The following is a 54,053-nucleotide window of genomic DNA, read 5'->3' on the forward strand; positions in this document are numbered from 1 at the left end:
CGGCCCGCCACACCGTGCCCATACCGCCGCGACCTATCCGCTCGACAAGCCGGTACCGCCCAGCCACCAGGCGTCCGAGGTCGGACATCGCGCGCTACTCCTTGATTCTTCCTGGACGATCTCGTGGGTCGGCGGGCCATCACGCAAGTGCGGTGACCCGCGCCTGCGCCCGGCCTCCGCCCGAGCGCAGGACGATGTCGTAGAGGTAGGTGTCGCCGTCGCGGGGGCCCACGGCCGTCCGCGTCCCGGGGCGCAGGAGGCCGGAGACGGTCTCGTGCCGTTCGCCCGGTGCCGAGCCGCTGATGCCGACCAGCCGCAGGTCGGTCCGCCCGGTGTTCTCCACCGTCACGGCGCGGGTCCGCGGGCACGGGCCGGTCCGGGTGCCCGGCGGGCAAAGGAAGCGCACGTCGCCGAAGCTCCCCAGGCCGCAGGAGACGTCGGTGGCGTAGCCGACGTCCGACGAGCAGACGGCACCGACCCGCAGGCCGCCCGGCACCGCGGCGTCGTCCCCGGACGCGTGCGCCTCACCGCTCCGCGGCTGCGCGAGGGCGAACGCGCCGAGGACGGCCGTGGCGAGCACGGCGGACACGAGTGCATTCCGCACGGGTCGCTCCAAAGGGCCTGCGGGCGGCGTCACCGCGGGTGCTTCGGGACGTTGCCGGGGGCATGCCTCCGGCGTCCCGCCGGCTCTGCCGCTTCCCGCGGCAGTCGCGCGAACCGCTACCGGCGCCTGTGCCGCATTTCCCCGCCCGGTCAGGACCGGCGGGATGACAGATGACGAAAATACCGGCCGCCCGAAGTCGCGGCAATATCGTTCATGAGAAAACCCGGCTCGGACCGAAGAATGGCACGCACCTTCAACAATGGCGCACACATTCTTTCCCCGGACCGCGGGCTTCAGCGTGGGGATCGGCGCACATCTACCAGGAAATGGGTCATCACCCCCTGAGCCTTGACCTTCCCCCGCCGGCACGGAAAGGGAATTCGAACGCCATTGCCCCGCGCCGTGGCACCAACGGACCGCATTTGTGTCCACGCCCGTCGGCCGCCGTACAACGACCCGTGATGGGATGCCCGCATGACGGATTGGTCGGAACTGAAGCATGCGTACGGCTCGGCACAGGACATCCCGGCCCTGTTCGAACGGCTCGGTCGCGGCTCTGCCACCAGGGGAGGCACGTGACCGCCACGCCGAGGTGGTCGACCGTCTCCGGACGCTGGCCCGCGAGCGGGTTCGCCGGCCCGCCGAGCCCGGCCTTTTCGTGTATCTGCTCCAGGCCGCCATGGCCTTCGACGGCGCACCGGTCTGGTCCGAGGCCCTGGAAGACCTGGTCGACGAGAGCTACGAGGTCTTCTGCCCCGAGTGCGGGATGGGGGTGTACATCGCCATCGGCGAGGCCGGCTTCTTCTCCGCCGTCGGTGACCACGCGCCCGGGGACCCGGGAGGGACGCCTCTGCGCCCCGCCGATCCTGCCGAGCTGTCCGGTCCCGCACGGCAGCTGTACGACGCGGCGCATGAAGCGGGGATGACCTCGGTCGCGTTCGCCCTCATCCACCTGTTCGGCACCGGAACGTGCGGCGAGTGCGGCGCCGCGTTCGTGGTCGCCGACCAAGTGGCCGCACCGTACTGACGGCGCACCACCGGCCCGCTCCCCGGCCGTCGGGCCGGGGAGCACGACAAAGCCCCCGCCGGATCTCTCCGACGGGGGCTTCGCCCTGTGTGCTGTGGACCTGAGGGGATTCGAACCCCTGACCCCCTCGATGCGAACGAGGTGCGCTACCGGACTGCGCCACAGGCCCTTGCAACGAGGAAAACTCTAGCATCCCGGCGGGGGTGCTCCGCTCACCCCCGGCGGGTCACTCGTTGGCGGCGCGGGGGCGGTCGCGGTCGGAGTGCTGGTCGAAGAGGGGGGTGCGGCTGCGGTCACGGGTGCGGCGGGGAGTGACGGGGGCCGTGGAGAAGGTGGGGCGGGGGGCCGGGACTTCCCAGGTGTCCTCGGTGGGGGTGCGCTGCTGGTCGACCCACTCCGCGTGGTCGGTCTGCTCCACGAGCGCGCGGCGGTCGGCCGTGGCCGGCTCCTCGGGCGGGGGCAGCGGCACGGGCTCGGCCACGTCGGGGGCCTCGGGGGCGTGCTCACGGACCGTGCGGGCGTCGCGGAGGCGCTTGGCGGCCTCCGCGGCACGGCGCTGGTCGAGCTTGACCTCGAAGCGGCGGCGCTCCTGCGCCCGCAGGTGGGCAATGTAGATCGTGAGCAGCACCGCGGGGATGCCCGGGGCCCACAGGAAGGCGACGCCGCCGACGGCGGCCACGATCATGCCGAAGGTGAAGCCGAGGAAGAGCAGCGTGGTGGTGCGCCGGCGCGCGGCGAGCACCTTGGCCCGGGGGTTGGGCGTCTTGGCCTTGGACTGCGCCCCCGCCTGCACCGGCGCCTGTACCTGCGGATGCGGTTTGGCCTGCAGCGGCTTGGGCTGGGCCGGCACCTCGGGCGCGGGCACGGCGAGGTCCCGGACGTCGACCGTGGGGTCTCCCTCGGTCTCCTCGTCCGGGTCCGCCGTTTTGGCGTACCTGCGCTCCAGCGCCGCCCGCCCGGACAGCAGCCGGATGGCGGTGCTGAAGCGTTCCGTCGGGCGCGCTTCGTTGAGCTCGTCCTGCCTACGGAGCCACATCGGCACCAAGTAGGCAGCCCAGGCCCCGACGATGACTGCGTAGATGAGGCCGCTGCTGCTCACGCATCACACGGTAGGGGGGTTCGCGACGGGGGATACGCAATTTGGCGCGGTGTGTCGCACGATCTGGCTGATACGCCGAAATTTTTTTCTGATTGCGTTCGTGCGAGAGTCGGATCGGCGACATATTTCGAACAGATATTTTATTTGTGAGCTGTGCCGGGTCGCGCCTGGTGCCAGCGGTGCAGCATTCCCTCCGGCACCTCCTCCGCCGTCAGCGCGAACACCAGATGGTCGCGCCACGCCCCGTCGATATGCAGATAGCGGGGGCGCAGTCCCTCGTCGCGGAAGCCGAGTTTCTCCACCACGCGCCGGCTCGGCCCGTTCTCCGGCCGGATGCACACCTCGACGCGGTGCAGGCCGACCGCGCGGAAACAGTGGTCCACCGCGAGGGCGACGGCGGTCGGCATCACGCCGCGCCCGGCGACCGCCTCGTCGACCCAGTAGCCGATGTGGGCGCTGCACATGGAGCCCCAGGTGATGCCGGCGACGGTGATCTGCCCGGCCAACCGCCCCTGGTACTCGATGACGAACGGCATCATGCGCCCGGAGGCGGCCTCGTGGCGCAGGTGCCGGACCATCTGCCGGTAGGTGGGCCGCAGGGCGAGGTGGCCGGGCGGGGCGGGCGGCACGGTGGCCTCCCACGGCCGCAGCCAGTCGCGGTTGCGGCGGTTGACCTCGCGCCAGGCGCGCTGGTCGCGCATCTTTATCGGGCGGAGGAGGACGTCCCCGTCCGCCAGCTCGGCAGGCCAGGACACGTTCAGCTCGGTCTCCCAGACATAGGGTGGTCGCCGCCGCGGAGCTGGTCGACGGCATGCACGAGCAGGGGGGCCAGCACGGCCAGCCCGTCCTTGACGCCGCCGGTGGATCCGGGGAGGTTCACCACCAGGGTGCGCCCGGCCACGCCGCACACGCCACGGGAGAGCGCCGCCGTGGGCACCTTCTCCCGGCCGGCGGCGCGGATGGCCTCGGCGATGCCGGGGACCTCGTAGTCCAGCACGTCGCGGGTCACCTCGGGGGTGCGGTCGGTGGGCGAGATGCCGGTGCCGCCGGTGGTGACGACGACGTCGTAGCCCTCCGCCACCGCCTGCCGAAGGGCGTGCCCGACCGGCTCGCCGTCCGGGACGACGCGCGGGCCGTCCACGATGAAGCCGAGCTCCGCGAGCCCGGCGACGACGAGGGGGCCGCCGCGGTCCTCGTAGACCCCGGCGGCCGCGCGGTGGGACGCGGTGATCGCGAGCGCCTTCACGAGCCGCGCCTCCAGTCCCCCGACGCGCCGCCGGTCTTCTCCTCGACCCGTACGTCCGTGATGACCGCGCCCTTGTCCACGGCCTTGACCATGTCGACCACGGTGAGCGCGGCGACGCTGACCGCGGTCAGCGCCTCCATCTCGACGCCCGTGCGGTCGGTGGTCCTCACCGTGGCGGTGATGTCGACGGAGGAGTCGCCCACGGCGAGGTCGACCTTCACCCCGGAGACCGCCAGCGGGTGGCAGAGCGGGATCAGGTCGGGGGTGCGCTTGGCGCCCATGATGCCGGCGATGCGCGCGGTGGCGAGGGCGTCGCCCTTGGGGACGCCCTCCCCCCGCAGCAGTTCGATGACGCGCGGCGAGACCCGGACGCGGCCGGTGGCGCGCGCGGTGCGGGTGGTGACGTCCTTCGCGGAGACGTCGACCATGCGGGCCGCGCCCGCGTCGTCGACGTGCGTCAGACGCTGCTGTTCTGTCATCGCTACGGACACTCCCACTGCTCGCGCGTGCTCGCGTGGGCAGTACGCTACCCGCTCAGTCGAGCAGTACCACGTCGACCTCGGAGCCCGCGGCGATCTCCGTGACGTCCTCGGGGACCACGATCAGCGAGTTCGCGTGGGCGAGTGCCCCCACCAGGTGGGATCCCGCCCCGCCCACGGGGGTGACCGTGCCGGCGGCGGCCTCGTAGCGGCCGCGCAGGAACTGGCGCTTGCCCTTCGGCGAGGAGGTCACGGCCGCCGGGCAGACCGCCCGCACCGACGGGCGGTGGACCGGCTCGATGCCCATCAGCGTGCGGACGGCGGGGCGTACGAACAGCTCGAAGGAGACGTACGCGCTGACCGGGTTGCCCGGCAGCGCGACCAGCGGGGTGCGCTCGGGCTCCGCGGCCGCCTCCCCGTCCTCCGCCGGGGCCTCGGTCTCGACGCGGGCGCCCGCGTCGACGAAGCCGAATCCCTGCGGCTTGCCGGGCTGCATGGCGAGCGTGCGGAACTCGATCTCCTCGCCCAGCGCCTCCTTGACCACGTCGTACGCGCCGACGCTGACGCCGCCGCTGGTGACCACCAGGTCGGCGCGGATCAGCTGGTCCTCGACGGTCGCGCGGAAGGTCTCGGCGTCGTCGGCGACCGCGCCGACGCGGTACGCCTGGGCGCCGGCGTCCCGCGCGGCGGCGGTGAGCATGTAGCTGTTGGAGTCGTGGATGCGCCCGGGGCCCAGCGCCTCGCCGGGCGGGACGAGTTCGCTGCCGGTGGACACCACGACGACCCGCGGCCGGGGCCGCACCCGCACCGCGGCGCGGCCGACGGCGGCGAGCAGCGCGATCTGCGGCGGCCCCAGCACCGTGCCCGCGGCGAGGGCCAGTTCACCGGCGGCCACGTCGCTGCCGCGGGCGCGGACGTACGCGCCGGCCTCGACCTGCCGGTAGACCCGGACCTCGCCGGACGAGGCCTCGGGCGTGCGGCTCGCGGCGGACATGCCGGTGACGGGGCCCGCCTCCCCGCTGCCGCCGTCGGTCCACTCGACCGGGACGACGGCCTCGGCGCCGGGCGGCAGCGGGGCGCCGGTCATGATCCGCGCGGCCTCGCCCGGGCCGACGGTCGGCGGCTCGCCGCTGCCGGCCGCCACGTCGCCGATGACCGTGAGCACGGCCGGGTGCTCGTCGTCCGCGCCCTGGGTGTCCGTGGTGCGGACCGCGTAGCCGTCCATCGAGCTGTTCTCGAAGGGCGGCAGCGACACCGGCACCATGACGTCCTCGACGAGCACGCACCCCTGGGCGTCGAGCAGTTGCAGCTCGATCGGCTCCAGGGGCCTCAGCTGCCGGAGGATGTTGTCGAGGTGTTCCGAGACGGACCAGACGCGATCGGCACCGGCGGCCGTGCTACTGCTCAAGCTTGCATCTCCTCGTTGACATACGAACGCAGCCAGGTCCGGAAGTCCGGTCCCAGGTCATCACGTTCGCATGCCAGTCGGACAATGGCACGCAGATAGTCGGCACGGTCTCCGGTGTCGTAGCGACGGCCCTTGAAGATCACGCCGTGCACGGGGCCGTCCGGGCCGCCCGCCTGGGCCAGTTCGCGCAGGGCGTCGGTCAGCTGGATCTCGCCGCCGCGGCCGGGCTGCGTCTTGCCCAGCACGCCGAAGATCGCCGGGTCCAGGACGTAACGGCCGATGATGGCGTACGAGGAGGGCGCCTCGCTCTGTGCGGGCTTCTCGACGAGGTCGGTGATCCGGACCACGTTGTCGTCGTCGGTGGGGACGATCGCCGCACTGCCGTAGAGGTGGATCTGGCCGGGGTCGACCTCCATCAGCGCGACGACGCTGCCGCCGTGCCGCTCCTGGACGTCGATCATGGTGCTGAGCAGCGGGTCCCGGGGGTCGATGAGGTCGTCGCCGAGGAGGACCGCGAAGGGCTGGTCGCCGACGTGCGGTTCGGCGCAGAGCACCGCGTGGCCGAGGCCCCGGGGGTTGCCCTGGCGGACGTAGTGCATGGTCGCCAGGTCGCTGGACTCCTGGACCTTGGCGAGCCGGGACTCGTCGCCCTTGCGGCTCAGGGCCTCTTCGAGCTCGTAGTTGCGGTCGAAGTGGTCCTCGAGCGCACGCTTGTTGCGGCCCGTGATCATGAGGACATCGGAGAGGTTGGCCGCGACGGCCTCCTCGACCACGTACTGGATGGCGGGCTTGTCCACGACCGGCAGCATTTCCTTGGGTGTCGCCTTCGTGGCGGGGAGGAAACGGGTGCCGAGGCCGGCTGCGGGGATGACAGCCTTACTGATCCGAGTACGCGCGTGAGTCATGGTCTGCACAATAACCGCTGCATATGAGGTGAAGATGAAGTTCCGGTTGCATGACGGGTATAGGCGGCGATTGTGGGCCAAATGAGTGGCAGTCACGGTAGCAAGGCCGGGTTGCGGGAAACCCTCCTGCGGATGAGGAGTGGGTTTACGGAAGGTTTCCGCGCGGAGGCGGAACGGGGAATCGTCCGGCACTCGTTGGAGTTGCCCGAACTGTCCGGAGCGTCCCGGACCGTGGCCGCCTACGTCTCGATGGGATCCGAACCGGGCACCCGTGCGCTGCTGGAGGCGCTGCGCGAGCGCGGCGAGCGGGTCCTGCTGCCCGTCCTGCTGCCGGACAACGATCTGGACTGGGGCCCCTACGAGGGCCCTGACACGCTCGTGCGGACGCCGCGCGGCCTGTACGAGCCCACCGGCCCCCGGCTCGGCCCGGACGCCGTCACGGGCGCCCACGCCGTGCTGCTGCCCGGTCTGGCGGTCGACGCGGACGGCCTGCGGCTGGGCCGCGGCGGCGGCAGTTACGACCGCGTGCTGGCCCGGCTGGAGGCGGCCGGGGCGACGCCGGCCCTGGTGGTCCTGCTGTACGGGCACGAAGTGCTGGAGCACGTGCCCGCCGAGCCGCACGACCGGCCGGTGGACGCGGTGGTCACCCCGGACGGCGTGCGGCGCTTCGGGCGGCCGGAGAGCCGCTGAACGTGCGAGGGGGCGGGCCCATGGGCCCGCCCCCTCGTCGTACGTCCGCTGCCCGCGTCAGCGCGTCACGGTGTCAGCGCCAGGGTGTCGTCCGTGCTCGCGTCGACGGCCTGCTTGGTGAACGCCCACGGCAGCAGCTCGCCCTTGGCCCACTTCGTCGTCTGGTCCGAGTAGTGCGCGCTGTAGGCGTGGCCGGAGGCGCCGGTGAGGTTGATCCACCGCGACTTGTCGAGGTCGTCCAGCGAGACCACCATCCGCATCGACGGCACCCAGACCACCTCGTAGCCGCCGGCCGCGTTCCAGCCGGTGGCGTCGACGGCCGCCTCGCCGCCGCCGAGGTTCCAGGGCCCGCGGTTGAGCAGCCAGCGCACGACCGCCGGACCGCCGGTGCCCAGCGTCTGGTTGCGCAGCTCCAGCTGGTGCAGCCGGCCCCAGCTCCAGGTGTCGATGTTCTTGCCGAGCTTGGCGGTCAGCTCGTAGCGGGCGTCCTTCATGGCCTGGGCGAGCAGTTCGTCGCGGGTCGTGCGCGGCTTGCCGCTGTTCTTGTCGAAGAAGGCCGTGGGGGACGTGGTCCACCAGGGGTTGTCCTCGTCCTTGATGATCGACCGCACGACCTCGAACCAGCGGTCGCCGCCGTCCGGCTGCGCCTGGTCCGCGTCGCGCTGGCCGCACTCGCGCACGAGCTTGGCCTTGCCGTTGAGGTCGTCGACCGGACCGGACCGGTCGGTCGCCGGGACGGTCAGGCACTGGCCCTTCGGCCGCAGCTCCTTGGGCAGCTTGTTGCCGAAGGCGAGCTTGAGGGTGTTGCGCCAGACCGCGTTGAAGTAGGCCGCGGCCGCGGAGTCCGCGTCCTGGTTGTAGTCCCAGCTCTCCAGCAGCTTCTGCGCGTTGCGGACGTAGTCGTCCTTGTCGTTCTTGATGTCGATCTTCAGCAGGTACGGCACCAGCAGCTTGGCGATCTCGCTGCTGCTGTCGCTCTGCATCTTCTGCATGTCGTCCATCGAGACCAGCCCGCTGTCCTTGATCTTGGACGCGATCAGGTCGTTGATCCGCTGGCTGCGCGTGCCGTAGCCCCAGTCCTGGGTGAGCAGGTACGGGTACTTGCGCTGGTCGACGACGGCCTGGTTGGCGGTGACGATGTAGCCGCGGGTCGGGTTGAGCTCCCACGGCATGGCGTCGAAGGGGATCGGCTTGCCCCACTGGTACTTCGGGTCCCAGCCGGGGGCCGGGTAGGTGCCGTCGTAGCCCGCGGCGCGCGTCGGGACCTCGCCGGGGGCCTGGTAGCCGATGTTGCCGTGGGCACCCTTGCCGTCGGCGTAGATCAGGTTCTGCGAGGGGACGGCGAAGTCGCGGGCCGCGGCACGGAACTCCTCCCAGCCGGTCGCCGTGTCCAGCTCGAAGACCGCGTCCATCGTCTTGGACGGCTGCAGGGCGGTCCACTTCAGGGAGATCGCGTACCCGTCGCCGCGGTCGGGCGCGGAGTTGTCCACCGGCGCCCGGTCGCCGACCTTGAGCAGCTCGGAGCTGCGGTCGGAGACCACCGGGCCGTTGTTGGTGCTGCGCACGGTGATCGTGCGGTCCGATCCCCCGGCGACCTTGATCGTCTCCTGGCGGGTCTTGAGCGGCAGCGACTTCCCGTCGTAGAGGTAGCTGTCGTCGCTCAGCTTCTCCAGGTACAGGTCGGTGACGTCGGCCCCCAGGTTGGTCATGCCCCAGGCGATCGACTGGTTGTGGCCGATGACCACGCCCGGCATGCCGGAGAAGGTGTAGCCGGCGACGTCGAAGGGGCAGGCCTTGGAGACCGCCGTGCAGTGCAGACCCATCTGGTACCAGAGCGAGGGCATCTGGGGCGCCAGGTGCGGGTCATTGGCGAGCAGCGGCTTGCCGGTGGTGGTGTGGGTGCCGTCGACGACCCAGGAGTTGGAGCCGATGCCGTTGCCGTTGGGGCCGAGCAGCGCGGGGATCTGGTCGAGGGTGCCGGAGAGCGAGGCGAGCTGCGACTGCAGGTTGCCGGCGGCCTCGTCGACGGTGGAGCCGGTGTCGGCGCCCGTGCCCGTGCCGGTGCCGGTGCCGGTGCTCGTTCCCGTGCCCGAAGTGTCGCCGGACGCGCTGCTCGTGGGGGAATTCGGCGGTTCGTACGCACCCGTGACCGTATCGACCGTTCCGCTGTCCACGATCGTCCGGTGCCGCGCGTACGGGTAGGCCGGGTAGAGGCTGGCGATCTGCTTCGCGTTCAACCGGCTGGTCAGCAGCGCGCGGTCGATCTCGTCCTGCATGTTGCCGCGCAGGTCCCAGGCCATGGCCTTGAGCCAGGCGACCGAGTCGACCGGCGTCCACCGCTCCGGGGTGTAGTCGTTGGTCAGCGCCAGGGCCGCGTACTCCACGGACAGGTCGGCGCCCTTGTGGCCCGCCAAGTAGGCGTTGACACCGTCCGAGTACGCCTGCAGGTAGTCCTTGGTCGTCTGCGAGAGCTTGGTGTCGTACTCGGTCTGCGCGACCTCGCGCCAGCCCAGCGTGCGCAGGAAGGCGTCGGTCTCCACCTGGCCGCTGCCGAACATCTCCGAGAGGCGGCCGGCGGTGAGGTGCCGGCGCACGTCCATCTCGTAGAAGCGGTCCTGGGCCTGGACGTACCCCTGGGCGCGGAAGAGGTCCTGCGGGGTGTCCGCGTAGATCTGCGGGATGCCGTTGCCGTCCCGCTTGACCTGGACCGGCCCGGACAGGCCCTTGAGCTGCAGGGTGCCGGTGGTCTGCGGGAGGGACGCGCGGACGGTCGCCACGCTCCAGTACGACCCGAAGGCGATGCCCGCCACCAGCAGGAGTACGACCCCGATCACGATCAGGCGCACGCGGCGGGACTTTGTCTTGGGGGGCATCGATGTCCTTCGAGGGCAGGGTGGACCGATTGCTAGGGGCCACCTTAGGCGTAGTGTCCGGCGGCCTCCCAAGCGGTGCCGGAAGCGAGGACGGAAGCCGTACGGAAGCGGTGCAGAAGCCGCTCCCGGACGGCCCGGGGAGATCGCAACGACCTCAAGCACAGGTAAAATATTAGGCAAGGCAATGAACTGCGGTGAAAGGACGGGCTCCTGACTGTCGACCGCCTCAACGAGCTCCTGCTGGTGTGCGCCGCCGTGCTGCTCATCGCAGTGGTCGCGGTGCGCCTGTCGTCGCGCAGCGGACTGCCGACCCTGCTGATCTACCTGGGCATCGGCGTCGCCATCGGGCAGGACGGCCTCGGCGTCAAATTCGACAACGCCGAATTGACCCAAGTGCTGGGATATGCGGCACTTGTGGTGATTCTGGCCGAAGGTGGTCTGGGCACCAAGTGGCGGGAGATCAAACCGGCGGTACCGGCGGCCGCCGTGCTCGCGACCCTCGGGATCGCGGTCAGCGTCGGCGTCACCGCGGCGGGCGGGCACTACCTCGTCGGGCTCGACTGGCGGCAGTCGATCATCATCGGCGCCGTGGTGTCCTCCACCGACGCGGCGGCGGTCTTCTCCGTGCTGCGCCGGGTACCGCTGCCGACGCGGCTGACCGGTGTCCTGGAGGCCGAGTCGGGCTTCAACGACGCGCCCGTGGTCATCCTGGTCGTCGCCTTCTCCGAGCACTGGCCGGTGCACAACTGGGGCGTCCTGCTGGGCGAGATCATCCTGGAGCTGGCGATCGGCGCTGTCGTCGGCCTGGCGGTCGGCCTGCTCGGCGCCTACGCCCTGCGGCACGTCGCGCTGCCCGCCTCCGGCCTCTACCCGATCGCGGTGATGGCCATCGCCGTCCTCGCGTACGCGGGCGGGGCCATGGCGCACGGCTCCGGCTTCCTCGCCGTCTACGTCGCCTCCGTCGTGCTCGGCAACGCCAAACTGCCGCACCGGCCCGCCACCCGCGGCTTCGCCGAGGGGCTCGCCTGGATCGCGCAGATCGGGCTGTTCGTCCTGCTGGGCCTGCTCGTGACCCCCCACGAACTGGGCGACGACATCGTGCCGGCGATCGTCGTCGGGCTCGTGCTGACGATGGTGGCGCGGCCGCTGTCGGTGACGGCGAGCCTGCTGCCGTTCCGAATGCCCTTCCGCGAACACGCGTTGGTCTCCTGGGCGGGACTGCGCGGCGCGGTGCCCATCGTGCTCGCCACCATTCCGATGGTGGCCAAGGTCGAGCAGAGCGAGCGGATCTTCAACATCGTCTTCGTCCTGGTGATCGTCTACACCCTCGTGCAGGGGCCGACGCTGCCGTGGATCGCCAAGGCGCTGCGGATCGACGACCCGGGCGCGGCCGAGGACCTGGGCATCGAGTCGGCCCCGCTGGAACGGCTGCGCGGCCACCTGCTGTCGATGCGCATCCCCGACCGGTCCCGTATGCACGGCGTGGAGGTCAACGAACTGCGGCTGCCGCCGGGCGCCGCGGTCACGCTGGTCGTCCGGGAGGGCAAGAGCTTCGTGCCGCTGCCGACGACCGTGCTGCGGACCGGCGACGAACTCCTGGTCGTCGCGACCGACCCGGTGCGCGACAAGGCCGAGGCGCGGCTGCGCGCGGTCGGCCGGGGCGGCAAGCTGGCCGGATGGCTGGAATCAGGCCGCGAAACCAGCCGTTAACATGGCTGCACGACAGTCACCACCAACTCTGCCTGACGCAGAGCTGGCGCGACCGCCCGGCGGCCGGACACCCGGTATCTACCTCGGTCAAGCGCGAGAGGACAGCTCTCGGCGCACCGTACGCGACCAGGCGTCCAGGGTGCGCTACCAGGCGGCAGAAAGGCCCGGGCCGTGGCATCCACGGTCACTCGCTCCTCCCGTCGCTCGCCGCTGAAGCCCCGCCGGGACCGGCGCGAACGGCGCGACCGGCGCGACCTCCGGGACCGCGACCGCGCGTCCGGCGCGGGGCGCCCCGGCTACGGACAGCTGCTGCGCACCCCCGGTGCGTGGACGTTCCTGCTGCCGGGCTTCACCGCCCGGCAGCCCTTCGCGATGCTGACCATCGGCATCGTGCTCCTGGTGCAGCACACCACCGGCTCCTACGGCACCGCGGGTGCGGTGTCAGCCGTCACCGGCGTCGCCATGGCGCTGTTCGCCCCGCAGAGCGGCAAGCTCGCCGACCGCTTCGGGCAGGGCGCGGTGCTCGTACCCGGCGTGATCGTGCACACGGCGGCCGTGACGCTGCTGTCGCTGCTCGCCCTCGCCCACGCCCCGCTGTGGGCGCTGCTGGCGGTGGCGGTGCCGGCGGGCGCCTCGGTGCCGCAGGTCGGGCCCATGGTGCGGGCCCGCTGGGCCGCCACCCTGCCGGAGAAGTCCCCGCTGCTGCAGACGGCCGCGGCCTTCGAGTCGGTGACCGACGAGTTCACGTTCGTCATCGGGCCGGTACTGGCCACCGCGCTGAGCACCGGTGTCCACCCGGCGGCCGGGCTGCTGGCCGAGGCCGGGCTGACGCTGGCGGGCGGTCTGATCTTCGCGGTGCAGCGGCGGACCGCTCCCGCGCCGGCCGCCCGCACCGCGGACGGCGCCCGTGAGCGGCAGCCCTCGGCGCTGAGCGTGCCGAGCGTACGGGTGCTCGCGGTCGCCTTCCTCGGCATCGGCGCCGTCTTCGGCGGCATGCAGGTCTCGATGACGGCCTTCACCGAGGAGATCGGGCGGCCGGGCATCAACGGCCTGCTGTACGGCACCTTCGCGGCGGGCAACATGCTGGCGGGCATCGTCTGCGGTGCGGTGGCCTGGAAGTCCGGGCCCCGGCGCCGGATGGTCCTCGGCTACACCGCGCTGACCGCGGCCACCTCGATGCTCTGGGCGGCGCACGCCGTGCCGCTGCTGGGCGGGCTCGGACTGCTGGTCGGGTTGACCATCGCCCCGGCGCTGATCACCGGCTACACCCTGGTGGAATCACTGGTGCCCGCGCGGATCCGCACGGAGGCGTTCACCTGGCTGACGGGCGCGGTCGCGCTCGGGCAGGCGGCGGCCGCCACGGCCGCCGGCCGGCTCGCGGACCGCATCGGCGCGAGCGCCGGATTCACCGTGCCCCTGGCCGGTACCGCACTGGCGCTGATCACCTTGCTGGCACTGCGCGGCAGGCTCGCCCCGCAGTCCGCTGGACTGGTCGCGGCACGCGGCGACGGCAGTGGTATCGGTCACCGAGTGCCGGTCACGGTGGACTGAGACCGCGGAATGCTGCACTATTGACCGTCGTTAGCACTCACTGAACCAGAGTGCCAGGAGGAGCAAGTGCCGACCTACCAGTACCAGTGCACCGAGTGCGGCGAGGGCCTCGAGGCGGTGCAGAAGTTCAGCGACGACGCGCTCACCGAGTGCCCGGCGTGCCACGGCCGCCTGCGCAAGGTCTTCTCCGCGGTCGGCGTTGTCTTCAAGGGCTCCGGTTTCTACCGGACCGACAGCCGCGGCTCGTCGTCCAGCAGCGCCCCGGCGGCCAAGGCCGGCAGCGGATCCGACGCGAAGTCGTCGACGTCGTCGTCATCTTCTTCGGGCTCTTCGAGCTCCTCGGGCACCGGCGGCTCCTCGTCGAGCTCGGCGAGCACCTCCGCCGCCTGAGCGGAGTGCTCGCGCGGCCGCTCGCGCGGATCGCCTGAGCGGCGCCCCACTTTCGGGTGAAGGCCCCCGTCGACCACGACCGGGGGCCTTCGGCGTACCCCGCGCCACCGGCTTCCGGGTCCTTTCGCCGTGCGTGGGGAAGGCCCCCGGCCGCAGACTGGGAACATGCTGTGCGGTTGGGTCGTCGACCGGCCCGGGCCCATGATCACGGAGCCACTGGTGCGCGTCGGGCGGCCGAGACCGGTGCCGGGACCGACGGAGCTGCTGCTGCGCGTCGAGGCGTGCGGCGTCTGCCGGACCGATCTCCACCTGGCCGAGGGGGATCTCCCCCCGCACCGCCGGGAGACCGTGCCCGGGCACGAGGTCGTCGGGCGGGTCATCGCCACCGGTGAGCTCGCCGGCCGCTTCACCGAGGGCGACCGGGTCGGTGTGGCATGGCTGCGGGGCACCTGCGGGAACTGCGTCTACTGCCGTTCCGGCCGGGAGAACCTGTGCCCCGACTCCCTCTACACCGGCTGGGACGCCGACGGCGGCTTCGCGGACTTCACCACCGTCCCGGAGGACTACGCGTATGCGCTGCCCGAGGACGCCGACGGCCGCGACGCCGTGCACCTGGCACCCCTGCTGTGCGCCGGGATCATCGGCTACCGCGCGCTGCGCCGCAGCGATCTGCCGCCGGGCGGACGGCTGGGCATCTACGGCTTCGGGGCCTCGGCGCACATCGCCGCGCAGGTCGCACTGGCCGAGGGCGCGACCGTGCATGTGCTGACCCGGTCGGCGAAGGCGCGCGAGCTAGCACTGGAACTCGGTGCGGCCTCGGCGGCCGGTGACGACGCCCGGCCCCCGGAACCACTGGACGCGGCGATCCTCTTCGCGCCCGTCGGCGATCTGGTGCCGGTCGCCCTGGAGGCCCTGGACCGCGGTGGCACGCTGGCCGTCGCCGGCATCCACCTCACCGACATCCCCTCGCTCAACTATCAGCGCCATCTGTTCCAGGAACGGAATCTGCGCAGTGTCACCTCCAACACCAGACAGGACGGACAGGAGTTCCTGGCCCTGGCGGCCAGGATCGGGATCCGGGTGACCGTCACCCCGTACCCGCTGGACCAGGCGGACCGGGCCCTGGCGGATCTGGCCGCCGACCGCGTCAACGGCGCCGCCGTGCTCGTACCGGACTGACGGCCCACGGGGCCCGGCTCACTCGACGCGTATCAGGCATCCCGTGACGTTCGAGGGGACGATGCGTATCCACAGGTCGTCAGTGCCGTCGGCCCACGGGTCGGGATGGGCGCCCTTTGCCAGCGCACCCACCTCGTCGGAGTCGGTGACGTGCTCGACGGTCCCGAGGAGCAGCACGCTCCAGCCGGCGCTGAGGCACGTGTCGAACTGATCGACCTCGAAGGCGACCTCGATGCCGTGCCCGGCGGCCGGCGGGGCTTCCCGCGCCGTGCGGTAGACGATGGCGCCGTCGACCACGGAGTAGATCACCGGCACCACGGCGGGGTGACCCGTGGCGGTGGTCAGCGCGACCCTGCCGACGTCCTGCCCGGACAGCCGGCTCCAGCACTCCCCGGCGTCGAGGTCGCACGGAACCGGCTGCCCGGTCGCCACCTCGTCCGGGCAGTTCTCGGTGTCGCCCCCGAGCAGCCGGCTGGCCGTGGTCCGCAGGGCGCCCGCGAGGCGGAGCATGGCGTTGGTGCCGATGGTGTGGTGGCACTGCTCTTCCACGTAGCGCACATAGCCCGGGGTCATCCCGGCCCGTGCGGCCACTTCCTCGCGACTGAGGCCCAGTTGCTCCCGCCGCTGGGCGACGCGGCGGGCCACGTCTCCCGGGTGGGACCTGGAGTTTCCGGACAGGTCGTCGTGCAAGGTCTGCCTGGGCACGTCGACCACCTCCCGTTGTCGGGCTCAGGCGCTTCGTCTCGCTAACCAGCACATCACCGCAGGGGCCGTGCCGCCAGGTCTGGACCCTCCGTCCCCTCGACCGGGCGACGGAGTTATCCACAACCGGTGAGTAATCCACAGGCCGGGAACGGCCCGTCGGCGCGGTGGTGCATCGTGATCCGTGCCGCCCCGGACTGCCGGCTCCAACGGGGTCCAGCGGTGCGGGCGAGTGACGGCGGTGGTCCCGGTGAGGGACCTGACGGACGTGGAGGGTGTGACGGGCATGAATCCAGTGAGCACAGCGAACGCGGCGAGCACAGTGAACGCGGCGAACGCGGTGGACGGCATGAGCGGAGTGGCGACAGCGGCTGCGGGTGCGGTCTCCCGGGCGGGCGCCGGGGCACCGGCGCCGTGCCCGGTGCCGGACTTCGCGCCGATCAGGGCGGGCGGCGGGGGCCACCGCCTGCGGCGGGTACTACGACGGCGACGCCGGATGGTGGCGGCGGGTCTGGCCATGACGGCGGCGGCGGTCGCGGCCGCCGCGCCCAGGGAGGCTCCCCGACCCGCGTGGTCCGGCCGGGCGGGGCCCGCGCCGGCGGCGGTCGCCGCGGCGCGGGACACGGTGCGCGCGCCGGTGCGGATCGCGGACGCGCAGGCGGTACGGCTCGTGCGCCCCGGCGACCGGGTGGACGTGATGGCCGCGGCGCGGATCGTCGCGCGGGCCGCGCCCGTGGTGGCCGTGCCGCGCGCGTCCGACGGGTTCTCCGCCGGCCTCGGCCCGGACACCGCGGACGGCGTGAGCGGGGCGCTGATCGTGCTCTCGGTTCCCCGTGCGACGGCCGCCGAGCTCTCCGGCGCCGCGGCGGGGGCCCCGCTGTCGCTCGCGCTGCGGTGACCGCGCGCCGAGGCGTCCCGGTGCGGAGGGGGCGGGTCGGGGCGAGTCGGACAGGGGTGTGTCGCACGGCCCCCGAGCCCGTACCCTCAGAGGCCGAACCGCTCACGGACCCCAGGGTTCCGCCGACCGTCCCGTGGTGGGGCCCACTGCTTCGTCAGGGTTCCGTAGGCCGAACATGCACGGTCGTTCGAAAGGAAATCGTCCCTTGAAGGGCTTCAAAGCCTTCCTTCTGCGTGGCAATGTCGTCGAGCTCGCTGTCGCCGTCGTCGTCGGCGCGGCGTTCAGCAAGATCGTCGATGCGTTCGTGAAGGGCCTCATCAACCCGGTGATCGGTGCCATCGGCACCAAGAACCTCGACGGCTACATCGTCTGCATCGAGAAGCCCTGCGTCGCCTCCGGTGGCGAGCTCACGAAGGGCGTGGGCCTGCTGTGGGGCTCCGTGGCCGGTGCCGCGCTGACCTTCCTCATCACGGCCGCGGTCGTGTACTTCCTGCTGATCCTCCCGATGAACAAGCTCAACGAGCGGCGCAAGGCCGGCCAGGGCGACGAGGCCGCGGCCGGTCCGACCGAGCTGGAGCTGCTCACCGAGATCCGCGACCTGCTCGCGCGCCAGCAGGGCAATGGCGGCGGCGGTCCCACCGTCCCGGCGCCCTACGACCACGGCGGCGGGAACCGGACGTACCGGTAGGCACGGCGCGGCGCGTCCGTCTCAGATGTGGTGCGGGGGCTTCTCGTCGAGAAAGCGCGCGAGATCTCCCGCACCGCCCTGCCCCTGGCGGTCGCCCCAGCCCGTGTCGGTGTCGTCGCTCGACTGCCGCTCCAGCGGGTCGTCGAAGACCAGCGCCGTCGCGGGGTCGCGCGGCTCACGCGGGCGACCGGGGGCGGGCTGCGAGGCGGGGCGGGGATCGGAACTGCTCATGGGTCCAGGGTACGGGCCGCCCCGAGCGGACCGGCCGGCCCCGGACACCCCGGACAGGGGTCGGGCCCCGGTGCAGGGGGGTGGCACCGGAGCCCGAGTCTTGGGTGGGGGGGCGTTGCGGGCGCCGCGAGGACGCCCGCCGGTGGTCAGGCCGCCTCGATGGACAGCCCCGTCTGGCGCGCCATGCGCTTCAGGTCGGCCAGGGCGTGCTTCTCGATCTGCCGGATCCGCTCCCGGGTCAGGCCGTGCTGCTTGCCGACCTCGGTCAGCGTGCGCTCGCGGCCGTCCACGATCCCGTAGCGCGCCCGGATGATGGACGCGGTCCGGTCGTCGAGCCGGTCGATCAGGTCCTCCAGTTCCTCACGCCGCAGCATGACGAGCACGGAGTCCTCCGGCGAGGCGGCCGAGGTGTCCTCGACAAGATCGCCGAACTGGGTCTCGCCCTCGTCGTCCACCGACATGTTGAGGCTCACGGGATCGCGCGCCCAGTCCAGCACGTCGGCGATGCGCTCCGGCGTGGAGTCGAGTTCGGCGGCGATCTCCGCGGGCTCCGGGTCACGTCCGTGCTCACGGTTGAACTCGCGCTGCACCCGGCGCACACGTCCCAGTTCCTCCACCAGGTGGACGGGGAGCCGGATCGTGCGCGACTGGTCCGCGATGGACCGGGTGATCGCCTGACGGATCCACCATGTCGCGTACGTGGAGAACTTGAAGCCCTTGGCGTAGTCGAACTTCTCGACGGCGCGGACCAGGCCCGCGTTGCCCTCCTGGATCAGGTCGAGCAGCGGCAGGCCGCTGCGCGGGTAACGGCGCGCGACGGCGACGACAAGACGCAGGTTGGAACGGATGAAGACGTCCTTGGCCCGCGCACCTGCGGCGGCTATCGCCTCCAGTTCCTCGCGGTCGGCGCCGCCTCCCGAACCCAGCTCCTCACCCGCGAGGAGCTGCTCGGCGTAGACGCCGGCCTCGATCGCCCTGGAAAGCTCGACTTCCTGCGCGGCGTCGAGCAACGGCGTGCGCGCGATCTCGTCGAGGTACATACCGACGAGGTCTCGGTCGGCCATCTCGCCGTGGCCGTGCGCGCGAGCGCTGCTCTTCCCGCCGGTGGTGCTGCGGGCGACGGCACGGGTTGCCATGCGTGCTCCCTTGCGAAGGTTCGGTCGGGTGTCGGTCGAATGAGCTGCCCCTCAGCAGCTTCGCGACTACCTCTCGGCTGCCCACTCGAAAAGGGATAACGACTGGAATCCGGACACAATTCCCATGCGCACCCCCATTTTTTACGATCTTGCAGTACCCTGTCCGGCCACAGCGAGAGGTGGATCATTGCCGAAGCACCCGGAAGTGCAGGTCAGGCCGGGTCGGGAGGAGGACCTGCGGGCCCTCACCGAGCTCTACAACCACTACGTCCGCGAGACGCCCGTCACCTTCGACCTGGAACCGCTTTCCCTGGAACAGCGCCGTCCATGGCTGCTCTCCCACCCGGAAGACGGACCGCACCGCCTTTTGGTTGCCCTCGAATCCCCAGAAACCCTCGGATCGGCGGAAACTCCGGACACGCCGGCCCCGGCCGGCCGTCTTCTCGGCTACGCGACGAGCAGCCCGTTCCGCCCGAAGGCGGCCTACTCGACCTCGGTGGAGACCTCTGTGTACTGCGCACCCGGGGCCGCCGGCCGAGGCGTCGGCACCCTGCTCTACACCGCGCTCTTCCACGCCCTGCGGAACGAGGACGTGCATCGCGCCTACGCCGGCATCGCGCAGCCCAACGAGGCGTCGGCGCGGCTGCACGCCCGCTTCGGTTTCCGCCCGGTCGGCGTCTTCCGCGAGGTCGGCCGGAAGTTCGGCCGCTACTGGGACGTCGCCTGGTACGAGAAGGAGCTCACCCCCGGCGACTGACCCCCGCGCTCCGCCCTTCGATCACTCCAGCGCCCCTCAGCGCAGCCACGGCAGATCCGCCGCCGCCCCCTTCTCCGGCTGCAGCCCCTCCGCGACGGTCCGGCAGATCTCGCTCAGCTGCTGTATCTGCTCCGCCGAGAGACGGTCGAAGATCGCCCCGCGCACCGCCTCGGCGTGCCCCGGCGCGGCGGCGGCGAGCGCCGCGAAGCCCTCGTCGGTCAGGACGGCGAGCTGGCCGCGCCGGTCGGACGGGCAGCTCTCACGGCGCACCCAGCCGTTCTCCTCAAGCCGCGCGATGGCGTGCGAGAGCCGGCTGCGCGTAATTTTCGACCGTTCGGCGAGTTCCGTCATGCGCATGCGTCGGTCGGGCGCCTCCGAGAGCCACACCAGCAGCGAGTAGTAGGCGAGCGGCATGTTCGCGTTTCGCTGGAGTTGCCTGTCCAGGACGTCGGAGACCAGCTGGGTCGATGCCATGTAGGCGCGCCACGCGCGCTGTTCCTCCTGGCTCAGCCAGCGGGGTTGGGGCCTGCTCGTCGTCATGCCCCCTATGGTACGAAGTTACCTTGAAACCTCAAGCAATCGGGGGTACGGTCCTGTCTGCTCGCTTGAAAGTTCAAGGAATCCTCGAGCAAGGAACTCCATGACCACCGCACCCGCACACCCCCGGGCAGCGATCCGTACGCGCGTGCGCATCCCGCTGCGCTTCTCCGACGGCTGGACGACCGACGCCGACGTGCTCACCTTCACCGGCCTTGCCGACGGCGAGGAGCACATCGCGCTCGGCCTCGGCGCTCACGAGGGGACGCCGGTGCCGCTCGTCCGCCCGCACTCCGAGTGCCTGACCGGCGACGTCCTCGGCTCCCAGCGCTGCGACTGCGGGCCCCAGTTGAGGGAGGCGGTCGAGCGCATAGCGGCCGTGGGCGGCTATCTGCTCTACCTGCGCCAGGAGGGCCGTGGCATCGGCCTGTACGCCAAGCTGGACGCGTACGCCCTCCAGGACCAGGGCCTGGACACCTACGCCGCCAACCGCGCGCTCGGCCGGGCCGACGACGAGCGGGACTACACCGCCGCCGCCCAGATGCTCGGCGCGCTCGGCGTGGACACGATCCGCCTGCTGAGCAACAACCCGGACAAGGCAGAGCAGTTGTCCACCCTCGGCATCACCGTCGCCGAACGGGTGCCGACCGGTGTGCACCTCTCGCAGGCCAATGTCCGCTACCTGCGCGCCAAGGCCGCGCACACCCACCACACCCTCGTCCTCCCGGCCTGAGGAGACCCCCATGCGCATGCCCGCCCTGTATCTGTCGCACGGCGCCCCGCCGCTGGCCGACGACCCCGTCTGGCCCGGTGAACTGGCCGCCTGGTCCGCCGGGTTGCCGCGCCCCACGGCGATCCTGATGGTCTCCGCGCACTGGGAGGAGGCCCCGCTCGCGCTCGCCGCGACCACCACCGTCCCACTGGTGTACGACTTCTGGGGCTTCCCGCGGCATTACTACGGGGTCCGATACGCCGCCCCCGGAGCGCCCGCGCTGGCCGACTCGGTACGCGGGCTGCTGCGCGGCCCGGGCATCCCGGTGCAGGACATTCCGGACCGGGGCCTGGACCACGGGGCCTACGTCCCGCTGGTGGAGATGTTCCCGGAGGCGGACATCCCGGTACTGCAGGTCTCGATGCCCACGCTCGACCCGCAGAAGCTGATGGACGTCGGGCGGAAGCTGGCCCCGCTGCGCGACGAGGGGGTGCTCATCGTCGGCAGCGGCTTCTTCACCCACAACCTGGCGGCGCTGCGGCACGCCGGGGGCGTCCCCGGCTGGTCCACCGAGTTCGACGACTGGGGCCGGCGCGCGCTGGACGCCCAGGACGTCGACGCGCTGCTGGACTTCTCGCACACCTCCCCCGCGGGGGCACTCGCCCATCCGCGCACCGAGCACTTCGCCCCGCTCTTCGTCGCCATGGGCGCGGCCGAGGACGATCTCGGATCCCAGCGCAGCGTCATCGACGGCTTCTGGATGGGCCTGGCCAAGCGCTCCGTGCAGTTCGGCTGATCCCTCGGCTCCCCCGGCTCCCCCCGGGGCAACCGGCCGGCACAGGCCGAAGGGCCCCGCTTCCCGTGGGAAGCGGGGCCCTTCGGGCGTTGCGCCGGGGCGTCCGGGTCAGTGGGCGACCACGGGGACGACGATGTCGTCGGCGGTGCCCTCCGCGCCGTCCTCGGACGACGCGGCCACGACGCTGCCACCGTGGCCGGCGGTGATGAAGGTGAAGGCGATGATCGCCGACACCGCGAGGATGCCGGCCGCCCACCAGATCGCGGTCGAGTAACCGTGCACCGCGGCCGCGTTGATGAAGCCCTGCTTGCCCAGCGTGCGGGCCTCGGCGGCATGGCCGGCGATCCACGCGGTGGTGGCGCTGGCCGCGACGGTGTTGAGCATCGCGGTGCCGATGGCACCGCCGACCTGCTGCGAGGTGTTGACCATGGCGGAGGCGACACCCGCGTCACGCGGCTGCACACCGTGCGTGGCCAGGCTCATGGCCGGCATGAACGCCGTACCCATGCCGAGGCCGAGCAGGATCTCCGCCGGCAGGATCAGGCCGGCGTACGAGCTGCCGACCTCGAGCTGGGTCAGGATCAGCATGCCCAGGGCAGCCAGCAGGAAGCCCGGGGTCATCAGCAGCCGCGGCCGGACGCGGTTCATCAGACGCGCGCCGATCTGCGTCGAGCCGGTGATCATGCCCGCGATCATCGGGAGGAAGGCGAAGCCGGTCTTCAGGGCGGAGAAGCCCTGCACGACCTGGAGGTAGTAGCCGAGGAAGAGGAACAGGCCGAACATGGCGATGATCGCCAGGCCGAGCGAGAGGTACACGCCACCGCGGTTGCGGTCGGTGACCACACGCAGCGGCAGCAGCGGTGCCTTCACACGGGACTCGACGACCACGAACGACGCCAGCAGCACGACCGCGGCCACGAACAGGCCAATGGTCTTGCCCGCGCCCCAGCCGTCGGACTCGGCGACGGTGAAGCCGTAGACCAGCGAGACCAGACCGGCGGTGGCCAGCACCGCACCGGGGATGTCGAGGCTGCTGTTGTTGCGGCTGCCGGCGGGCTCGCGGATGACCCGCAGGGCACCGAAGACCGCGACGGCGGCGAAGGGGATGTTGACGAAGAACGTCCAGCGCCAGTTCAGGTACTCGGTCAGCGCACCGCCGAGGATCAGGCCGACGGCGCCGCCACCACCGGCGATGGCACCGAAGATGCCGAACGCCTTGGCGCGCTCCTGGGGCTCGGTGAACATCACCGCGAGCAGCGACAGCGCGGCCGGCGCGAGCAGCGCGCCGAAAGCGCCCTGCAGTGCGCGGGCACCGAAGAGCACCGCCTCGTTGGCCGCGGCGCCACCGATCGCCGAGGCGGCCGCGAAGCCGATGAGACCGGTGATGAAGGTCCGGCGGCGGCCCCACATGTCGGCGATGCGCCCGCCGAAGAGCAGCAGTCCGCCGAAGACCAGCGCGTAGGCGGTGATGACCCACTGCTTGTTGGCGTCGGAGATACCGAGGTCGGCCTGGGCGGTGGGAAGTGCGATGTTCACGATGGTGCCGTCGAGGACGACCATCAGCTGGGCTATCGCGATGAAGGCCAGCGCCTTCCAGCGCTGGGCGTGGGCCGTTTCTGACATGGATGAACTCACTAACGGTGGGAAGAGGCGAGCACGACGGTGAACTCTGCGGGCCGCATGGGCGCCGCGCGCCGATGCGGGCGGGCGCGACTCATGGACCAGAGAAGACGAAGGCGACTTACAGTACGTAACGGATGAATGGTCGGCTAGTGAATTACCGGTCGGCCGGCCACGGCGCGCGGCCGCCGGCGGAGGCTCAGTCCCGCCCCCGGAGGTCTTCGAGCGTCACGGAGGACCCGGGCAGCGGCGAACGTGCCGGGGCCTCCAGACCGTCGACGAACAACTGCAGGTGCCGGTGGATGAAACGGCTCATGTCGCAGTGCGATCCCGGCAGGGGCCGGGTGAGCTGGCTGATCGCCACCATCAGATCGCCGACGTCGATGTCGTCGCGGAGCCGTCCGGACCGACGGGCGGCCTCCATCAGACGCGCGACGGCGCCCTGCAGGCGGACACGGCCCTCCTCCAGGCGCGGTTCGCCCTGGCCGAACCGCGCGACGAGCATGGGACACAGCGCCCCCACCCGCTCGTCGGCGGCTTCGTGCACGAAGGCGCGCAGCGCGTCGAAGGGGTCCGGTTCCTCGATGAGCAGCCGCTCGGCGCGGTCCGCGATCCGGTCCATCACCGAGTGCGCCACCTGGATCGCGAGCTCCTGGCGGTCGGCGAAGTGCCGGTAGACCGTCGCGTTGCCGACGCCCGCGCGGCGGGCGACCTCGTCGAGGGGTGCGTCGGCACCGTACTCGAGGAGGACCTCGCGGGCCGCGGCCATGATGCGCTCACGATTGCGGGTCGCGTCCGCGCGCTGTTTCACGGCGATCTGGGCCATGACGGGTCCCCCTCTCCCACGGTGCCGGGTACTGCCTGACGGTTGTCCGTTGCCGCGCATCCGGGGAAGCTGTCCCCGCTTGCGCGACACAAGGGTAAACGGGGACGCCGTCCCCGGATATTTCGGCCCCCGTTGTGACCTGACTCACATTCAGCCGAAAACGGGAAGGACCCCGGTCGCGCCGCGGCGACCAGGGTCCTTCCTCGGGCGTCCGGGACATCCGGGCGCGCGGGTTCTCGACGGCTCGACTACTCGACGACGAGCTCGACGGGGATGTTGCCGCGGGTCGCCTTGGAGTAGGGGCAGACCGCGTGGGCCTGCTCCAGCAGCTTGTGACCGGTCTCGTTCTCCAGCTCCGCCGGCAGCTCGGCGCGGAGCACCACGGCCAGGCCGAAGCTCGTGTCGTCCTTGCCGATGGTGACCTCGGCGGTCACCGAGATGTCCTTGGTGTCGACCTTGGCCTGGCGGCCCACCAGGGCCAGCGCGCTGGCGAAACAGGCCGCGTAACCGGCGGCGAAGAGCTGCTCGGGGTTGGTGCCCTGACCGTTGCCACCCATCGCCGGGGGCATGGCCAGCGCGAGGTCGAGCTGGCCGTCGGAGCTCACGGCCCGCCCGTCGCGGCCGTTGGCGGTGGCGACAGCGGTGTACAGCGCGTCCATGGGAATCCGTCCTCTTTCGATCGCGTGCGAACTCGTTATGACAAGTAGAGCACACAACTCAGTTGCACACAACTAAAACGGGAGCGGCCGAGATACCCTGGACCCATGACCGCCCCTGTCTCTGCCCCCGCCTCCGCATCCGCGCGGGCCGGCGACGACTACCTGCGCCTGGAGCAGCAGATCTGCTTCTCGCTGCAGGCCGCGTCCCGTGCCTTCGGCGGTGTCTACCGGGTCGTCCTCAAGGACCTCGGCCTCACCTACCCCCAGTACCTGGCCATGCTCGTGCTGTGGGAGCACGGCCCCCTGCCGGTGAAGAGGATCGGCGAGCACCTGCGTCTCGACTCCGGCACGCTCTCCCCGCTGCTGAAGCGCCTCGACGCGGCCGGCCTAGTCCGCCGCGAACGCTCTACCGACGACGAGCGCTCGGTCACCGTCCACCTCACCGAGGAAGGCGTCGCCCTGCGCGAGCGCGCCCTCCAGGTGCCGCTGCGCATATCCGCCGCCACCGGCCTGGGCCTCGACGACATCAGCGAACTGCGGACCCGCCTCGAACGTCTGACCTCGGCACTCGACGCGGCGGACCTCTCCGAGGGCCCCGACGCCGACTGACCGGCGCCGGGAGGACCGGTGATCCACCCCGGCGCCGCCCGGCGCGCGATGTCCCCACCACGGGCGCCCACATCACCGTTCACCGCAGTCCAAGTGCACGTCCGCACCGCCTTGCCCCCGATCCGCTACCCTGTCCTGGGCTGCCCTCCGGGGCAGCAACACCCTGCCGGGACCCTGTCCCACGCCGGGCGTGGCCTCAGTAGCTCAGGGGATAGAGCACCGCTCTCCTAAAGCGGGTGTCGCAGGTTCGAATCCTGCCTGGGGCACGTAGTGAAGGGCCAGTTCAGGGCGTGGTTGCCTCGAACTGGCCCTTTCACGTGATCACGGCCGTGCCACTCACGTGCCACAAGGCCGCTAGGCGATCGACGCCCCCGGCGCCAGTTCGAGTCCGGCGGCGCGCAGGAAGTCGGAGAGGCTGATGATGCCGTCGTCAGTTTCGTCGTCCCACTGAACCAGAAGCTCCGAGCGGCCTTCGTTCCAGGATTCAGCGGTCCAGGTGTCGGTGTCAGGTCCGGGATGCCGCTCGACGCTGCCCTCACCGTGGCGGTAGTGCAAGTAGAGGTAGTAGCCGCCGACAGTCCAGGCGTCCCACTGTGACGGGTAGCCGTGACACGTCTGTACGACCCGTGCCAGCAATCGTTCCGCTTCTCCGGTCATTCGGCGATGTTCGTCCAGTGTCCACGAGCTCAGCAAGGCATTTGCGGCCGTTGGCAGTCCTCGCGCAACGGGGGTACCCAAGCGCCTAAGCCTCATCGCCCCGGGCCCTACGGATCATCGAGCCGAGCCGATCGGCGATCTCGCGATCACGGCCGTTGACCATGTGCTGATAGATCAGCGCGGCACGCGGCGTGCTGTGGCCCATCCTGGTCATCAGCTCCCGCAGGCTCGCACCGGATGCGGCCAGGGTGTTCCCCGTGTGCCGCAGATCGTGGAAGTGCACGTCTGCCGTGATGCCCGCCTTGGTCCGGGCGCGGATCCAGTCGTCCCGGAAGTTGCTCCGGCGCAGTTGCCCACCCTGGGGGCCGAGGAAGACGTGACCGTCCCGGCCGGGCCCGGCGTAGGTGTCGAGGTGCCGCTGGACGTCCGGCAGCAGTTCACTCGGGAAGGCCACCGGCCGGATACCCGCATCGGACTTCGGTGCCTTGTCGAAGAGGGCTCCGGTCTGCATCTCTGCCTGCGAGCGTCGGACCATGAGCGCGGCCTGAGCCGTGTCGACGTCCCGCCGGCGGAGTGAGGCCAGCTCTCCGAAGCGCAGCCCGGTGAATGCGGCCAGGAGGATCAGCAGCCGGTATCGCGAGCCCATCGCGTCAGCCACGGCGTACACCTCGCCCACGGTGAGGACCGGCCGCTCCGGCACGTCGTACCGGTCAGCTCCCTTGACCCGGCACGGGTTGCGCCGGATCAGTTCGTCGTCCACGGCCGTGTTCAGGATCGCCCGTAAGACCTGGTAGGCCTTGACCACGGTCGGCTCACCGGTGCGGGTCAGGCACGCCGTTCGCCAGGCCCGCACCTGAGCTGTCGTGATCGAGGCCAACGGCCTGTCACCAAAGGTGGGCAGCAGATGCAGCCGGACCACCGATTCGTGGCGCTCCCGCGTACGAGCAGCCATCTTCCGGTCGTTCAGCCATGCGACGGCGTAGTCACCGAAGCTGACCTTGCCCGCATCCGGATCAGACCACTGGCCGCGGGTGATGTCCGCCTCGATGTGGGTCAGCGCGACTTCCGCATCCGTCTTGGTCGCGTACGTCTCCTCTGCGCTGCGCAGCTGCGCCGTTTCCGGGTCGCGGTATCTCACCTGCCACCGGCCCGACTTGAGCTGCCGTACCGAGCCGAAGCGGCGGCGCCAATGAAAACGGCCGTCTCAGCGACGAGGAGTTCGAGTACTTCAAGGCTCTCCTGCGCCGCTTCTGTGCACACGACCTCGACCAGTGGGCGGCATGGAAGGTCAAGACGGACACGGGACATGTGGCCTACGTAAAGATCCAGTGGGGCGAGATGCTCGACGAGGACGACGAAGTCTTTCGGTTCATCTGACTGGGGCCGCCGTGGGGCCGTGCGAGAGTGGCCAACGGTGACAGGAGACGACAGCGGCCGACAACTATCCCGCAGGTCAGGGAGCCGGCCGCTGTCGTGTGTGCTGGTCAGCGGGCGGCCGTGTCACTTCCAGAAGAACTGACTGGTGGATGACCTCCGGGCGGTCCGAAGGAGGTCTGCCGGGTGCCGGCCGTAGGGGCTGCGAGCAAATGACGGTCACAGGCGGCGGTCCGGGCCCGCTTCCAGGACCTCTCGGATTGCTCGCTTGCGGGGGAAGAGTGCGCGTGAGCCGTACCGGTGGCCGCTCAGCTTTTGGATGACTGCGGTGAGCCACTCGGGGTCGCCGAGCTGCGCGACTCGGCCGCTGGTCGATACCTCGTCGAGTAGCTTGCAAGCTGCGGTGATCTCACGCCGGGGGTACCGGTAGGCATGGTGGGTGAAGTTCGCGCTCCACTCTTCATAGGGACAGCGCGCAAGCCCCCCGATGGAAGCGGGGAGCCCCACGTGCTCGGTCGGCTGGCCAAGCCAAGACAGGATCACCGCAACCTTCCGCAGCCTCTTCGAGTGGTCGCGCCGGTGAGGCTGGACGTCGAGCGCGATGTCCATCACGCGCGCCCACGGAATCTGCTGAGCCTCGACGCCCTCCACCCATTGCGAGAAACCGTCCCCCCTCAGCCTTACATGGTCCCCAGCGGGATCACCGATCACCCACTCCCCGTCGGTGAACGCAAGGGGTCCGAGTCGATCGGGCATGTTCTGGTCCTTCGTTCCGCAGCGCCGTCCAGCGCCGCCCGAAGAATGATGCATGACGCGTTTCGCGGGCTATCTGCCGGGGCGCTGCGCGTCAGACGGGTGCCGGTTCGCATCGACGTGCCGCAGCCGTGCCAGATACGACGGGGCCGAGCGGGGAATGGCGGGGAACCACGGACAGCATCCGGCGTTCGTCCAGGTCCACGTCGGTGCAGCTCAGGGGCTATCCGGAGCCTCAGTCTTCCAAACTGGTGCCATGCCGCATGTGCAGCAGCCGGCTACGGCAGGGCCGCAAACCGAAGAACTGGCCCGCAAGCGAATCGTGTCCGAGGTCTGGTCTAGGTTTTGCCTGTGAACCAAAGCCGTTCCAACGCCGGGGCGCCCCGCGGGTCTGACTTGCCGCCGTACCAGGTAGTCCTGGCAGAGACTGATTGGGGTTCGCTCGAGACGCCTTTCGGGGATGGTGAGGACCTTCCTAAGGTTCTGACGCAACTTTTGGAGCCCGATCCCAAGGTCCAGGTCACGGCTTTGCGGGAGCTGGGTGAGATGGTCGGCCACCAGAACACTATTTACGAAGCCACCGCCCCCGCCGCCATGTACGTCGCCGGCATCCTCACCCACCCGGCGGCCATGACGCGACGGCCCTATCGCGACATCCCCATCCGCGCGGCGTTGTTGGGTTGGCTGGCTTCCACGCTTCAGGACGCCTCCGACGAGATCGTCGCCCGCAACGAGGAGTACCGGCCAGGCTTCGCCCCGGACACCACTATGGCGGCCTTCCGGGAATTGCGTCCGATGCTCTATCGGGCCGTCGCGCCCTTCCTGCAGGACAGCCACGAGAACGTGCGCGAAGCCGCCGTCATGGCCGCGCTCATCCTCGCCGAACACCCCGCGCTCGCCGAGCACCGTGATCACCTCGCCGGGCACGCGCGCCGCATCCTGGACACCAGCAGCTACGAGCCCAACCGGCGCGGCGCGTGGAGGGCCCTCGAAGCATGGGGCCACCATCCGCCCGGCCCGGAGCCTCTCTTGGAGGAGGCCGAGGACTGGGGGCCGCACAGCGATGGCCGCGGTGATCTCGAACCTCCCTTCTGACCGATATGCGCACGGCACACCTGCAGACCATGGCAGCAGGTGAGAGACACACCAACCCAAGGTCTCGCGTGCCACATCCGTGCCAGAACGAGCGGGGTCCCACGGGGAATGGAAGTGCGCCAGGGTGCGTGCTGCCGGACTCCACCCAGTGCATGGAAACCCAGGTCAGGACAAGGGCCGCCCCACCGCGCTCCTAAGGCGGTGCTCATATGTCGGGTGGGCCGATCACGGGGCCGGAGGCTTCCAGGCGGTGGACGAGTGCACGCAGGGCCCGGAGTTCGGCGTCCAGTGCCTGCGTTCCTTCGCGGGTGAGGGCGATCCACGTGCGGGGGCGCTTGCCGGCGTAGCCCTTCTCCAGGGTGATAAGGCCTGAGTCCTCCAGCACCTTCAGATGCCGGGAGAGGTTTCCGTCGGTGACGGCCAGTTGCTTCTTCAGGAAGCCGAACTCGACCCGGTCGGCTTCACGGGCGACGGTGAGGATGCCGAGCCGCACGCGCTGGTGGACGGTGTCGTCCAGCGCGTGGGTCGGATGCAGTCCTTCGTGGTCGTCGCGCGCGGCGGACGAGTCCTCGACGCTCATGAGGCGACGGTGCGCGTACCGGCAGCGCCCGAGGAAACCCGGCGGCGGACCGCCACTCGCTCCGCTAGACCGGCGAGGAGTAGGACGGCCGCAAGCAAGAGAGCCTTGACCTGCGGGCCGTCGGTCCAGGCGGGGTGGGTGGGGTGCTCCCAGGGGAGCCACCCGCTGCCCCAGGAGGCTCCCAGGTAGCCCGTGAGGAGCACGGCGTGAGCGGTGCCGGCCGCTGCGGCGATCCAACTGCGTTCGGCCATGCCGAGGGCGAGGAGTCCGATACCGACCAGGTACCACGGGGAGGCGTAGCTGTTCTCCAGCAGTGCGGCCTCCCACGGTTGGTTCCTGCCGAACAGCAGCATGACCAGGGCTGTCGTGATCGCCACGGTGGCTGCGGCAGTTGCGCGAATCCACACAGCACGGCGCGGGACGATGCCCCGAGTCTCGCCACGCCGGCGATACCAGCGCGCGAAGACAAACCATGCCACGGGGAGGAGCGCGAACCAGACGCCCCAGGCCGCGAAGCGCAGGACGGCGCCGTCGAACTCACCTTTCAAGCAGGGAGCTCCCGGCTCATGCACGACGCACAGGCCAGTCAGCTCGGCGTAGGCGAAGGCTGGATAGGACCCGATGTAGCGCCCATGGGCCCCAAAGTTGAAGGCGTACCGGGCGACCGGAGCGGCCGCCAGCGCCAGGAGACCGAAGCCGAGGAGGGGGACCCACGAGCCGTTCAGCTGCGTGCGGGCCCTGTCCCGCAGGCCTTCCGTCGCGGCCAACAGGCCAGCCGCGCGCGCCCTCGCCTCGGATTCCGCGCCGCTCGGTGCGGGTGTTCCCATGATGTCCCCCGGTGGTCGCGCTTCGGCAGCGCTGGAAATCGGATTGCCAGCTGGCCACCCGCTACCCACTAACTTTGCGATGCAAAGTACATGGCGGTCAAGAGCAAGTGCATGCCGACGGTCCCCCGACGGACCCCATGGGGGGGCAACCATGGTCACTGCAGCCAACCGGCCAGCCCCCATAGAGCGTCCATCCTGCATTCGCGGCTCCTGACGGCAGAAGATGACGGCACCGGGGCCATATGTACTCGGACCTTGGCGGTAGTAGGGGCCCGACTTGAGGCCGTGCCGCATGGCAACCCGGCAGCGCGCACAACCACGAACGAACTCCTAAAGCGGGTGTCGCAGGTTCGAATCCTGCCTGGGGCACAGCGTCTGACCTGCGTCAGAGCATCGAACGGGCCTCTCGGAGTGATCTCCGAGGGGCCGGTTCGACGTTCAAGGGGAACGCAAGGGGAACGCGTTGTTATGCGGCATCCCCCTGGGGAACCTCGGCAGCATCCCCTGCGAGGCCGCCGGGCCGTCCTTCCGGCTCCTGGGCGAGGTCCCGCTGCGCCGGCGACTTTCGCGGAAGCCTCGGCACGTTCGTCACCGGGCGGCTTGCCGGTGAATTCGCCCGGCGAGCGGCCCGCCCCCTCAACGGCGGCCCACCGGTGTACTGCAAGGCCAAGCGGAAATGAAAATGCACAATGCAACAAAACCTGCGAAAAAATGGGCCACTGGCCGCAGTAGCATGGAAAAAGCGCATGCTACGCAGGCTCCGTGACCGGTTCAGGAGGAAGCCCGCATGGCAGTTCGACTCGACGCCGCGTCGCTGGCTCCCGGTGATCGTGCGGACGCGATCCGTGAATTCTCGTGGTCCGTCAACGGCCGCATAGAAGTGGACCTTCCGCCGGACCCGAATCGCCAGCGGGCCTATGTGACCACCAACGCGCTGGGGTCGGTGGAGGTCTCGGAAATCGGCTGGAACGTGGCTCGCCTCCGCCGCGCCGCTGCTCCACCTGTAGATGAGGACTTGGTGCCGCACGTTCTCGTCAGTCTCCAGGAGGCGGGGGTCTCCTGGTTCCACCAGGGGGGCAGACAGGACGTGATACGGGCGGGAGACTTTTTGCTGCTGCAGAACGCGAAGCCCTACGAAGTCGTATTCCACGGCCCGGTGCGCACGGTTTTCGTGCGCGTTCCCACGCATGTCCTAGGGCTGCGGCCGTCTCTGCTCGACCAAGTCACGGCTGTGCGACTTGGTTCGGAGCCCACGGCCCTGAGTGCCGCAGCGGCGTTCTTCACCCGCCTGGCCCATGGTCAGGCCGATGTCGGTGAGGCTGAGGCCAGCCTGTTGACGGAGCCCTCCGTCGATCTGGTCAGGGCTGTGGTCACTTTGGTCCTGGGCCGGGACGACCTGGCCAGAGCGTCTCTGAACAGCACACTTCTTGTGCGTGTTCAGGAATACGTGCGCCTCCATTTGGCAGACCCAGACCTGACCGCCGAGCGTATCGCCGCCGAGCATGACGTTTCCGTACGCTGGCTCTACCTGACCCTGTCCCGAGCGGGTATCACCCTCGGTGAATGGATAAGGACGCAGCGCCTCGAGGAGTGCAAGAAAGAACTGGCCTCGCCAGTGCATCAGTTCATGACGATCGAGGCCATCGCCCACCGGTGGGGGTTCGCCAGCGCAGCCCACTTCAGTCGCGTTTTCAAGACCACGTACGGTGTCAGCCCCCGCGAGATGCGGTTGCAACACACGGCAGGAAGATCCGACTCCCACCAGCGTGACTGACGCCGCGCCTCACGCCGGCCTTCCGCGACCCGCGGGGTTCCCACACTCGGGACCTCGCCACGACACCGGTCTTCCGGGACTTCCAAGAGGCGGATCACACCCTGGGGCTCGGCCGCAACATGCAGCAGGCCATCAGCAAGGGCCTCATCGGCCGAGACCGAGGCCATCGCTGGTTCGCAAGCCTCTCCCAAGGGCCCTTCTACGCGTCGTTCACTCTGGTCAGCGTGATCTGCACCCGCTGATTCAGCCAGCCCTGATCGGCGCTTCGGCTCGGACTTCACTCACCATTTGATCGCGAACCTGCAGGTGGGCGCGGTCGACAACTGAATTGTCGGTGCCGGTGGTTCCGCGTCGAACGAAGCCATCGCGCAGCTCCGCGTCGTGCCACTCTCGTGCCGGAACGGTCGGGGAATCAGGGGGAATCGCGGTGCGCAGGGGGGAGGCGCCGCCCACTCCGTCCAAGGTGGGGAATCCACAGGTCAGGCCAGCGATCGCCCCACCTCGCCCCTAAAGAGGTGATCGCGGATCCTGGCGCGGTGCACCATGGAGCCATGCGATTCTTCGGCAGTCCAGCGACCGCACCCAGGATGCTGCTGCTCAACGAGGTGAGATTTGATCCGGATGGGATCTTCCGCCTCAACCGTCCTTTGATCCTCATGCCAGGAGACCGGGTCTCCATGGACGGAGATCGTCTTCTCGTGCAGCGGGCAAGCGGCCGAGAGGAGTGCCCGACTGCTGACCTCGCTCCATGGTGCTGGCGTTGGCAGCTGGTCTGACGGCCGTGCCCGCTGCGTGCCCGTTCCGGCGGGACATTACGGGGACTCACCGGGGACAAGGGCGCCAACCTCGCTCCGGACCAGGTCAGGGAGTTGCCAGGTCAGCGGCCATCCCCATACGGCATCTTCCAAACTGGGGCTCTGGGTGACTGGGGCCGGAGGGCCTTTCGCGGCCGGCTTGACTGATGCATCGAGAACAAGCCGCTCGCCGAAGAGCGCGAGGGGTGGTCTTGCAGTGGGGTCCGCATAGAGGGTGTGTGAGGACGCGGGCGCTGTCATGTGCGTCGGATGACCAGCACGGCCACGTCGTCGAGATGGTCTACCGCGACCGCGGCGTCGAGGATGCGGTCGGCGGTCTCCTCGGCGGTCAGTCCGTCGTGGAGGGCGCCGCCGGCCAGTGTTCCGGCTCGTTCCAGTCCGGCTTCCAAGGTGAGGCCTGGTCCTTCGACCACGCCGTCGGTGACCATGATCAGCGCGCGGTCCCTGTACAGGGTGAAGGTCTCCTCGCGGTACTCGGTGTCGGGCATGACTCCCAGGACCGGCCCGCCCGGCAGTTCGTGGATGCTGTGGCTGCCGTCCTTGTGCGCGCAGAGCACCGGTACGTGGCCGGCGCTGGCGCCGGTGACCTGTCCGTCGTGGGGGTCGATATGCAGCATGGTGCAGCTGGCGAATCGTGCCGCGTCCATCGTGACGAGAAGCTCGTTGGTGCGCGTCAGCACGGTTGCGGGATCCGGTTCGTGGGCGGCGATCGTGCGCATGGAGGCGCGTACCTGTCCCATGGCTACGGCGGCGTCCACGTCGTGCCCCTGGGCGTCGCCGATCTCCAGGGCGACCGCGCCGTCGGGCAGCATGAAGGCGTCGTACCAGTCTCCGCCGATATCCAGCCCGTCCCGGCTGGGTCGGTAGCGGGCGGCGACCTCCAGACCCGCCATGTGTTCGGGCAGCGTGGGGAGCATGGTCTTCTGGACGGCCGTCGCCAGCTCGACTCGCGCCTGCTGCAACCTGATGCGCCTCAGTGCCTGTCCCGCCAGGTCGGCCAGAGTGCCCATGAGGGTCTGCTGATCCAGGGACGGCCGGTATCCGCTGCCGTAGAGCACCAGCCACGCCCCGAGCGGTTGATTGCCGGTTTCGCTGAGGGGGGTGATGGAGACGGCGTAGTCGGACCCGAGCCGGCCGACCCGCGGAAACTCTGCCCCGTGTGGCCAGCGGTGTTCGTAATCCTTCCGGTCGGGAATGAACTGCGGCTTCCCGGTGCGGATCGCCTCGGGCAGGGCGCTCGGATGGTTCAGCGGCAGGCCGTGCAGGGCTGCGACCTCCCACATGGCTATCCCGCCATCGGTGGAGACCCGCAGGCGGCCTTCGTCGACGAATGCAAGCAGAGCGCCAGAGGCGCCGAACGTTGCGGCGAGCCGTGTCAGGGCGACCTGCTGCAGTTCCTGCTCCGAGGCCGCGGTGATCAAGGCGGAGGAGAAGTCGGCGATGTCTTTGGCGCGTTGTCGCTCGGCAGCCAGTGCCGCCTGTGCCCTCTTCTTGCGGTTCTCCTGTTTGGTGTCGTCGCGGATCACCCCGAAGATCCTCTCGGGGCCGTCATGCCCCAACTGGATCCGACGGGTCTGAGCCGCCAGTTGGTGCCAGCCCTCGTGCTGGGGGAGGTACCGCAGCCTCACCCAGGGAGACTGCTGCGTGGAGGCCGAGCGGAGGAGCTGCCGCAAGGTCTCCCGGTCGTCAGGGTGCACTGCCGAGATCACCCTGGTAAGCGACACACTGGGTTCCGGGAAGAGCGCGGCCACGGCGGGTGCGCCGCCGAGCCATTCCAGCCGGCGCCCCTGGGGTGAATACATCCACAGGCCGAGGTCGGCGGCCGCGGTGGCCATCCGGAACGGGATCAGCAGGCTGGCCAGGTCGTTTCGCGCATCCAGTTCGTGTACCCAGACCAGCTGCTCGTCACCGGTGGGATCCTCGACCGGCCGCGCCTCGATCAAAGAGGCAACGGGTGCTCCGGCGCGCCCAGGGAACTCCAGCACCTGCATGGCGACCGCCCTCGCCCTGGCGGCGTGGAGCACGAGACTGTCGGCCGACATCCGCTGGCTTGCCGGCCACAGATCACCGAAGTAGCGTCCCAGGCACTGCTCCGCCGGTCCGCCCAACGCTGTGTTCATCGCGGCGTTGAGACCGCGGATGGCACCGTCCAGCGTCAACAGAGCTGCTGGTTCAGGCCCTCGAAGGAGATCATCCGAGGCGTCCATCTGTGGCTCCCTGACAAATACCGAAACGGGCTCTTTAGTAATGGTCGCGCAATTCGCTGCGACATGTCAGTCGAGAGTGCGTTTGGCCGCCTACGCCGAGTGACGACGGCAGGGAACCCGCTGGAACGATGGACGGCCGCCTGCCAAGAGGGGTCGACGCAGCTCGGTTGCGGTACAGCAGCGAAGTACAGCAACCACAGCCAATCGGCCCCGCCCGGTAGCGGCCTCGAAAGGGTCTGCCGCAGGTTTGGGTGACAGGTTGACCTGCCCCACGGTTTGGGTTCCAGCTGTGGTGGCCGACTGGCGGCAGGGATGGTGTCTTGTTCGGAGAGTAGCTCGTACTCGATCGGGGCGCGGCAGCCCAGTGCTGAGCGGCGTCGCGCCGCTCGCAACTCTGCGGATTCCGCCGAGACCCTGCCGGGGCGCCCGCCGTTGTCGATATCGACCTGGCGCAACCACTTCACGTGACCGGATGGATGCCGAGGTCAACGGCGGTCTGTTTCTGTTCCTTTCCTGCCCGCACCAACGCGACGGCGCGGGCGCGGAACTCAGCGGGGTAGGTGCGGGGGATGTCCGGCAACTGCCCATCAGCGCATAGGGCGTGAGGCTGTCTCAGCAGCTGGCATCAAGGGCTACGAACAGTCCCCAACTGAGGGACCGCAGGCGGAGCGACGAAAACAGGCCGGTCAGAAGCTGAATCCCCTCGAACTGGTCCCTTCTCGTGATCACGGCCGTGCCGGACCGTCTGCATGACGGCAGAGGCCCGTTCTCTCTCCCCGGCGGGGCGCACCCGCCCGCGTGGTCCGGGGCCGGGGTGCGTGTCAGGGGACGCACATTCGGTTTCAACCTTTGGTGGCCGGCAGCGCTCTGAAGAGGGGTGACAGGGCAGGGCCCCGTGACAGGGCCCGGAAAGGAGAGCAGATGCCGGACAACGGCCGGGGCTCCGGAGCACCGGAGGGATCCCAAGGGCCAGGGAGCTTCGAAGCCTTCGCCCAGGCGAGCCAGAGACGGCTGTACCGGACGGCGTACCTGCTGTGCGGGGACGCGGACACGGCTCGGGACCTGACGCAGACCACGCTCGCCAAGATGTTCCAGCACTGGCGGCGGGCAAGCGCCGCCGACCACATCGAGGCCTACGCCAGGACCGTCATGGCCCGCACGTACCTGGCCGAGCGGCGGCGTCGGCTGCGGGACCTGCTGGCGCATGCCCGTCCCGACCCCCGGCCCGCGCCGGACTACGCCGATCTGCGGGTGACCCTGCTGTCGGCACTGGCCGAACTGCCGCCCAGGGCCCGGGCCATGGTCGTACTGCGGTACTGGGAGGACCAAAGCGTCGAGTCGGTCGCCGAGCTCTTGAAATGCAGCGAGTCCACGGTCAAGAGCCAGTGCTCACGCTCCCTGGCGAAGCTGCGTGCCCAACTGGGCGAAGCCCACATCTACGCCACGAGGAGCTGAGGGACTTCCATGGGAGACGACATGCCAGAAGAGGACGGCCGGAACGCCCTGCTGGTCAGGGGCGCGATGGAACGCACGCTGGCGGACCTGCCCCCCGTCCACGACCTGGTGCCCGCCGCGGTCGCCCAGGGCCGGCGTCGCAGAGCACGTACCCGTGTCCTTGCCGCCGCCGGGGTCGCCTGCGCCGTGGCGGCAGTGGTGTTCGGCTCCGTGACGTTGCCGGCCGGGAGCGGCGGCCGTACGACCGTCCGCCCTGCCGCGAGCGGGACACCCGCCCCGCGCGAGTCGTCGGAGACGTACCGGACGCCGGTCCATATCGAGCCCACCAGTGACGGCGAGGAGACCATGGCCGATCTGCCGTCCGCCGAGCGCGCGCGGCGGGAGGACTTCCAGCAGCAGGCGGCCGCGCTCCTCGACAAGCTGCTGCCGAAGGCGGTCGGCCTGATCCGGCCGGTCGACCTCGAGGTGCGACGGTACGAGGGGCAGGCCGAGGACGGCAGGGTGTTTCCCGTCATCTTCTCCGTACGGCCGTCCGACGACGGATCCGGGGGGAGGCCGCCCTGCACGGACGCGCCCGGCGGCCTCAAGGGCGGAAGCTGCGAGCGAGCCACGCTGCCGGGCGGCATCGAGGCGGCCTCGTACCGTCTGCGGGTCAACTCGGCGGAAACCACCAGTACCACGGTCTATTTCTCGTACGGGGACAGCGACGTCGCACTCGCCGTCTATCCGGACGACGACGCCGCGGTCTCCGCCCCGGTCACCAACAAGGAACTGCTGGCAGTCGTCGGCGACTCCCGCTTCCTCGACCTGGTCCGATACGCCGACGAGAACCCGATGCAGGAGAGGCAGGCTTCCATCGCCGGCGGCTGAAGGCGACAGCAGTGCTGGTGCTTTGCCGCTCGACGGCAGGACGCGGCGGCAGCGGAGCCGTACGCATGAGGACGGTGGCGGGGGGACTGCCCTTCACGTGTCGGCAGACACAGCGCAGCCCTCTCTCACGGAAATAAAGTTTCACAATACGGCAAAAGCCGCAAACATGAGTATTCGCCGCAGTACCGTGGAGGCCTGCCCCCGCAACGCACGCTCCGTGACCGGTTCAGGAGGAAGCCCGCATGGCAGATCGACTCGACGTGGCGGCGCTGCCTCCCGGCGACCGCGCGGACGCAATCCGTGAATTCTCGTGGTCCATCAACGGCCGCATAGAGGTGGACCTTCCACCGGACCCGAGGCACCTGAGGGCCCATGCGACCACCCGCACGGTGGGGCCGGTGAAGGTCTCGGAAATCGGCTGGAACGTGGCCCGCCTCCGCCGTGCCACAGCCCTGGTGGACGAGGACGTGGTGCCGCACGTGCTCGTCCATCTCCAGGAAGCGGGGATCTCCTGGTTCCACCAGGGGGACAGGCAGGGTGTGACACGGGCGGGAGATCTCGCCGTGGTCGAGAACGCGAAGCCCTTTGAGGTCTTTTTCGACGGCCCGATGCATTCGGTGCTCGTGCGCGTTCCCACGCACGTCCTGGGGCTACGGCAGTCCCTTCTCGACCAGGTCACAGCCGTGCGACTCAGTTCGGAGCGCCCGGTCGTGGGTGCCACCGTCGCGTTCTTCTCCCGGCTGGCCCGTGATCAGGCCGCTGTCGGCCAGACCGAGACCGCCCTGCTCGCGGAGCCCTGTGTCGACCTGATCAGGGCTGTGGTCACCATCGCCCTGGGGCGGGACGACCTGGCCGGAGGGCCCCTGAGCAGCACACTCCTTCAGCGTGTTCAGGAATACGTCCGCCTCCATCTGGCAGAACCCGACCTGACTGCCGCACGTATCGCAGCCGAGCATCAGGTGTCCGTACGCCAGATCTACCTGACCCTGTCCCGGGCGGGAATCACCCTCGGCGAATGGATAAGGACACAGCGCCTCGAAGAGTGCAAGAGGGAACTGGCTTCGCCGGCACATCAGTTCATGACGATCGAGGCGATCGCCCACCGGTGGGGCTTCGCCAGCGCACCGCACTTCAGTCGCGCTTTCAAGGCGGCGTACGGTGTGAGCCCCCGCGAGTTGCGGTTGCGAAACGCGGCGGCGTGAGCGGACTGTCGCCGGCCGGGAACGTCAGGCGGGCGCGCCCTCAAGGTGCAGCGAGGTACCGGACGAGCTCGGCACCCAGGCCGCCGGGAGCGCGGCAGCCAGTGCGTGCTGCGCACGCCAGCCTGTGCAGTGGCCGGGAACGACCAGGCTCGGCGCGAACTGCGCCAGCGCGGTGACGGTCGGCGGGATGACCGGTTCGAATGCCGCCCCGCTCAGATGCAGTCCGCCGACGAGGGCATGGAGCCGGTCGACCCGGGTGAGGCGCAGGGCGTGTCGAACGATGTTGACCGCGCCGGCGTGGCCGCAGCCGGTCAGCACGACCAGTCCGTGCCCCCGGAGGTTCACGACGAGAGCCTGGTCGTCGATGACCTTCGCGTCGTGGGCCCACCGCTCGCCCGTCCACGCCTCGTGACTGGGCGGCATGCCCCGCTCGAACTCGGTCGTCCTGTCGACTTCACCGGTGATCAGTACGCTCTCGTCGAGGAGCAGGGAGGGGACGCGCCGTTCCACCACGTCGAATCCCTCCTGGCGCAGGGCCTTCTTGCTGACCGTGGGCAGCGGCTCGATCCCCGGCCCCGGGAGCACCATGCGACGGCGGGTCCACACCCCGGGATGTACGAGCATCGGCATGGTCGAGGCACTCCGGCGTCCCGCGAGCCCGGCGAGACCTCCGGCATGGTCGAAGTGGCCGTGACTGAGCACGACCGCTCGGAGATCGTCGAAGCGCACTCCGAGCCGGTCGGCGTTGACGACCATCCCTGTCGGCGAGAGCCCGGTGTCGAACAGCAGCGAGCTGCTGTTCCCGAGCCGCTTGATCGTGACCAGCGCGGAGAAACCGTGCTCGGCGACGAGGCCGACGAAAGTCTCCCCCTCCTCGAAGTGCGGTGCCGGCTTCGTGGCGACGCCGGCGGGGGCGCGGCGCGTGCGCTCGTCGCCGCCCAGCAGAGCGTCGTAGGTGTTGTCGACGAGGATCGTGATCTCGACCTCGTCGACCGGTTCGAGGCGAATGGGGTCCACCGCGGGCCCGAAGGCGGGACGAGGCCTGGCACTGGCTGCTTCGGCGGCGGTACCTGCGCTACGACACATGGGACCAGCCTTCCGCCGAATGCTTCGCCTTGTCCGTCGCCGACGAGCCGCCGCCCACGACTACGGGCGCGGACCCTGCTGGCATCGCACAACCACCACAGTGGCGCAGAGCGGGGGCGCGCGCAGCCGGGGCGCAGGCTCCGCCGCTGATGCGCCGCTCGAGGGCCCGCCCGTCGGCGGGCCGTCCCGCCGGGGGCTTCGACGGGCCCTGCGCCCGGGCGATGCCTTGATGGGCCTCGCGGAGGCGGGCGACGCCGGCGCCTACTCCTCCCCGGCCCTCGTGGTCGGGGCGACGACCTCGATCAGCCCGGTCTCGACGTCGTAGACGAGCCCTGTCACGAGGCCCGCGGGCATCCTGGTCCTGAGGACCTCCTTGAGGAACCCGACGTCGTGCCGGACGGCGGCGAAGGGGTCCATGACGGCTTTCTCCTCCAGCGCCTCGACAGGGATGTCGAAGTCGTTCGCGAGCATTTCGGGGAACGCCGCAATGTCCTTGATGCCGCAATCGGTGTGGTGCATGACCACGATGTGCGTGCCCGCGGGGGCGTCGCCGCGGTGGGCCTCCCTGACCTTCGCGAGCATGAGCAGGGTGCGGAACACGGCCGGGTTGACGCGTCCACCCACGTTGCGGATCACCGTGACCTCGCCGAGGTCCAGCCCGAGCACGTGACTCGGATCGACACGCGAGTCGACGCACCCGATGACCATCAGCTTGCCGCTGCCCAGGATGTGCAGGCCCTCATGCGCGCCACGGGCGGCGAAGGCGGCGTTCCGGCTGACCAGATCCTCTGTATTGATCATTTCGCTTCCTCAACAGTGCTGTAGGGATCACATACGATAGGAGCATATGCTCCTATCGTATGGGGTGCAAACACCGCAAAAAGGGGAACCGGGCGACCCCACTCGGCCGGTCAGTCCTCGGAGAGGAAGTCGTCCAAGGCCTCCAGCCAAGCACGGGGTCGGTCGATGTGGGCCATGTGCCCCGCGTCCTCGATCACCGAGGCCCGTGCGGTCGGGATCAGCTCGACGGTGGCTTCGACGAGGTCGGCGGGGAAGGTCATGTCCTGGCGTCCGTGCAGCAGAAGCACGGGGATGCCGGTGTCCGCGAGCCGCTGGGGCGCGTCCGGTTCGCGGGGGCCCGGCAGCGTGCCGGCCTGCCAGGGCCGCATCCACTCGGCGGAGAAGCGGATGCCTCGCAGGACATCGAGGTAGCCGGGCAGAGCGTCCGGGCGCCAGACGTTGGCCGGGGCGGCGGCCAGGGCAGCCGCGCGGGTGAGTTCGGGTCCGGACAGCGAGGGGTCGGACCACACGTCGGCCTCGGCCGTCAGGCGTTCGGTGCGCTCACGCCAACCGTCGAATGCGCCCGGGGGCACCGGGAGCACACTGCTCGACGCGACCACCAGGCGGCGGACCCGCTCAGGAGCGGCCAGGACAAGCCGCTGGGCGATCAGTCCTCCGTAGGAGAAGCCGAGGACGTCCGCCTGCCCGATCTCCAATGCGTCCAGCAGGCGGACGAGGTCGGTGGTCGCCGCCGCGGGGGTGTACTCGTCATCGGCCAGGCCGCGGGTCGACCGCCCGCAGCCACGCAGGTCCGGCAGGACGATCCGGCGGTGACCGGCGAGTTCGGCGACGGGCTCGCGCAGATAGGTGTGGTCCCAGTCAGGACCTCCGTGGATCACCAGCAGAGGCCGCTCGACGGAGCCGTCGGTCTGCGCCACGAACAGGTCCACTGCGGGGTCGCTCGACACCGGCACAACAGTCTCGATGAACATCCGCCCAGTGTTCCCGTCCCGCCCCGCCATGATGCCGAGTCCGGCGGACCGGGACGGGACGACGCCCGGCGGGCCGGCAGGCGGACCCGGGTCAGCGGCCCCTTCTCCGTGCCCATGTCCCGTGCCACGCTCGCGACGTGATGACACCACGAGAACTGCGAGAGGCGTGTCCGCCCGGCGGGGGACCCTACGCCTGCCCTTGTTGTCGCCTGTTGACGCTGGAGTCGCGGTGCAACTGGGAAATCTGCCACGAGTGCGGGTGGGAGGACGACGGCCAGGACGACCTCGACGCGGACGAGGTGTGGGGCGGACCCAACGGCTCCTTGAGCCTGACCGACGCCCGCAAGGAATACGCGGACCGTATCGCGGGCCTCACGACGGAGAAGCGCGATTCAGTGGCAGCGGGCGGTGAAGGGCTGTGGTGGACCGCCGCCCGGCAGGTCATGCGAGAACAGGGACTCGACGTCTGACCTGGGGGCTGCTCGCGTTCCGTCCGGGCGGCCATCCGTCCAGAGACGCGAACCGGCGCATGCGGGGCTCGCATGCGGCGGCGACATCGGCTCTGGCCGGCGCTCACCGCCCCCGGCTGCGGCTTCGCCTCAACAGGGTCCGTCGGCCGCCGGGAGAAGTCCATGACCGTCCATGGGATCGAGCAGCCGGATCGACCGCAGCGGCCCGGGGAGTCGGGTGTCCGACTGCCCGGGCCGTTGCGGTCCCGGAGGCTCATACGTCCGCGGGGACCTCGGCCTCCCAGCGCAGCAGGTCGCCCGGCTGGCATTCGAGCACCTCGCAGAGCGCGGCGAGGGTCGCGAAGCGTACCGCCTTGGCGCGGCCGTTCTTGAGCACGGCGAGGTTGGCGGGGGTGATCCCGACGCGGTCCGCGAGCTCGCCCACGGACATCTTCCGCTTGGCCAGCATCACGTCGATGTCGACGGTGATCGGCATCAGATCACCTCGTCCAGCTCGGCCCGCAGGTGCGCCGCCTCGACGTCGCGCGCCACGGCCTGGGCGAGCAGCATCCGCAGGACGAGCACGATCAGCGCGACGCCCAGGATGGCCACGCCGATCCCGCCCATGATGAGGGTGACGCCCGGGTCCTCCCGCTGGCCCGGCGCATTGACGATCGTGACGGCGAACCACACGAGGGCGGCCGCCACGATCGCGCCGATCACGGCGTCCACGTAGCGGAAGGCGGCGTGGGAGAACACGGTTCCTCGTCGCACCATCGTCACCAGCCGCCATACGGCGACCAGGGCGACCTGGGCCGACGCCATGCCCAGGATCGTGATCACGCGCAGCGCCGTCAGGGGGACCGAGCCGTCCTCCGGGTCGTTGCCCGACACCAGCACCCACACCATCGACACCTGTACGAACACCGTGCCGGCGAGCATCACCACCAGCACGGCGTGCAGCGCGTGCACTGTCAGCTTTCCCATGACCCCTCATCCCATTGACTAACGATGGGAATCTATCGAATGTCGATAGGTAAGGCAAGGTCTCGGGTCAGTCGGCGTCCGGCAGCCGCAGCCGCCTTCCCTCGCCGGGGAGCCGCCGGAGCACGAGTGGCGGCCCCGGCCGTGCCCCGAATGGCATCCGCCCGGACGCTGTGCACAGGATGGGGAGGTACGCGCGACCTCCGGATCCGCCCTCCGGAGCGCCGACCCCCTGTACGTTCCATGAAGCCGAAGCCACCGGACCGGGCCAGGGGGTGGCGACCCGGGGAAGGGGATGGTGTGCATGTCGTACCCGAAGCAGGTGTATTTCGGTGACGGAGGCGAGATCAACGCGCACTTCCTGCCGACCGGCACCGCGCCGGACACCGGCGGTACCGGAAACACCATGGCCATCCGCTACCTCGCGACGTCCCAGCTCACGCGCGGCGAGTTCGGCCTCTACCGGGTCACGATGAAGGCGGGGACGGACGGCCCCAAGACGCACTTCCACCGGACCATTTCGGAGTCCTTCTTCATCCTCGACGGGACCATGAGCCTGTTCAACGGCGACAAGTGGATCGACGCCCGGCAGGGCGACTTCCTGCACGTTCCGCAGGGCGGGCTGCACGCCTTCCGCAACGACTCCGACGCCGCGGCCGAGATGCTGCTGCTCTTCACGCCGGGCGCACCGCGTGAGGAGTTCTTCGAGAAGGTCTCGGAGATGGGCAACGCCACGGAGGAGGAGCGCGCGGAGTTCTACGGCAGGCACGACCAGTATTTCGCCGACTGACCGCCCCCACCGCGCCCGGGGTGTCGGGCCCCGGGCGCGCAGCGGATCGGGCGGCTGTCGCGCAGGCGGACGGCGAAGAGAATGCGGCCTTCGTTCCACACGCCGGCTTCGACGCATGTACTGGCGATGACGAATCCGGACTCGGCCGGCCGCTGGGCGTGCAGGCCGGCGGTCCGCTCCTTCACGCCGCCGAACGGGTGCGACGTGACGACGGCCGGGCGACGCCCGCCGGCGACACCGGCCGTCCCTTCCCGTCCCGCGCCGCACGGTCCACCGAGAATGTCCCAGCGGATCTTCCGCACCCGGAAATGCACGGACCACAGAGCACAGACACCGGACGAGGAGCGGCGATGTCCCTGCGCGACGAGGTCGAGGCCGAAGTCCGTGAATGGTACGGCGCCTACGTGGACACGTTCGTGGGGCTGGCCCAGGGCGTACGCACCGGCACGGAGTCGCTCCTCGACTTCTACGGCGCCCCCTTGGTGGTCGTCGTCGACGGCGACCACACGGTTCTGCCGACGCGGGCCGCCACGCTGGACTGGGCGACCGGCATGATCGATTCACTGAGGCACGCCGGATACGCCGGTTCCGACATCTCCCGCCTGACCGTTCACGCGGTGGCGGCCGGCGCGGCTTTCCTCGAGGGCGAATTCTCGCGTCACGACCGTGAGGGAACCGAATTCGGAGTCGGCACCGGCGCGTATCTCGCGGTCAGGACCGCGGAGGGCTGGCGGTTCGCCTCGTTCATCTCCAACACGCAACTGTGACGGGTCCGGCCGCACCCGCAACCTCCGTGCGGCCGGGACGTCGTAGCGGATGACGGGATCCGTCATCCGCGACGACACGAGGCAGATCATGACGACACGCAGCGCACGGACCACGCTGACGACACTGGCCGGTGTACTCGCCCTCCTGGCGGTGCCGGGCACCGCCAGGGCGGCGGAGGGGAGTCCGGGGCCGGGGCACGCACGGGCAGGGGTGCGCGAGGTGCTCTACGACCTGGGCGACGAGGCGTTCAGGCCGCCCCGGTCGCTGGGGTACGTGGGGAGCAGCGAGCTGGACGGGGCGGTGTACGTGCCCGCGGACATCGCGCGGGGCCGCCACCCGCTGGTCGTGATCGAGCACGGGATCCACGCCACCTGCGCCGACGCGGACGCGGCCCGGGACCTGGCCGCCGCGAAGGCCGCGCTCGCGCGGGACGAGGAGACCGGCGACACCGCCGACGCCGAGAAGCAGCAGGCGATCATCGAAGCGTCCTCGGACGCGCTCAACGCGTGGCCGTGCGCGCCCGGCACGGACCCGATCCCCAGTTACCGCGGCTACGACTACCTCGGCCGGGACCTGGCACGCCGCGGCTTCGTGGTGGTCTCCATCGGGACCAACGGCATCAACGCCACCTCCCCCGGCCAGGCCGACACCGTCTACCGGGCACGGGCGGCGCTGATCGAACGGCATCTGGTGATGTGGCGGCGGTTGGCGCAGACCGGCGGGGGCCCGCTCGCGGGCCGGTTCACCGACGCCGCTTCGGGGCGCGCGTCGGCGGTGGACTTCCGGGGCCACGTGGACCTGGGCGACGTGGGCCTGATCGGGCACTCCATGGGCGGCGGCGCCGTCATGCAGGAGATCGACGACAGCAACCGGGCCTCCTGGCCGCGGGGCGTGACGATCCGCGCGGCGTTCGGCCTGGCCCCGACCCCGACGTGGGACCCCGTCACCCTGACCAGGACGCCGTTCGCGGTGATGTGGGGGACCTGCGACGTGACGAACGGCGGCACGTACGTCGAGCACAACGAGGGCGCCAACACCGTGCCGATCCACAAGTTCACGGTGACGGGCGGGGTCCACAACTTCTACAACACGCAGTGGTCCCCGGCCGGCGGGCAGGTCATGGCGGAGGACGAGTCCGTGCCCGGCAGCCGGCCCGGCACCTGTCGGGCGCAGTTCCCCGACGCGGCCTCCCCGCAGCCGGACCAGGACGAGCTGTCCGAGCGGCAGCAGCGCCGCATCACCCAGGACTACGTCGGGGCGTTCTTCGCCCGCCACCTGCTGGGCGACAGGCGGTACGACCGCGTCCTGCGCGGCGAGGCCCGGTTCCCCGGCACACCGGACGTGGTGGACGTGCGGTACGACGCGGGCAGGTAGCCCGGCCGTCGGGGGCTCAGGCGCCGGCCGGCAGGGGGATCGTGAAGTCGTCCTCGACCGGCGGGTCCAGCTCGTGCTCCCGGAGCCCGGTGGCGGCGAAGCAGCGCACGCGCACCGCGGCCGGGCTCACGTCGAGCCGCAGGAAGCTCTTGAAGAAGGGCGGGCTGTACGTGGCCGAGCCCGGGGAGAGCACCCGGGTCAGGACCCGGCGGACGGGAAGCCGCATCCGCCGCTTGCGGTGGGGACGGGGCGGCGCGCCCAGCAGCCCGGCGACGAAGCGGGTGCGCGCGGTGACCGCCGCTCCGGTGGCACGGACGGGCTCGACGTCCAGGCGCTCGGCGAGGGCCGCGGCCGCCTCGTCGGGGGTGAGGTCGAAGAAGCGGCGCATGCGCAGCCGGCGGCCGTAGAGGCGGCTGTAGAACGCGAGGGAGTCGCCGCGCATCGGGTAGCAGCGGAAGTCGTCCTCGACGACGCCGCCGACCGCCACCCGCGGGATGGTGTGGGTGGCGTGCATGAAGGCCCCGCCGCCGCCGGAGACGACGTACTCGATCCGGCGGCCGTCCACATCGACCGGGTAGTGCTGGTAGTTGTGGATGTCGCCGCCTATCGCCGCGACGTAGTGGTGGGCCGGGTCGCGGACGATCTCGTCGACCGTGCCGCCGCCCTCGATCGCGCACGGGTGGTGCTCGCCGTCCACGTAGATCGGGGAGCCGGTGACCAGGATCTTGGGGCGCGGCCCTTGGGAGACCCGGCGCAGCCACTCGCCCTGCTCGCGGTCGATGTCGCCGAGGAGCCCGGTGTCGATGCCGATGATCCGTATCGGCCCGGAGTCCATCGCCCAGTACGGGCCCGGCAGTGACGCGGCCTGCGCGGGGGCGGACCGCATCAGGCGGTCCTCGTCGAGGCGGGCGTCGTCCGGTGTGTCCGGTTCCGCCCACAGCAGCGTGCGCCACCAGGCGGGGGTGAGCGCGCGCGGCTTGGGAGTCCGCGGGAGCGCCGGGGCGCGGCAGAAGACCCGCATGAAGCCGGTGAGGCCGTCGTACCAGTCGTGGTTGCCGGGGATGGGGTAGATCGGGGCGTCGTAGTCCCGGTAGGGACGGAAGAACTTGGTGCCGTACTCGTTGGCGCTGCCGACCGGATACAGGACGTCGCTGCAGATCACGGCGTAGCGCGTGCCCTCGCCTGCCTTCAACAGGCCGGGGACGACGGCGTACTGGGGGTCGTCGCCCTCGCCGGTGTCGCCGAGCAGGAGGAACGAGAACGCGTCGGGGTCGTCCCGCTCGATCACCAGGTCCCCGGTCGCGGCTCCCCGTTGCACCTGGTTCGCCACCCAGCGTCGCCGGTCCGCGCCGGTCGGGTCGCCGAACAGCGAGGCCAGCGGGCCGTTGCGCGCCTTCCAGAGCGTGACCGGGTTCAGCCACGACAGGTTGACGACCCGGGCGGGCATCAACTCCTGGTACGAACCGGGCTTCTGGCTCTCCCAGCCTGCGCCGGCCAGGGAGTCGCGGGAGGAGTCGGGCACCCGCGCACCCTAGCAACCGGAGATGATCCTCCGGTGCGGCGGGGACCGCGGCTCCGGTGGCGGAGCCCGGTGTGCGATGTATTTACTGGTGTGGTTGCAGCCGTACCCGAGGAGCCGAGGTCATCCATGGCGCCGGAACGACGAGACGGCCGGGCGGGGGGATGAGCGCCGGCCCCGTGGCGGAGGCCACGGGCAGCTTCGAGAAGGCCCTGTTCGACCAGTCGCGGGCCGGGCTCGAGGTGTACGACGCCGATCTGCGGGTGCTGCGCGCCAACCCCGCGTCGCTGCGCATGCGCGGCATGCCGGCCCGCTCCGTGATCGGGGCGCACCTGGAGGAACTGGACTCCGGGATCCCGTTGTCACCGGTGGTGCGCGAGGCGTTGCGGACCGCCGGCGCGCTCGTGGAACGGCCCGTCGCCGCGTACCCCGGGGGCGATCCCGAGCACCGGCACGAGTACGACGTCGCCGGGTACCACCTGCAGGACGGCGGGGGCCGCACCATCGGCGCGGCCTGCATGTTCCACGACGTGACGGGCCAGGGCCGGGTCCGGCGGGGCATGGACCTGCTGCACATCGCCCGCGCGAAGATCGGCAGCACCCTGGACGCGCTGCGGACCGCCCAGGAACTCGCCGACGTGGCCGTGCCCTGCTTCGCCGACGCCGTCGCCGTCGACCTGCTGGAGTCGGTGCTCACCGGGGACGCCCCCATGGGCCCGGTCGCCACCTCGCTGCCGATGCGGCGGGCCGGGTTCAAGGCCCAGGACGGGCAGGTCGGCGCGTACCCGATGGGCGGCGCCAGCTACTTCGCGTTCCCGACCCCGTACACGCAGGCGCTGAACGACATGCAGCCGCGGCTGGTCGGCGCGCTGCCGCAGGAGGGCGGCTGGCTGGTCCACGACCGCGCGCGGGCGGAGTTCATCGCGCAGAGCGGGATGCGCTCGCTCATCGTGACGCCGCTGACCGTGCACGGGCTGGTGCTGGGCCTGGCCAGCTTCTACCGGAACGGCTCGCACCCCGGCGCCTTCGACGCCCAGGACCTGGCGCTGGCCACGCAGCTCGCCGCGTGCACCGCGCTCTGCCTCGACAACGCCCGCCGCTTCACCCGCGAGCACACGATCGCGACGGCCCTCCAGCGCAGTCTGCTGCCGAGCACGCCCCCGCAGGTCGCGGCGGTGGAGCCGGCGCACTGCTATCTGCCGGGCCGGTACGGCGCCCACTGGTTCGACGTGCTCCCGCTGTCCAGTTGCCGGGTGGGGCTGGTCATCGGCTACGTGCCCGGGGAGGACCTGCACGCGTCGGTCGCGATGGGACGGCTGCGCACCGCCGCCTCCACCCTCGCCGCGATGGACCTGCCGCCCGACGAGCTGATCACCCACCTCGACGACGTCGCCCAGAACATGGCCCGCGAACAGGACGCCGCCCCGGCCACCCTGCACCGCGCGCGGGCGCCGTTCACCGCGTCCTGCCTGTACATGACGTACGACCCGATCACCCGGCAGTGCTCGGCCGCCACCGCGGGGCACGACGGGCCCCTGCTGACCACCCCCGGGGGCGCCGTCAGCACGCTAGAGGTGCCGCGCGGGGCGGCGTTGGGGCGCGGCGCACCGCACGAGATGCTGACCACCGATCTGCGCGACGGCAGCCTGCTGACGCTGTACTCGGACAGTGTCGCCGACCGGTACCCGGCCGAGGCCGGCGAACGGCTCAGCCGGCTGTGCGACGTGGTGTCCGACCCCACGACGGCACCGATGGAGATCTGCGACGCGATCGCCTACCGGCTGCTGCGCGGCACCCCGCAGGACGGGGCGGCGCTGCTGGTGGCCAGGCTGCGCGGCATCGACCCGGACCGCATCGCCACCTGGACCTTCCCGGCCGAGGCCGCGTCCGTCCCGCAGGCCCGGGGCGCGGCACGGGAACGGCTGGAGCACTGGGGGCTGGAGGAGCACGTCCCCGTCACGGACCTGGTCGTCAGCGAGCTCGCCACGAACGTCGTCCGCCATGCCGTGGGGCCCATCCGGCTGCGCCTGATCCTCGACCTCAACCTCACCGTCGAGGTCTCCGACGCCGCCGACACCGCCCCGCACCTGCGGCACGCCCGGCTCCAGGACGAGAACGGCCGCGGGCTGTTCATCGTCGCCTCCCTCACCCGGCACTGGGGAACCCGCTACGAGGACGACGGCAAGACCATCTGGGCCGAGCAGGACCTGTCCTCGGCGGCCTGACGCCCCATCCGCGGCTCTCGGACGCCGCCGGTGTGCGCGGCGGTACGGGTGAACAGCGCGGGCCGGGTGCCGCGGGGGCGCCTACGCTCGGATCCATGACGAACGCGACCGTACGCGAGTGGAACGACGACGAGGGCTGGGGCGTACTGGACTGCGCCGAGACCCCCGGGGGCTGCTTCGCGCACTACAGCGACATCGAGATGGCCGGCTTCCGGACGCTGTCGGCGGGCCAGCCGGTGGTGCTGGAGTGGGAGGCCCCCGGCTTCCGCCAGGACGGGTACGACTACCGCGCGCTGCGGGTCGTGCCGAGGGCCTGACCGGCCGGCGTCAGCCCACGTCCCACAGGAAGCGGTGGGTGTGGATACCGAAGTAGGGGAAGGTGTCGACTCCCACCACGCCGTCGAGGGGCCGTACGACGTCGTTGACGAAGTCCAGCAGCTCGGACGGCCCGGGGCAGACGACCTCGGCGAACAGGGCGTAGGGCCCGGCGGTCAGGACGGCGTAGACGACCTCGTCGCGGGCGGAGAGCGTGTCGGCGACCGCCCGCGGGTCGCCGTCGACGCGCAGGCCGAGCAGCGCCATGGCCTGCCCGCCCATCGCCATCGGGTCGGTGACGCCGACGACCTGCACGACCTTTCCGTCGACGAGCCGCTGGAGCCGCTGGCGCGCCGCCGACGGGGAGAGCCCGACCTTGGGGCCGAGGTCGGCGTAGGGGATGCGGCCGTCGGTCTGGAGTTCGCGGAGGATCGCGCGGTCGATGTCGTCCACGTGGGTCAGCCTGCCAGTTCCGCCAGCGCGTCGGCGAAGAGGGCGGTGTGGGTGTCGACGTCGGCGGCGGTGGTGGCCGGGCACATCAGGGCCATGTTGTGGAACGGCGTCATGAGGACGCCCCGGTTGGCCGTCCACAGGTGCAGGAAGTCCTCCAGTGCGGGGTCGGCGGCGGCGGCGGACGCGGTGCCGGTGCGCGGGGCGGGTGAGGCGAAGCGGTACTCCGTGCGGGCGCCGAGGGTGCTGACGGACCACGGCAGGCCGTGCTGGGCGACGGCGTCGGCGACTCCGTCCGCGAAGCGGGAGGCGAGAGCGGACATCCGCTCGAACGCCACGTCGGTGAGGACGTGTTCGAGGGTGGCGCGCATGGCGGCGACGGACAGGGCGTTGCCCGCGAGCGTGCCGCCGACGCCGCCCATGTCGACGAGGTCGAGGTCGTCGCGGCCGAGGAGCCGGTCGGCGAGCTCGGCGGACAGGCCGTAGGCGCCGGCGGGGACGCCGCCCGCGACGGCCTTGCCGATGGTGAGGACGTCCGGGTCGAGGCCCCAGGCGGCGGTGGCGCCGCCGGGGCCGGCGGAGAAGGTGTGCGTCTCGTCGTTGATCAGCAGGACGCCGTGCCGGCGGGTGATCTCGCGGACCCCGTCGAGGTAGCCGGGCTCGGGGAGCACGATGCCGATGTTGGTGAGCGCGGGCTCCATGAGGACGGCGGCGACGTCCCCGTGGGCGAGTTCGCGCTCCAGGCCCTCCAGGTCGTTGAACTCCGCGACGCGGCTCGTCTCGGTGACGTCGCAGGGCGCGCCCACGTTGCCGGGGCGGCTGACGCCGCCGCGTCCGCCGGGGCCGGTGACGATCAGCGACTCGTCGACGCTGCCGTGGTAGCAGTAGCTGTTGAAGAGGATCTTCTGCCGGCCGGTGACGGCGCGGGCGAGCCGGATGGCCCAGCGGTTGGCGTCGGTGGCGGTGAGCGTGAACGACCAGCGCGGCAGGCCGAAGCGGCGGGCGAGTTCGGCGCCGACCCATTCGGCGTCCTCGGTGGGCAGCATCGCGGTGGCGCCGCCCTGCTCGCGGAAGCGGCGCTCGACGGCGGCGGCGACGGGCTCCGGGGAGTGCCCGGCCATGGCGCCGGTGTCGCCGAGGCAGAAGTCGACGTAACTGTGGCCGTCGATGTCGGTGACGCGGGCCCCGCGGGCCCCGGCGAGGTAGCGGGGGAAGGCGCCGGCGTTCTTGTTCATCCACGTCATCGGCACCCGCCCGAAGAGGTGGTCGGCCGCTTCGTAGGCGGCGCGCGACTTCGGGTTGCCGGCGACGGCGTCGGCGGTCTCGCGGGCCAGCAGCGCGCGCAGCCGGGTGCGGTCGATGGACATGGGCGCTGCCTCCTGTGCGGCCGATGACGCGACCCCGGTGACGCTACAGCGGAATCGAGCGTCCCATCAATGCGTCGCACGTGAATCGAGTGCTGCGGCTGCGTATGCGTGATCGCCCCGGCGGACACCGTGCGGCCCCGGCACTCGCCGCCGCATCTCCGCCGCCGTCGGCCCTGACGGCCGGTGCTTGCCGGCACCGGTGCTTTCCTGGAGGGCGTGGGCGCCGCGCGGGACGCGCGCCCCGACCCGCTCCCCGCGTCGTTCATACCCCTAGGGGGTATAGTGTGGTCATCAGGTGGGCGACGAAGCGATCCTCGCCGTCCGCCGGAACACGCACTTAACGCACGAGGAGAACCCATGTCTGTCACCTACAGCGTCTCCGGGATGAGCTGCGGTCACTGCGAGTCCGCGGTCAGCAAGGAGGTCTCCGCCCTCCCCGGCGTGACCGGGATCGAGGTGGACGCCAAGACCGGTCTGCTCACGGTCGTCTCCGCGGCCCCGCTGGACGACGACGCGGTCCGCGCCGCCGTCGACGAGGCGGGCTACGAGCTGGTCGGCAGGGCATGACTCCCGCGGATCGCCCGCAGGTCCTCCCGCCGGCCGCCGCGGCCGCGGTCACCGAGCTCGAACTCGAGATCGGCGGGATGACCTGCGCCTCCTGCGCCGCACGCGTGGAGAAGAAGCTCAACCGGATGGACGGCGTCACGGCCACCGTCAACTACGCCACCGAGAAGGCCAAGGTCGCGTTCGGCGACGGCATCGGCGTGACGGACCTGATCGCCACCGTGGAGGCCACCGGCTACACCGCGGCCCTGCCCGCACCGCCGGCCCCCGCGGCGCCGCCCGGCGACGCCGCGGCCGCCTCCTCGGCGCCCTCCGCGCCCGACGAGCTCACCACCCTGCGGCAGCGGCTCGTGACGGCTGTCGTCCTGGCCGTGCCGGTGATCGCCATGTCGATGGTCCCGGCCCTGCAGTTCACCAACTGGCAGTGGCTCTCGCTGACGCTCGCCGCGCCGGTCGTCGCGTACGCCGCCTGGCCCTTCCACCGGGCCGCCTGGACCAATCTGCGGCACGGCGCCACCACCATGGACACCCTGATCTCGCTCGGCACGCTCGCCGCCTTCGGCTGGTCGGTGTGGGCGCTGTTCTTCGGCGATGCCGGGATGCCCGGCATGAAGCACCCCTTCGAGCTCACCGTCGCCCGCGGCGAGGGGTCCGCCAACCTCTACCTGGAGGTCGCGGCCGGCGTCACCGCCTTCATCCTGGCCGGGCGCTTCTTCGAGGCGCGCTCCAAACGCCGTGCGGGGGCCGCGCTGCGCGCCCTGATGGAGCTGGGCGCCAAGGACGTCGCCGTGCTGCGCGACGGACGCGAGGTGCGGATCGCGACCGCGGACCTCGCGGTGGGCGACCTGTTCGTCGTCCGTCCCGGCGAGAAGATCGCCACCGACGGTGTCGTACGGGAGGGGACCTCGGCCGTCGACGCGGCCCTGCTGACCGGTGAGTCGGTGCCCGCCGAGGTCGGTCCCGGCGACGCCGTCACCGGTGCGACCGTCAACGCCGGCGGACGGCTGGTCGTGGAGGCCGTCCGGGTCGGCGCGGACACCCGGCTCGCGCACATGGCGCGGCTCGTGGAGGACGCGCAGAACGGCAAGGCCGCCGCCCAGCGGCTGGCCGACCGCATCTCCGCGGTCTTCGTACCGGTCGTGATCCTGCTGGCCCTGGGCACCCTCGGCGTCTGGCTGGCGCTGGGCGAGGGCCCCGTCGCGGCGTTCACCGCGGCCGTCGCCGTCCTGATCATCGCGTGCCCGTGCGCGCTGGGGCTGGCCACGCCGACCGCCCTGATGGTCGGCACGGGACGCGGCGCGCAGCTCGGCATCCTGATCAAGGGCCCCGAGGTGCTGGAGACCACCCGCCGGGTCGACACCATCGTGCTCGACAAGACCGGAACGGTCACCACCGGCGTCATGACCCTCACCGACGTGCACCTCGCCGACGGCGAGCGGGAGGAGGAGG

At 70.8% G+C, this 54,053-nt stretch carries 55 protein-coding genes, 2 tRNA genes and 1 pseudogene (1 of these 58 running past the window's edge); 26 read left to right on the forward strand and 32 right to left on the reverse strand.

The features are described 5' to 3' along the window. Positions 1–139: 139 nt before the first annotated feature. Entirely contained in the window at positions 140–604 is a 465-nt protein-coding gene (locus ACFYXS_RS38205) for a hypothetical protein (protein WP_389256404.1), read from the reverse strand. 592 nt (positions 605–1,196) lie between these two features. Here ACFYXS_RS38205 and ACFYXS_RS38210 point away from each other — a divergent pair. Further along, positions 1,197–1,631: a hypothetical protein gene (locus ACFYXS_RS38210; protein ID WP_389256405.1), complete on the forward strand. Its 435-nt coding sequence runs from the start codon at positions 1,197–1,199 to the stop codon at positions 1,629–1,631. Between the two features lie 95 nt (positions 1,632–1,726). Here ACFYXS_RS38210 and ACFYXS_RS38215 read toward each other — a convergent pair. The 7 genes from ACFYXS_RS38215 to galU all read right to left on the reverse strand — a co-directional run bounded on the left by ACFYXS_RS38215 (position 1,727) and on the right by galU (position 6,768). Continuing rightward, a tRNA-Ala gene (locus tag ACFYXS_RS38215) sits at positions 1,727–1,800 on the reverse strand. Between the two features lie 57 nt (positions 1,801–1,857). Beyond that, positions 1,858–2,730: a hypothetical protein gene (locus ACFYXS_RS38220; RefSeq protein WP_389256406.1), complete on the reverse strand. Its 873-nt coding sequence runs from the start codon at positions 2,728–2,730 to the stop codon at positions 1,858–1,860. A 140-nt stretch (positions 2,731–2,870) separates the two neighbouring features. Then, positions 2,871–3,491: a GNAT family N-acetyltransferase gene (locus ACFYXS_RS38225; protein ID WP_389256459.1), complete on the reverse strand. Its 621-nt coding sequence runs from the start codon at positions 3,489–3,491 to the stop codon at positions 2,871–2,873. After that, complete coding sequence (locus tag ACFYXS_RS38230; RefSeq protein ID WP_389256407.1) at positions 3,488–3,976, reverse strand: molybdenum cofactor biosynthesis protein B; 489 nt, start codon at positions 3,974–3,976, stop codon at positions 3,488–3,490. Before ACFYXS_RS38230 ends, ACFYXS_RS38225 begins: the two co-directional genes overlap by 4 nt. After that, positions 3,973–4,455, reverse strand: coding sequence for a cyclic pyranopterin monophosphate synthase MoaC (gene moaC / locus ACFYXS_RS38235; protein WP_389256408.1), 483 nt, complete (start codon positions 4,453–4,455; stop codon positions 3,973–3,975). The genes ACFYXS_RS38230 and moaC overlap by 4 nt, the downstream gene beginning before the upstream one ends. Positions 4,456–4,510: 55 nt before the next feature. Further along, positions 4,511–5,863, reverse strand: coding sequence for a gephyrin-like molybdotransferase Glp (glp, locus tag ACFYXS_RS38240; protein ID WP_389256409.1), 1,353 nt, complete (start codon positions 5,861–5,863; stop codon positions 4,511–4,513). Next, a complete protein-coding gene (gene galU / locus ACFYXS_RS38245; RefSeq protein ID WP_389256410.1) occupies positions 5,860–6,768 on the reverse strand; it encodes a UTP--glucose-1-phosphate uridylyltransferase GalU in 909 nt (302 codons plus the stop codon). Before galU ends, glp begins: the two co-directional genes overlap by 4 nt. An 81-nt stretch (positions 6,769–6,849) precedes the next feature. On the opposite strand from galU, the gene ACFYXS_RS38250 reads away from it, so the two are divergent. Then, the gene (locus ACFYXS_RS38250) at positions 6,850–7,458 is read left to right on the forward strand and encodes a 5-formyltetrahydrofolate cyclo-ligase (RefSeq protein ID WP_389256411.1); all 609 of its coding nucleotides are present in this window, start codon (positions 6,850–6,852) and stop codon (positions 7,456–7,458) included. 65 nt (positions 7,459–7,523) lie between these two features. Here ACFYXS_RS38250 and ACFYXS_RS38255 read toward each other — a convergent pair whose 3' ends face one another. Continuing rightward, on the reverse strand, positions 7,524–10,331 hold the full coding sequence (locus tag ACFYXS_RS38255; protein WP_389256412.1) for a penicillin acylase family protein: 2,808 nt from the start codon (positions 10,329–10,331) through the stop codon (positions 7,524–7,526). Between the two features lie 210 nt (positions 10,332–10,541). Between ACFYXS_RS38255 and ACFYXS_RS38260 the strand changes: the two genes are divergently transcribed. The 4 genes from ACFYXS_RS38260 (at position 10,542) to ACFYXS_RS38275 (ending at position 15,161) form a co-directional block, all read left to right on the forward strand. Next, on the forward strand, positions 10,542–12,041 hold the full coding sequence (locus ACFYXS_RS38260; protein WP_389256460.1) for a potassium/proton antiporter: 1,500 nt from the start codon (positions 10,542–10,544) through the stop codon (positions 12,039–12,041). Positions 12,042–12,347: 306 nt separating this feature from the next. After that, complete coding sequence (locus ACFYXS_RS38265; protein ID WP_389256461.1) at positions 12,348–13,592, forward strand: MFS transporter; 1,245 nt, start codon at positions 12,348–12,350, stop codon at positions 13,590–13,592. 66 nt (positions 13,593–13,658) lie between these two features. After that, a complete protein-coding gene (locus ACFYXS_RS38270) occupies positions 13,659–13,982 on the forward strand; it encodes an FmdB family zinc ribbon protein (RefSeq protein ID WP_389256413.1) in 324 nt (107 codons plus the stop codon). 168 nt (positions 13,983–14,150) lie between these two features. Then, a complete protein-coding gene (locus ACFYXS_RS38275) occupies positions 14,151–15,161 on the forward strand; it encodes a zinc-dependent alcohol dehydrogenase family protein (protein ID WP_389256462.1) in 1,011 nt (336 codons plus the stop codon). Between the two features lie 18 nt (positions 15,162–15,179). Here the strand turns inward: ACFYXS_RS38275 and ACFYXS_RS38280 are convergent, their stop codons facing one another. Next, positions 15,180–15,866: a helix-turn-helix domain-containing protein gene (locus ACFYXS_RS38280; protein WP_389256414.1), complete on the reverse strand. Its 687-nt coding sequence runs from the start codon at positions 15,864–15,866 to the stop codon at positions 15,180–15,182. 283 nt (positions 15,867–16,149) lie between these two features. On the opposite strand from ACFYXS_RS38280, the gene ACFYXS_RS38285 reads away from it, so the two are divergent. Both ACFYXS_RS38285 and mscL read left to right on the forward strand, forming a co-directional pair. Continuing rightward, positions 16,150–16,761, forward strand: coding sequence for a hypothetical protein (locus ACFYXS_RS38285; RefSeq protein WP_389256415.1), 612 nt, complete (start codon positions 16,150–16,152; stop codon positions 16,759–16,761). Positions 16,762–16,966: 205 nt separating this feature from the next. Continuing rightward, complete coding sequence (gene mscL / locus ACFYXS_RS38290; RefSeq protein WP_389256416.1) at positions 16,967–17,449, forward strand: large conductance mechanosensitive channel protein MscL; 483 nt, start codon at positions 16,967–16,969, stop codon at positions 17,447–17,449. A 21-nt stretch (positions 17,450–17,470) separates the two neighbouring features. On the opposite strand, the gene ACFYXS_RS38295 is transcribed toward mscL, so the two are convergent. Together ACFYXS_RS38295 and ACFYXS_RS38300 are read right to left on the reverse strand one after the other, a co-directional pair. After that, complete coding sequence (locus ACFYXS_RS38295) at positions 17,471–17,680, reverse strand: hypothetical protein (RefSeq protein ID WP_389256417.1); 210 nt, start codon at positions 17,678–17,680, stop codon at positions 17,471–17,473. Positions 17,681–17,826: 146 nt separating this feature from the next. Beyond that, positions 17,827–18,816 carry a sigma-70 family RNA polymerase sigma factor gene (locus tag ACFYXS_RS38300; RefSeq protein ID WP_319663063.1) on the reverse strand — a complete coding sequence of 330 codons (990 nt, stop codon included), beginning with the start codon at positions 18,814–18,816 and terminating at the stop codon, positions 17,827–17,829. A 187-nt stretch (positions 18,817–19,003) separates the two neighbouring features. Between ACFYXS_RS38300 and ACFYXS_RS38305 the strand changes: the two genes are divergently transcribed. Next, complete coding sequence (locus ACFYXS_RS38305; RefSeq protein WP_389256418.1) at positions 19,004–19,573, forward strand: GNAT family N-acetyltransferase; 570 nt, start codon at positions 19,004–19,006, stop codon at positions 19,571–19,573. A gap of 36 nt (positions 19,574–19,609) precedes the next feature. Here ACFYXS_RS38305 and ACFYXS_RS38310 read toward each other — a convergent pair whose 3' ends face one another. Continuing rightward, on the reverse strand, positions 19,610–20,113 hold the full coding sequence (locus ACFYXS_RS38310; protein WP_389256419.1) for a MarR family winged helix-turn-helix transcriptional regulator: 504 nt from the start codon (positions 20,111–20,113) through the stop codon (positions 19,610–19,612). 100 nt (positions 20,114–20,213) lie between these two features. Between ACFYXS_RS38310 and ribA the strand changes: the two genes are divergently transcribed. Further along, the gene (ribA, locus tag ACFYXS_RS38315) at positions 20,214–20,843 is read left to right on the forward strand and encodes a GTP cyclohydrolase II (protein ID WP_389256420.1); all 630 of its coding nucleotides are present in this window, start codon (positions 20,214–20,216) and stop codon (positions 20,841–20,843) included. A gap of 16 nt (positions 20,844–20,859) precedes the next feature. Continuing rightward, positions 20,860–21,618, forward strand: coding sequence for a dioxygenase (locus tag ACFYXS_RS38320; protein WP_389256463.1), 759 nt, complete (start codon positions 20,860–20,862; stop codon positions 21,616–21,618). 108 nt (positions 21,619–21,726) lie between these two features. Here ACFYXS_RS38320 and ACFYXS_RS38325 read toward each other — a convergent pair whose 3' ends face one another. The 3 genes from ACFYXS_RS38325 to ACFYXS_RS38335 form a co-directional block, all read right to left on the reverse strand. Next, on the reverse strand, positions 21,727–23,241 hold the full coding sequence (locus tag ACFYXS_RS38325; protein WP_389256421.1) for an MFS transporter: 1,515 nt from the start codon (positions 23,239–23,241) through the stop codon (positions 21,727–21,729). 196 nt (positions 23,242–23,437) lie between these two features. Further along, positions 23,438–24,064, reverse strand: a complete 627-nt coding sequence (locus ACFYXS_RS38330; protein ID WP_389256422.1) for a TetR/AcrR family transcriptional regulator — start codon at positions 24,062–24,064, stop codon at positions 23,438–23,440. A 248-nt stretch (positions 24,065–24,312) separates the two neighbouring features. Further along, a complete protein-coding gene (locus ACFYXS_RS38335; protein WP_389256423.1) occupies positions 24,313–24,723 on the reverse strand; it encodes an organic hydroperoxide resistance protein in 411 nt (136 codons plus the stop codon). A gap of 105 nt (positions 24,724–24,828) precedes the next feature. Here ACFYXS_RS38335 and ACFYXS_RS38340 point away from each other — a divergent pair, with 105 nt between their 5' ends. After that, entirely contained in the window at positions 24,829–25,332 is a 504-nt protein-coding gene (locus tag ACFYXS_RS38340; RefSeq protein ID WP_389256424.1) for a MarR family winged helix-turn-helix transcriptional regulator, read from the forward strand. Between the two features lie 193 nt (positions 25,333–25,525). Then, a tRNA-Arg gene (locus tag ACFYXS_RS38345) sits at positions 25,526–25,598 on the forward strand. An 88-nt stretch (positions 25,599–25,686) separates the two neighbouring features. Here the strand turns inward: ACFYXS_RS38345 and ACFYXS_RS38350 are convergent. The 3 genes from ACFYXS_RS38350 to ACFYXS_RS38360 all read right to left on the reverse strand — a co-directional run bounded on the left by ACFYXS_RS38350 (position 25,687) and on the right by ACFYXS_RS38360 (position 28,119). Next, positions 25,687–25,989 carry a hypothetical protein gene (locus ACFYXS_RS38350; RefSeq protein WP_389256425.1) on the reverse strand — a complete coding sequence of 101 codons (303 nt, stop codon included), beginning with the start codon at positions 25,987–25,989 and terminating at the stop codon, positions 25,687–25,689. An 85-nt stretch (positions 25,990–26,074) separates the two neighbouring features. Then, complete coding sequence (locus ACFYXS_RS38355; protein WP_389256426.1) at positions 26,075–27,127, reverse strand: tyrosine-type recombinase/integrase; 1,053 nt, start codon at positions 27,125–27,127, stop codon at positions 26,075–26,077. 455 nt (positions 27,128–27,582) lie between these two features. Continuing rightward, positions 27,583–28,119, reverse strand: coding sequence for a hypothetical protein (locus ACFYXS_RS38360; RefSeq protein ID WP_319660242.1), 537 nt, complete (start codon positions 28,117–28,119; stop codon positions 27,583–27,585). Between the two features lie 492 nt (positions 28,120–28,611). Here ACFYXS_RS38360 and ACFYXS_RS38365 point away from each other — a divergent pair, with 492 nt between their 5' ends. Continuing rightward, positions 28,612–29,211 carry a hypothetical protein gene (locus ACFYXS_RS38365; RefSeq protein WP_389256427.1) on the forward strand — a complete coding sequence of 200 codons (600 nt, stop codon included), beginning with the start codon at positions 28,612–28,614 and terminating at the stop codon, positions 29,209–29,211. A 205-nt stretch (positions 29,212–29,416) separates the two neighbouring features. Here ACFYXS_RS38365 and ACFYXS_RS38370 read toward each other — a convergent pair whose 3' ends face one another. Together ACFYXS_RS38370 and ACFYXS_RS38375 are read right to left on the reverse strand one after the other, a co-directional pair. Then, positions 29,417–29,791 (reverse strand): transcriptional regulator, encoded by a 375-nt coding sequence (locus ACFYXS_RS38370; protein ID WP_389256428.1) that lies wholly within the window; start codon positions 29,789–29,791, stop codon positions 29,417–29,419. After that, positions 29,788–30,168: a hypothetical protein gene (locus tag ACFYXS_RS38375; RefSeq protein WP_389256429.1), complete on the reverse strand. Its 381-nt coding sequence runs from the start codon at positions 30,166–30,168 to the stop codon at positions 29,788–29,790. Before ACFYXS_RS38375 ends, ACFYXS_RS38370 begins: the two co-directional genes overlap by 4 nt. A 1,237-nt stretch (positions 30,169–31,405) precedes the next feature. On the opposite strand from ACFYXS_RS38375, the gene ACFYXS_RS38380 reads away from it, so the two are divergent. After that, positions 31,406–32,392, forward strand: coding sequence for a helix-turn-helix domain-containing protein (locus ACFYXS_RS38380; protein ID WP_389256430.1), 987 nt, complete (start codon positions 31,406–31,408; stop codon positions 32,390–32,392). A 1,051-nt stretch (positions 32,393–33,443) separates the two neighbouring features. Here ACFYXS_RS38380 and ACFYXS_RS38385 read toward each other — a convergent pair. Together ACFYXS_RS38385 and ACFYXS_RS38390 are read right to left on the reverse strand one after the other, a co-directional pair. Next, positions 33,444–35,414 (reverse strand): SpoIIE family protein phosphatase, encoded by a 1,971-nt coding sequence (locus ACFYXS_RS38385; RefSeq protein ID WP_389256431.1) that lies wholly within the window; start codon positions 35,412–35,414, stop codon positions 33,444–33,446. Positions 35,415–35,785: 371 nt separating this feature from the next. Next, positions 35,786–35,985: pseudogene (locus tag ACFYXS_RS38390) on the reverse strand (transposase); the annotation flags it as partial. 350 nt (positions 35,986–36,335) lie between these two features. On the opposite strand from ACFYXS_RS38390, the gene ACFYXS_RS38395 reads away from it, so the two are divergent. From ACFYXS_RS38395 to ACFYXS_RS38405, 3 genes are all read left to right on the forward strand, one after another. After that, positions 36,336–36,869: a SigE family RNA polymerase sigma factor gene (locus ACFYXS_RS38395; RefSeq protein ID WP_389256432.1), complete on the forward strand. Its 534-nt coding sequence runs from the start codon at positions 36,336–36,338 to the stop codon at positions 36,867–36,869. A gap of 21 nt (positions 36,870–36,890) precedes the next feature. Beyond that, positions 36,891–37,739 (forward strand): hypothetical protein, encoded by an 849-nt coding sequence (locus ACFYXS_RS38400; protein WP_389256433.1) that lies wholly within the window; start codon positions 36,891–36,893, stop codon positions 37,737–37,739. 242 nt (positions 37,740–37,981) lie between these two features. Then, the gene (locus tag ACFYXS_RS38405; RefSeq protein ID WP_389256434.1) at positions 37,982–38,941 is read left to right on the forward strand and encodes a helix-turn-helix domain-containing protein; all 960 of its coding nucleotides are present in this window, start codon (positions 37,982–37,984) and stop codon (positions 38,939–38,941) included. Positions 38,942–38,965: 24 nt separating this feature from the next. Here the strand turns inward: ACFYXS_RS38405 and ACFYXS_RS38410 are convergent, their stop codons facing one another. The 3 genes from ACFYXS_RS38410 to ACFYXS_RS38420 form a co-directional block, all read right to left on the reverse strand. After that, positions 38,966–39,958, reverse strand: a complete 993-nt coding sequence (locus tag ACFYXS_RS38410; protein WP_389256436.1) for an MBL fold metallo-hydrolase — start codon at positions 39,956–39,958, stop codon at positions 38,966–38,968. 330 nt (positions 39,959–40,288) lie between these two features. Further along, positions 40,289–40,828 carry a carbonic anhydrase gene (locus ACFYXS_RS38415; RefSeq protein ID WP_389256437.1) on the reverse strand — a complete coding sequence of 180 codons (540 nt, stop codon included), beginning with the start codon at positions 40,826–40,828 and terminating at the stop codon, positions 40,289–40,291. Between the two features lie 110 nt (positions 40,829–40,938). Further along, positions 40,939–41,799 carry an alpha/beta fold hydrolase gene (locus ACFYXS_RS38420; protein WP_389256438.1) on the reverse strand — a complete coding sequence of 287 codons (861 nt, stop codon included), beginning with the start codon at positions 41,797–41,799 and terminating at the stop codon, positions 40,939–40,941. Between the two features lie 140 nt (positions 41,800–41,939). Here ACFYXS_RS38420 and ACFYXS_RS38425 point away from each other — a divergent pair, with 140 nt between their 5' ends. Further along, the gene (locus ACFYXS_RS38425; protein ID WP_389256464.1) at positions 41,940–42,269 is read left to right on the forward strand and encodes a CPCC family cysteine-rich protein; all 330 of its coding nucleotides are present in this window, start codon (positions 41,940–41,942) and stop codon (positions 42,267–42,269) included. A gap of 253 nt (positions 42,270–42,522) precedes the next feature. Here ACFYXS_RS38425 and ACFYXS_RS38430 read toward each other — a convergent pair whose 3' ends face one another. Together ACFYXS_RS38430 and ACFYXS_RS38435 are read right to left on the reverse strand one after the other, a co-directional pair. Then, positions 42,523–42,744, reverse strand: a complete 222-nt coding sequence (locus ACFYXS_RS38430) for a helix-turn-helix domain-containing protein (RefSeq protein WP_389256439.1) — start codon at positions 42,742–42,744, stop codon at positions 42,523–42,525. Then, positions 42,744–43,235 carry a DUF2975 domain-containing protein gene (locus tag ACFYXS_RS38435; protein WP_389256440.1) on the reverse strand — a complete coding sequence of 164 codons (492 nt, stop codon included), beginning with the start codon at positions 43,233–43,235 and terminating at the stop codon, positions 42,744–42,746. The genes ACFYXS_RS38430 and ACFYXS_RS38435 overlap by 1 nt, the downstream gene beginning before the upstream one ends. A gap of 301 nt (positions 43,236–43,536) precedes the next feature. Between ACFYXS_RS38435 and ACFYXS_RS38440 the strand changes: the two genes are divergently transcribed. Continuing rightward, positions 43,537–44,022 carry a cupin domain-containing protein gene (locus ACFYXS_RS38440; protein ID WP_389256442.1) on the forward strand — a complete coding sequence of 162 codons (486 nt, stop codon included), beginning with the start codon at positions 43,537–43,539 and terminating at the stop codon, positions 44,020–44,022. Here ACFYXS_RS38440 and ACFYXS_RS38445 read toward each other — a convergent pair. Then, positions 43,989–44,336, reverse strand: coding sequence for a hypothetical protein (locus ACFYXS_RS38445; RefSeq protein WP_389256443.1), 348 nt, complete (start codon positions 44,334–44,336; stop codon positions 43,989–43,991). The genes ACFYXS_RS38440 and ACFYXS_RS38445 overlap by 34 nt on opposite strands. 36 nt (positions 44,337–44,372) lie before the next feature. On the opposite strand from ACFYXS_RS38445, the gene ACFYXS_RS38450 reads away from it, so the two are divergent. Together ACFYXS_RS38450 and ACFYXS_RS38455 are read left to right on the forward strand one after the other, a co-directional pair. Beyond that, entirely contained in the window at positions 44,373–44,789 is a 417-nt protein-coding gene (locus ACFYXS_RS38450; RefSeq protein ID WP_389256444.1) for a hypothetical protein, read from the forward strand. A gap of 88 nt (positions 44,790–44,877) precedes the next feature. Further along, positions 44,878–46,164 (forward strand): alpha/beta hydrolase, encoded by a 1,287-nt coding sequence (locus ACFYXS_RS38455; RefSeq protein WP_389256445.1) that lies wholly within the window; start codon positions 44,878–44,880, stop codon positions 46,162–46,164. A 16-nt stretch (positions 46,165–46,180) separates the two neighbouring features. On the opposite strand, the gene ACFYXS_RS38460 is transcribed toward ACFYXS_RS38455, so the two are convergent. Then, positions 46,181–47,686 (reverse strand): metallophosphoesterase family protein, encoded by a 1,506-nt coding sequence (locus ACFYXS_RS38460; RefSeq protein ID WP_389256446.1) that lies wholly within the window; start codon positions 47,684–47,686, stop codon positions 46,181–46,183. A 161-nt stretch (positions 47,687–47,847) separates the two neighbouring features. On the opposite strand from ACFYXS_RS38460, the gene ACFYXS_RS38465 reads away from it, so the two are divergent. Continuing rightward, a complete protein-coding gene (locus tag ACFYXS_RS38465) occupies positions 47,848–49,908 on the forward strand; it encodes a SpoIIE family protein phosphatase (protein WP_389256447.1) in 2,061 nt (686 codons plus the stop codon). Positions 49,909–50,003: 95 nt separating this feature from the next. Beyond that, complete coding sequence (locus ACFYXS_RS38470; protein ID WP_389256448.1) at positions 50,004–50,225, forward strand: cold-shock protein; 222 nt, start codon at positions 50,004–50,006, stop codon at positions 50,223–50,225. Between the two features lie 10 nt (positions 50,226–50,235). Here ACFYXS_RS38470 and ACFYXS_RS38475 read toward each other — a convergent pair whose 3' ends face one another. Continuing rightward, positions 50,236–50,676 (reverse strand): Lrp/AsnC family transcriptional regulator, encoded by a 441-nt coding sequence (locus ACFYXS_RS38475; protein WP_389256449.1) that lies wholly within the window; start codon positions 50,674–50,676, stop codon positions 50,236–50,238. 5 nt (positions 50,677–50,681) lie between these two features. Further along, complete coding sequence (locus tag ACFYXS_RS38480) at positions 50,682–52,040, reverse strand: transaminase (protein ID WP_389256450.1); 1,359 nt, start codon at positions 52,038–52,040, stop codon at positions 50,682–50,684. Between the two features lie 357 nt (positions 52,041–52,397). On the opposite strand from ACFYXS_RS38480, the gene ACFYXS_RS38485 reads away from it, so the two are divergent. Continuing rightward, positions 52,398–52,607 carry a heavy-metal-associated domain-containing protein gene (locus ACFYXS_RS38485; protein WP_319663039.1) on the forward strand — a complete coding sequence of 70 codons (210 nt, stop codon included), beginning with the start codon at positions 52,398–52,400 and terminating at the stop codon, positions 52,605–52,607. Further along, positions 52,604–54,053: the 5' portion of a heavy metal translocating P-type ATPase gene (locus ACFYXS_RS38490; protein WP_389256451.1), read on the forward strand. 845 nt of this gene lie beyond the right edge of the window; 1,450 of the gene's 2,295 nt are visible here — the first part of the coding sequence; its start codon is at positions 52,604–52,606; the stop codon falls past the right edge of the window. Before ACFYXS_RS38485 ends, ACFYXS_RS38490 begins: the two co-directional genes overlap by 4 nt.

The sequence above is a fragment of the Streptomyces sp. NPDC002574 genome (assembly GCF_042889545.1).
GTDB lineage: Bacteria > Actinomycetota > Actinomycetes > Streptomycetales > Streptomycetaceae > Actinacidiphila.

What these genes read in the sequence shown, in the direction of transcription:
- ACFYXS_RS38470 (WP_389256448.1), top strand. Translation starts at nt 50,004, where the DNA reads ATGACGAACGCGACCGTACGCGAGTGGAACGACGACGAGGGCTGGGGC.
- ACFYXS_RS38415 (WP_389256437.1), bottom strand. Translation starts at nt 40,828, where the DNA reads ATGATCAATACAGAGGATCTGGTCAGCCGGAACGCCGCCTTCGCCGCC.
- ACFYXS_RS38320 (WP_389256463.1), top strand. Translation starts at nt 20,860, where the DNA reads ATGCCCGCCCTGTATCTGTCGCACGGCGCCCCGCCGCTGGCCGACGAC.
- ACFYXS_RS38450 (WP_389256444.1), top strand. Translation starts at nt 44,373, where the DNA reads ATGTCCCTGCGCGACGAGGTCGAGGCCGAAGTCCGTGAATGGTACGGC.
- ACFYXS_RS38325 (WP_389256421.1), bottom strand. Translation starts at nt 23,241, where the DNA reads ATGTCAGAAACGGCCCACGCCCAGCGCTGGAAGGCGCTGGCCTTCATC.
- ACFYXS_RS38395 (WP_389256432.1), top strand. Translation starts at nt 36,336, where the DNA reads ATGCCGGACAACGGCCGGGGCTCCGGAGCACCGGAGGGATCCCAAGGG.
- ACFYXS_RS38480 (WP_389256450.1), bottom strand. Translation starts at nt 52,040, where the DNA reads ATGTCCATCGACCGCACCCGGCTGCGCGCGCTGCTGGCCCGCGAGACC.
- ACFYXS_RS38300 (WP_319663063.1), bottom strand. Translation starts at nt 18,816, where the DNA reads ATGGCAACCCGTGCCGTCGCCCGCAGCACCACCGGCGGGAAGAGCAGC.
- ACFYXS_RS38285 (WP_389256415.1), top strand. Translation starts at nt 16,150, where the DNA reads ATGAATCCAGTGAGCACAGCGAACGCGGCGAGCACAGTGAACGCGGCG.
- galU (WP_389256410.1), bottom strand. Translation starts at nt 6,768, where the DNA reads ATGACTCACGCGCGTACTCGGATCAGTAAGGCTGTCATCCCCGCAGCC.
- ACFYXS_RS38400 (WP_389256433.1), top strand. Translation starts at nt 36,891, where the DNA reads ATGCCAGAAGAGGACGGCCGGAACGCCCTGCTGGTCAGGGGCGCGATG.
- ACFYXS_RS38430 (WP_389256439.1), bottom strand. Translation starts at nt 42,744, where the DNA reads ATGCCGATCACCGTCGACATCGACGTGATGCTGGCCAAGCGGAAGATG.
- ACFYXS_RS38350 (WP_389256425.1), bottom strand. Translation starts at nt 25,989, where the DNA reads ATGACCGGAGAAGCGGAACGATTGCTGGCACGGGTCGTACAGACGTGT.
- ACFYXS_RS38420 (WP_389256438.1), bottom strand. Translation starts at nt 41,799, where the DNA reads ATGTTCATCGAGACTGTTGTGCCGGTGTCGAGCGACCCCGCAGTGGAC.
- moaC (WP_389256408.1), bottom strand. Translation starts at nt 4,455, where the DNA reads ATGACAGAACAGCAGCGTCTGACGCACGTCGACGACGCGGGCGCGGCC.
- ACFYXS_RS38250 (WP_389256411.1), top strand. Translation starts at nt 6,850, where the DNA reads ATGAGTGGCAGTCACGGTAGCAAGGCCGGGTTGCGGGAAACCCTCCTG.
- ribA (WP_389256420.1), top strand. Translation starts at nt 20,214, where the DNA reads ATGACCACCGCACCCGCACACCCCCGGGCAGCGATCCGTACGCGCGTG.
- ACFYXS_RS38360 (WP_319660242.1), bottom strand. Translation starts at nt 28,119, where the DNA reads ATGCCCGATCGACTCGGACCCCTTGCGTTCACCGACGGGGAGTGGGTG.
- ACFYXS_RS38425 (WP_389256464.1), top strand. Translation starts at nt 41,940, where the DNA reads ATGACACCACGAGAACTGCGAGAGGCGTGTCCGCCCGGCGGGGGACCC.
- ACFYXS_RS38440 (WP_389256442.1), top strand. Translation starts at nt 43,537, where the DNA reads ATGTCGTACCCGAAGCAGGTGTATTTCGGTGACGGAGGCGAGATCAAC.
- ACFYXS_RS38335 (WP_389256423.1), bottom strand. Translation starts at nt 24,723, where the DNA reads ATGGACGCGCTGTACACCGCTGTCGCCACCGCCAACGGCCGCGACGGG.
- ACFYXS_RS38310 (WP_389256419.1), bottom strand. Translation starts at nt 20,113, where the DNA reads ATGACGACGAGCAGGCCCCAACCCCGCTGGCTGAGCCAGGAGGAACAG.
- ACFYXS_RS38455 (WP_389256445.1), top strand. Translation starts at nt 44,878, where the DNA reads ATGACGACACGCAGCGCACGGACCACGCTGACGACACTGGCCGGTGTA.
- ACFYXS_RS38255 (WP_389256412.1), bottom strand. Translation starts at nt 10,331, where the DNA reads ATGCCCCCCAAGACAAAGTCCCGCCGCGTGCGCCTGATCGTGATCGGG.
- ACFYXS_RS38340 (WP_389256424.1), top strand. Translation starts at nt 24,829, where the DNA reads ATGACCGCCCCTGTCTCTGCCCCCGCCTCCGCATCCGCGCGGGCCGGC.
- ACFYXS_RS38435 (WP_389256440.1), bottom strand. Translation starts at nt 43,235, where the DNA reads ATGGGAAAGCTGACAGTGCACGCGCTGCACGCCGTGCTGGTGGTGATG.
- ACFYXS_RS38385 (WP_389256431.1), bottom strand. Translation starts at nt 35,414, where the DNA reads ATGGACGCCTCGGATGATCTCCTTCGAGGGCCTGAACCAGCAGCTCTG.
- ACFYXS_RS38405 (WP_389256434.1), top strand. Translation starts at nt 37,982, where the DNA reads ATGGCAGATCGACTCGACGTGGCGGCGCTGCCTCCCGGCGACCGCGCG.
- ACFYXS_RS38370 (WP_389256428.1), bottom strand. Translation starts at nt 29,791, where the DNA reads ATGAGCGTCGAGGACTCGTCCGCCGCGCGCGACGACCACGAAGGACTG.
- ACFYXS_RS38485 (WP_319663039.1), top strand. Translation starts at nt 52,398, where the DNA reads ATGTCTGTCACCTACAGCGTCTCCGGGATGAGCTGCGGTCACTGCGAG.
- ACFYXS_RS38380 (WP_389256430.1), top strand. Translation starts at nt 31,406, where the DNA reads ATGGCAGTTCGACTCGACGCCGCGTCGCTGGCTCCCGGTGATCGTGCG.
- ACFYXS_RS38330 (WP_389256422.1), bottom strand. Translation starts at nt 24,064, where the DNA reads ATGGCCCAGATCGCCGTGAAACAGCGCGCGGACGCGACCCGCAATCGT.
- ACFYXS_RS38295 (WP_389256417.1), bottom strand. Translation starts at nt 17,680, where the DNA reads ATGAGCAGTTCCGATCCCCGCCCCGCCTCGCAGCCCGCCCCCGGTCGC.
- ACFYXS_RS38465 (WP_389256447.1), top strand. Translation starts at nt 47,848, where the DNA reads ATGAGCGCCGGCCCCGTGGCGGAGGCCACGGGCAGCTTCGAGAAGGCC.